This is a genomic window from Kangiella aquimarina DSM 16071 (assembly GCF_000374105.1).
Taxonomy (GTDB): domain Bacteria; phylum Pseudomonadota; class Gammaproteobacteria; order Enterobacterales; family Kangiellaceae; genus Kangiella; species Kangiella aquimarina.
In genome coordinates, this window is record NZ_KB893650.1 from 1,567,844 (window position 1) to 1,625,514 (window position 57,671).

48 protein-coding genes, 2 tRNA genes and 2 other RNA genes (2 of these 52 running past the window's edge) are annotated in these 57,671 nt (G+C 43.5%); 43 read left to right on the top strand and 9 right to left on the bottom strand.

Annotated elements, in window-relative coordinates:
• The 3 genes in view from B158_RS0107590 to cmoA are tightly spaced (at most 16 nt apart) and all read right to left on the bottom strand, a layout consistent with a single transcriptional unit that may run on beyond the window.
• Positions 1–245: the 5' portion of a pseudouridine synthase gene (locus B158_RS0107590; protein WP_018624769.1), read on the bottom strand. The gene continues 424 nt to the left of window position 1, outside the view; the window shows 245 of its 669 coding nt (coding positions 1–245); it begins with the start codon at positions 243–245; the stop codon falls past the left edge of the window.
• Positions 245–1,246, bottom strand: a complete 1,002-nt coding sequence (gene cmoB / locus B158_RS0107595; RefSeq protein ID WP_018624770.1) for a tRNA 5-methoxyuridine(34)/uridine 5-oxyacetic acid(34) synthase CmoB — start codon at positions 1,244–1,246, stop codon at positions 245–247. Before cmoB ends, B158_RS0107590 begins: the two co-directional genes overlap by 1 nt.
• A 16-nt stretch (positions 1,247–1,262) precedes the next feature.
• The gene (gene cmoA / locus B158_RS0107600) at positions 1,263–1,991 is read right to left on the bottom strand and encodes a carboxy-S-adenosyl-L-methionine synthase CmoA (RefSeq protein ID WP_018624771.1); all 729 of its coding nucleotides are present in this window, start codon (positions 1,989–1,991) and stop codon (positions 1,263–1,265) included.
• Positions 1,992–2,105: 114 nt separating this feature from the next.
• Between cmoA and B158_RS0107605 the strand changes: the two genes are divergently transcribed.
• Together B158_RS0107605 and B158_RS0107610 are read left to right on the top strand one after the other, a co-directional pair.
• On the top strand, positions 2,106–2,372 hold the full coding sequence (locus B158_RS0107605; protein WP_018624772.1) for a chorismate mutase: 267 nt from the start codon (positions 2,106–2,108) through the stop codon (positions 2,370–2,372).
• A gap of 297 nt (positions 2,373–2,669) precedes the next feature.
• Positions 2,670–4,715, top strand: a complete 2,046-nt coding sequence (locus B158_RS0107610) for a S9 family peptidase (protein WP_018624773.1) — start codon at positions 2,670–2,672, stop codon at positions 4,713–4,715.
• A 364-nt stretch (positions 4,716–5,079) separates the two neighbouring features.
• On the opposite strand, the gene B158_RS0107615 is transcribed toward B158_RS0107610, so the two are convergent.
• A complete protein-coding gene (locus B158_RS0107615; protein WP_018624774.1) occupies positions 5,080–5,724 on the bottom strand; it encodes an esterase/lipase family protein in 645 nt (214 codons plus the stop codon).
• Positions 5,725–5,921: 197 nt separating this feature from the next.
• Here B158_RS0107615 and B158_RS0107620 point away from each other — a divergent pair, with 197 nt between their 5' ends.
• Positions 5,922–6,413 carry an Lrp/AsnC family transcriptional regulator gene (locus tag B158_RS0107620; protein ID WP_228127077.1) on the top strand — a complete coding sequence of 164 codons (492 nt, stop codon included), beginning with the start codon at positions 5,922–5,924 and terminating at the stop codon, positions 6,411–6,413.
• Between the two features lie 29 nt (positions 6,414–6,442).
• Positions 6,443–7,645 carry a methionine gamma-lyase gene (megL, locus tag B158_RS0107625; protein ID WP_018624776.1) on the top strand — a complete coding sequence of 401 codons (1,203 nt, stop codon included), beginning with the start codon at positions 6,443–6,445 and terminating at the stop codon, positions 7,643–7,645.
• A gap of 48 nt (positions 7,646–7,693) precedes the next feature.
• Here megL and B158_RS0107630 read toward each other — a convergent pair whose 3' ends face one another.
• Entirely contained in the window at positions 7,694–8,968 is a 1,275-nt protein-coding gene (locus B158_RS0107630) for an NAD(P)/FAD-dependent oxidoreductase (RefSeq protein ID WP_018624777.1), read from the bottom strand.
• A 186-nt stretch (positions 8,969–9,154) separates the two neighbouring features.
• Complete coding sequence (locus tag B158_RS0107635; RefSeq protein WP_018624778.1) at positions 9,155–10,882, bottom strand: hypothetical protein; 1,728 nt, start codon at positions 10,880–10,882, stop codon at positions 9,155–9,157.
• Between the two features lie 121 nt (positions 10,883–11,003).
• Between B158_RS0107635 and B158_RS0107640 the strand changes: the two genes are divergently transcribed.
• The 3 genes from B158_RS0107640 (at position 11,004) to B158_RS0107650 (ending at position 14,568) form a co-directional block, all read left to right on the top strand.
• Positions 11,004–11,288 carry a DUF4404 family protein gene (locus tag B158_RS0107640; RefSeq protein WP_018624779.1) on the top strand — a complete coding sequence of 95 codons (285 nt, stop codon included), beginning with the start codon at positions 11,004–11,006 and terminating at the stop codon, positions 11,286–11,288.
• A 238-nt stretch (positions 11,289–11,526) separates the two neighbouring features.
• Entirely contained in the window at positions 11,527–12,291 is a 765-nt protein-coding gene (locus B158_RS0107645) for a DUF2884 family protein (protein WP_018624780.1), read from the top strand.
• A 153-nt stretch (positions 12,292–12,444) separates the two neighbouring features.
• Positions 12,445–14,568, top strand: coding sequence for an amidohydrolase family protein (locus B158_RS0107650; protein WP_018624781.1), 2,124 nt, complete (start codon positions 12,445–12,447; stop codon positions 14,566–14,568).
• Positions 14,569–15,109: 541 nt separating this feature from the next.
• On the opposite strand, the gene fdxA is transcribed toward B158_RS0107650, so the two are convergent.
• Both fdxA and mutS read right to left on the bottom strand, forming a co-directional pair.
• Positions 15,110–15,433 carry a ferredoxin FdxA gene (fdxA, locus tag B158_RS0107655; RefSeq protein WP_018624782.1) on the bottom strand — a complete coding sequence of 108 codons (324 nt, stop codon included), beginning with the start codon at positions 15,431–15,433 and terminating at the stop codon, positions 15,110–15,112.
• Between the two features lie 41 nt (positions 15,434–15,474).
• Positions 15,475–18,069, bottom strand: coding sequence for a DNA mismatch repair protein MutS (gene mutS, locus B158_RS0107660; protein WP_018624783.1), 2,595 nt, complete (start codon positions 18,067–18,069; stop codon positions 15,475–15,477).
• A 110-nt stretch (positions 18,070–18,179) separates the two neighbouring features.
• Here mutS and B158_RS0107665 point away from each other — a divergent pair, with 110 nt between their 5' ends.
• The 21 genes from B158_RS0107665 (at position 18,180) to astE (ending at position 39,351) form a co-directional block, all read left to right on the top strand.
• A complete protein-coding gene (locus tag B158_RS0107665) occupies positions 18,180–18,677 on the top strand; it encodes a CinA family protein (protein ID WP_018624784.1) in 498 nt (165 codons plus the stop codon).
• 139 nt (positions 18,678–18,816) lie between these two features.
• Positions 18,817–19,854: a recombinase RecA gene (recA, locus tag B158_RS0107670; protein ID WP_018624785.1), complete on the top strand. Its 1,038-nt coding sequence runs from the start codon at positions 18,817–18,819 to the stop codon at positions 19,852–19,854.
• Between the two features lie 15 nt (positions 19,855–19,869).
• On the top strand, positions 19,870–20,340 hold the full coding sequence (recX, locus tag B158_RS0107675) for a recombination regulator RecX (RefSeq protein WP_018624786.1): 471 nt from the start codon (positions 19,870–19,872) through the stop codon (positions 20,338–20,340).
• Between the two features lie 62 nt (positions 20,341–20,402).
• Entirely contained in the window at positions 20,403–23,036 is a 2,634-nt protein-coding gene (gene alaS / locus B158_RS0107680; protein WP_026309305.1) for an alanine--tRNA ligase, read from the top strand.
• Positions 23,037–23,272: 236 nt separating this feature from the next.
• Positions 23,273–23,488, top strand: a complete 216-nt coding sequence (csrA, locus tag B158_RS0107685) for a carbon storage regulator CsrA (protein ID WP_012801363.1) — start codon at positions 23,273–23,275, stop codon at positions 23,486–23,488.
• A gap of 61 nt (positions 23,489–23,549) precedes the next feature.
• Positions 23,550–23,640: transfer RNA gene (locus tag B158_RS0107690), tRNA-Ser, on the top strand.
• Positions 23,641–23,708: 68 nt separating this feature from the next.
• A non-coding RNA gene (locus B158_RS13320) (RtT sRNA) lies at positions 23,709–23,851 on the top strand.
• A gap of 184 nt (positions 23,852–24,035) precedes the next feature.
• Positions 24,036–24,473 (top strand): hypothetical protein, encoded by a 438-nt coding sequence (locus tag B158_RS0107695; RefSeq protein WP_156823056.1) that lies wholly within the window; start codon positions 24,036–24,038, stop codon positions 24,471–24,473.
• A 126-nt stretch (positions 24,474–24,599) separates the two neighbouring features.
• A complete protein-coding gene (locus tag B158_RS0107700; protein ID WP_018624789.1) occupies positions 24,600–24,812 on the top strand; it encodes an RNA-binding S4 domain-containing protein in 213 nt (70 codons plus the stop codon).
• Between the two features lie 320 nt (positions 24,813–25,132).
• Positions 25,133–27,733: an AAA family ATPase gene (locus B158_RS0107705; protein ID WP_018624790.1), complete on the top strand. Its 2,601-nt coding sequence runs from the start codon at positions 25,133–25,135 to the stop codon at positions 27,731–27,733.
• A 184-nt stretch (positions 27,734–27,917) separates the two neighbouring features.
• A complete protein-coding gene (locus B158_RS0107710; protein ID WP_018624791.1) occupies positions 27,918–28,169 on the top strand; it encodes a hypothetical protein in 252 nt (83 codons plus the stop codon).
• Positions 28,170–28,364: 195 nt separating this feature from the next.
• Positions 28,365–29,123, top strand: coding sequence for an ABC transporter ATP-binding protein (locus tag B158_RS0107715; protein WP_018624792.1), 759 nt, complete (start codon positions 28,365–28,367; stop codon positions 29,121–29,123).
• Position 29,124: 1 nt separating this feature from the next.
• On the top strand, positions 29,125–31,491 hold the full coding sequence (locus B158_RS0107720) for an ABC transporter permease (protein WP_018624793.1): 2,367 nt from the start codon (positions 29,125–29,127) through the stop codon (positions 31,489–31,491).
• Between the two features lie 6 nt (positions 31,492–31,497).
• A complete protein-coding gene (locus B158_RS0107725; protein WP_018624794.1) occupies positions 31,498–32,700 on the top strand; it encodes an efflux RND transporter periplasmic adaptor subunit in 1,203 nt (400 codons plus the stop codon).
• Between the two features lie 162 nt (positions 32,701–32,862).
• Positions 32,863–32,939: transfer RNA gene (locus B158_RS0107730), tRNA-Arg, on the top strand.
• 175 nt (positions 32,940–33,114) lie between these two features.
• A non-coding RNA gene (locus B158_RS13325) (RtT sRNA) lies at positions 33,115–33,256 on the top strand.
• Positions 33,257–33,773: 517 nt separating this feature from the next.
• A complete protein-coding gene (locus B158_RS0107740; RefSeq protein WP_018624796.1) occupies positions 33,774–34,247 on the top strand; it encodes a hypothetical protein in 474 nt (157 codons plus the stop codon).
• A gap of 71 nt (positions 34,248–34,318) precedes the next feature.
• On the top strand, positions 34,319–35,866 hold the full coding sequence (locus B158_RS0107745; protein ID WP_018624797.1) for a cryptochrome/photolyase family protein: 1,548 nt from the start codon (positions 34,319–34,321) through the stop codon (positions 35,864–35,866).
• A gap of 75 nt (positions 35,867–35,941) precedes the next feature.
• Positions 35,942–37,447, top strand: coding sequence for a DNA recombination protein RmuC (locus B158_RS0107750; RefSeq protein WP_018624798.1), 1,506 nt, complete (start codon positions 35,942–35,944; stop codon positions 37,445–37,447).
• A 9-nt stretch (positions 37,448–37,456) separates the two neighbouring features.
• Positions 37,457–38,311, top strand: coding sequence for a M23 family metallopeptidase (locus tag B158_RS12975; protein WP_018624799.1), 855 nt, complete (start codon positions 37,457–37,459; stop codon positions 38,309–38,311).
• 11 nt (positions 38,312–38,322) lie between these two features.
• Complete coding sequence (gene astE, locus B158_RS0107760; RefSeq protein WP_018624800.1) at positions 38,323–39,351, top strand: succinylglutamate desuccinylase; 1,029 nt, start codon at positions 38,323–38,325, stop codon at positions 39,349–39,351.
• Between the two features lie 339 nt (positions 39,352–39,690).
• On the opposite strand, the gene ppsR is transcribed toward astE, so the two are convergent.
• Positions 39,691–40,512, bottom strand: coding sequence for a posphoenolpyruvate synthetase regulatory kinase/phosphorylase PpsR (gene ppsR / locus B158_RS0107770; protein ID WP_018624802.1), 822 nt, complete (start codon positions 40,510–40,512; stop codon positions 39,691–39,693).
• Positions 40,513–40,691: 179 nt separating this feature from the next.
• Between ppsR and ppsA the strand changes: the two genes are divergently transcribed.
• The 15 genes from ppsA to B158_RS0107845 form a co-directional block, all read left to right on the top strand.
• Positions 40,692–43,025, top strand: a complete 2,334-nt coding sequence (ppsA, locus tag B158_RS0107775) for a phosphoenolpyruvate synthase (RefSeq protein WP_018624803.1) — start codon at positions 40,692–40,694, stop codon at positions 43,023–43,025.
• 131 nt (positions 43,026–43,156) lie between these two features.
• Positions 43,157–43,543 (top strand): hypothetical protein, encoded by a 387-nt coding sequence (locus tag B158_RS0107780; RefSeq protein ID WP_018624804.1) that lies wholly within the window; start codon positions 43,157–43,159, stop codon positions 43,541–43,543.
• Positions 43,544–43,701: 158 nt separating this feature from the next.
• Positions 43,702–44,142, top strand: coding sequence for a GNAT family N-acetyltransferase (locus B158_RS0107785; RefSeq protein ID WP_018624805.1), 441 nt, complete (start codon positions 43,702–43,704; stop codon positions 44,140–44,142).
• Between the two features lie 12 nt (positions 44,143–44,154).
• The gene (locus tag B158_RS0107790) at positions 44,155–45,795 is read left to right on the top strand and encodes an AMP-binding protein (RefSeq protein ID WP_018624806.1); all 1,641 of its coding nucleotides are present in this window, start codon (positions 44,155–44,157) and stop codon (positions 45,793–45,795) included.
• 41 nt (positions 45,796–45,836) lie between these two features.
• Positions 45,837–46,088, top strand: coding sequence for a GlsB/YeaQ/YmgE family stress response membrane protein (locus B158_RS0107795; RefSeq protein ID WP_018624807.1), 252 nt, complete (start codon positions 45,837–45,839; stop codon positions 46,086–46,088).
• A gap of 126 nt (positions 46,089–46,214) precedes the next feature.
• Positions 46,215–46,736 (top strand): glycine zipper 2TM domain-containing protein, encoded by a 522-nt coding sequence (locus B158_RS0107800; RefSeq protein WP_018624808.1) that lies wholly within the window; start codon positions 46,215–46,217, stop codon positions 46,734–46,736.
• Between the two features lie 26 nt (positions 46,737–46,762).
• The gene (locus tag B158_RS0107805) at positions 46,763–47,053 is read left to right on the top strand and encodes a PepSY domain-containing protein (protein WP_018624809.1); all 291 of its coding nucleotides are present in this window, start codon (positions 46,763–46,765) and stop codon (positions 47,051–47,053) included.
• A gap of 69 nt (positions 47,054–47,122) precedes the next feature.
• Positions 47,123–47,797 (top strand): response regulator transcription factor, encoded by a 675-nt coding sequence (locus B158_RS0107810; RefSeq protein ID WP_018624810.1) that lies wholly within the window; start codon positions 47,123–47,125, stop codon positions 47,795–47,797.
• The gene (locus B158_RS0107815) at positions 47,794–49,155 is read left to right on the top strand and encodes an ATP-binding protein (RefSeq protein WP_018624811.1); all 1,362 of its coding nucleotides are present in this window, start codon (positions 47,794–47,796) and stop codon (positions 49,153–49,155) included. Before B158_RS0107810 ends, B158_RS0107815 begins: the two co-directional genes overlap by 4 nt.
• Before the next feature lie 50 nt (positions 49,156–49,205).
• Complete coding sequence (locus tag B158_RS0107820) at positions 49,206–49,928, top strand: hypothetical protein (protein ID WP_018624812.1); 723 nt, start codon at positions 49,206–49,208, stop codon at positions 49,926–49,928.
• A gap of 105 nt (positions 49,929–50,033) precedes the next feature.
• Entirely contained in the window at positions 50,034–51,143 is a 1,110-nt protein-coding gene (dinB, locus tag B158_RS0107825) for a DNA polymerase IV (protein ID WP_018624813.1), read from the top strand.
• 77 nt (positions 51,144–51,220) lie between these two features.
• A complete protein-coding gene (locus B158_RS0107830) occupies positions 51,221–52,906 on the top strand; it encodes an alanine/glycine:cation symporter family protein (RefSeq protein WP_018624814.1) in 1,686 nt (561 codons plus the stop codon).
• Positions 52,907–53,049: 143 nt separating this feature from the next.
• Positions 53,050–54,747: an acyl-CoA dehydrogenase family protein gene (locus B158_RS0107835; RefSeq protein ID WP_018624815.1), complete on the top strand. Its 1,698-nt coding sequence runs from the start codon at positions 53,050–53,052 to the stop codon at positions 54,745–54,747.
• Between the two features lie 222 nt (positions 54,748–54,969).
• The gene (locus B158_RS0107840; protein ID WP_018624816.1) at positions 54,970–56,370 is read left to right on the top strand and encodes a sodium-dependent transporter; all 1,401 of its coding nucleotides are present in this window, start codon (positions 54,970–54,972) and stop codon (positions 56,368–56,370) included.
• A gap of 21 nt (positions 56,371–56,391) precedes the next feature.
• Positions 56,392–57,671, top strand: the 5' portion of a protein-coding gene (locus B158_RS0107845) for an amidohydrolase (protein ID WP_018624817.1). Its footprint extends 148 nt past the window's final position; the window shows 1,280 of its 1,428 coding nt (coding positions 1–1,280); the start codon lies at positions 56,392–56,394; its stop codon lies off the right edge, out of view.

Below are 57,671 nucleotides of genomic sequence, written 5' to 3' on the forward strand. Positions count from 1 at the left end.
TGAGCAAATTTGGTTTGCGCCAGGATCATAACGCCTGATGTTGCCATATCGAGGCGATGAACGATTGAAGCTGTTTTCGACTTAGGATGATGCTGAAGTCTGGTAACGACACAGTCTTTATTTTCTTCATGTCGCCCCGGGATACTCAATAATCCAGCAGGTTTATTCACAAATAGAAAATGCTTATCGGGGTGAAGGATACGCACTGGCTCAGGGCAGAAAGGGACTATATGGTAATCAGCCATTACTTGCCTGCCTTTTTACGAGAGCCAGGTTTGGTGGCAATTATGACGGCACGCTTGGGTGCTGGATAACCTTCAATGGTCAAGTCCTTATTCTGCGGATCCAGATAATCTTCAAGCGACTGGAAAGTCATCCATTCTGTTGCACGCTGTTCATCTAGGCCTGTCTTAGCAACATTTGCGATTTTAATATCCTGAAAGTCGAGCTTTGCCATCCAGTTCTTTAGCATACCTGTTGTCGGAATAAACCAGACGTTATTCATTTGGGCATAACGGTCTTTTGGTATAAGACACTGATCAGCTTCTCCATCAATCACCAATGTTTCAAGCACAAGTTCACCCCCAGGGCGAAGCAGATTTTTCATGTGCAATATATGATCGATAGGGGAGCGACGGTGATACAGAACACCCATCGAGAAGATTGTGTCGAAACCTTGATCCGATAAGTTCTCAGGCAGATATTCAAGGCCAACCGGCAGATAGTGAACCGGGTAGTCGGCCAAATAGGTTTGCATCACGGCAAACTGCATTAAAAATAACTGTGAAGGGTCAATACCGATAACCAGCTTAGGATTATGAGCTGCCATACGCCAGCAGTGGTAGCCATTACCGCAGCCAACATCCAACACGATACGGTCTTCAAGCGAGCTGATTTGGTCTTTTAGTCGATCCCATTTCCAGTCAGAACGCCATTCGGTATCGATGTGTTGGCCAAATAAATGAAATGGACCTTTGCGCCAAGGATGAAATTTCATCAGTAGCTGTTTCAGTTGCTTTTGCTCATCTTCTGATAATTGAGAAGTACTGCCAATTTCAACCTTACTCGCCAACTCAATATGATCAGGAGTAATATCCGGGAGCTCTTTAAGCAGTTTAATCCAGTCGCTTAAATTGCCATGTGTGTAGTCAGCCATTCGTTGATTGACGGCATGCTTGAATTGATCAAGCCATGGATGAAGTCGGGTATCAGCGATAGCGTTATAGGTGTTAGTAAAATTAATCATAATGGCTTTGGCTTTATCATTTTACGGCAATAAATGATGCGAAGTTGTAATGCTGAAACCAGCTATCGAATTGGTTGAAGCCTGCATTAGCAAAACGCTGATAGTGTTTTTCACGAGTATCGGGTAGCAACACATTTTCAAGCGCTGCGCGCTTCTGCGCAATTTCCATATCACTATAACCATTCTGCTTTTTGAAGTCGTGATGCAGATCGATAATATGTTCGTCGAGATCTTTATGTTGCAGGGTTATTTTTTCTGATAAAACCAGACAGCCGCCAGGTAGCAACGCATCGTAAATTCGATTAACCAGTTGCTGTCGGTGGCCTCTAGGTAAAAACTGTAGTGTAAAGTTCAGAATAACCATGCTGGCTGATGACATTTCAAGCTCATTGATATCAGCTTCCATCACTTCTATGGGCATGGCAAAGTTATAACTGGATTGAATCATCTGGCAACGCTCAATCATGGCCGGTGAATTATCTACAGCGATAATTCTGCAATCTGAACGATCAACCGTTTGGCGAATGGCTAAGGACGCTGCACCCAGCGAGCAGCCCAAATCGTAAATAGTGCTATTCGGCTGGACAAAACGCTGCGCAATTTCAGCAATGCCCTGAATGATGGTTGTGTAGCCGGGTACTGAGCGCTTTATCATATCAGGAAAGACTTCGACCACTTTTTGGTCAAACTCGAACTTCTTGATATCCTGAGGCTCCGCGAAAATGGTGTCTTTACGCTCTGTCATAATGGTTCAAACAAGCCGAAAAGGCTTTTAACAACTTTGGCCGCAATTCTACTATAATAGGCGCCACTTACCCATACTTAAGCCATGGTTTTTAATGAATAGGGTGCATACACGGTGAATTCAGAGATAATACAGAACTTACGCTCAGACATTGATGAGCTGGATAAGCAATTAATGGCACTGGTAGAAAAGCGAGCACAGCTCGTTCTCAGGCTCAGCGACGAAAAAAAACAGCTGGGTATGACTGAGTATGACCCTACAAGAGAGCAGGCCATCATTGAGCGTTTATATCAGGAATTTAAACCGACATTCAGTCAGTCCGAGATCGAGGCTATATTTAAACCAATCTTTAAGGCCAGCTTGAGAATACAGCAGGCATAAAAAAACCCGCCTAAAATAGGCGGGCAAAAGTTGCGTCTCAAAATGAGAAGGAGGTATTTTGAGATGCGGGATTTAGCACTAAGGGGTAGTTAATACTAATTCCACAGCCTCCACTTTAACAAAGCCGCCAGTTCTGGCAATTTTCTAAATGTAACAAAGCATTTCTGCATTAAATATCTTTACAAAGCTCATAAATATCTAGGCTGGCACTGGGGTTAGATTTTTTATATGCTGTCCGCTTTGTTATTTTTGAACACTGTATTTTTTGGGTTAATTGATACGTTCGTAAGGGGACCAATGAAAAAGTTATTGATTTCTTTGAGCTTGCTGCTGGCCTCATCTGGCTTGATGGCAAAGAATGATGGCATGACTTTGGAAGATATTTCAAAGTTACAGTCTGTTACTTCTTTAGATGTTTCACCAAACGGTGAGTACATCGCATTTACACAGTCCAAACCACGCACGCCATATGTTGACGAAGATGGCACAGCCTGGAACCAATTGTTTGTTATGAAAAAGGGTGGCGAAGCCCGCCCATTCATCACTGGCGAAGTCAGCATCGGTGGTGTCCAGTGGGCACATGATAGCTCGGCTATTTATTACACTTCTAAGCGTGGTGAAGATAAGCATAACTCGCTGTACAAAATCCCAGTTGATGGTGGTGAGTCACAGCAGGTTTTAAGTTTTGAAACCGATATTGGTGGTTACACTATTAGTCATGATGGTTCTAAGCTTGTATTTCTTGCCAAAGAGGAAGACCCAAAGCATTTAGAGAAGCTTGATAAAAAAGGTTTCAAAGCCAAGGTTTATGAAGAAGATATTAAAATGACTCATGCCTGGTTATATGAGTTAGCTTCAGAAGAAGATTCTCAAAAACCAGCAAAACTGGACATTAAAGACCACGTGTTATCAGTGGCTTTTTCGCCTGTGAATGATGAGTTAATGGTTCAAACTTCTCCAACATCCTTGATTGATGACATCTACATGAAGAAGTCGCTGAAGGTTGTTGATTTGGATGGCGATATCGTGGCCAGCTTCAAGACTGAAGGCAAGCAGGGTAAAGCAGTTTGGTCAACTGATGGCAAACAGATTGCTTTCCTGGGTGCGAATGACTACAACGATCCCACAGATGGTGCTTTATATATCGCTAACGTAGTGGATGAAACTATCTATAAGCGCGTTGCCAATTTGACTAGCCACGTTATGGATATCGCCTGGCAAGGTGATGATGTGATTTATATTGAGCACCAGGGCGTTGAAAGCCGAATTGTTAGAGCTGCTATCAAGCGTAAGATTGCTGATCGTCCAGTGGTTGATTATGGTAATGGTATTCACAGTCGTTTGAGCGTATCTAACACAGGTGATATTTATGCCATGACTGATACCGCTTCTCATCCTCGTGAAGTTTATGCTTTTAATGCAGACGGTTTCGAGCGTCTAACAAACAGCAACCCTTGGTTAGCTGATAAAGCGCTTGGCAAGCAGGTGGCTTATGAGTATGAAGCGCGTGATGGCCTGAAAATCCAAGGTGTTCTGGTATATCCATTGAACTACAAGAAAGGCAAGCGCTACCCAATGATTGCCTTCATTCATGGTGGTCCAGAAGCGCATGAATCCAATGGCTGGAAAACTAACTATGGTGATCCTGCACAATATGCGTCAGCTCAAGGCTACTTCTCTTTCTTCCCAAATTATCGAGGCAGTACGGGCCGCGGTGACGAGTTTGCACGCCTTGATCAACATGGCTATGCCGATCCTGAGTTCACTGACATTCTTGACGGTAAACTGGCGCTAGTAAAAGACGGCATGGTTGATACCGATAAAGTGGGTATTACCGGTGGTTCTTATGGTGGTTATGCGACTGCATGGTCATCTACTGCATTGTCTGAGCACTATGCAGCTGGCGTGATGTTCGTTGGTATTTCAAATCAGCTTTCTAAATTCGGTACTACAGATATTCCTAATGAAATGCAGGCCGTTCATGCTCGTGCATGGCCTTGGGATGATTATCAGTGGATGCTGGAAACCAGTCCGATTTATCATGCACCCAAAGGTAAAACGCCTTTGTTGATTATGCATGGTGAGGCTGATACTCGTGTTCATCCATCGCAGTCAATGGAAATGTATCGTTACCTCAAGACGCTTGGTAATGCGCCTGTACGTTTGGTTCTTTATCCTGGCGAAGGTCATGGTAATCGTAAAGCTGCAGCGCAACTTGATTACTCCATGCGCCTCATGCGCTGGATGGATCATTACCTGAAAGGTAAGGGTGGTAATCCTCCTCCTTATGATCTTAAGCATGAAGAGAAGCTGGAAAACGGTTCAGATAGCTCTGATAGTTAATATCGGAATTTGATAAATAAAAAGCCCGCTATTTGCGGGCTTTTTTGTGGAGCTCAGTCTTGTCATTCCCGCGAAGGCGGGAATCCATATTCTTTTCTGTCATTCCTATATTTTTTCTTTCGCTACTAAGCGAGTTACTTTTCTTGCGTGGTCAAGAAAAGTAACCAAAAGAAGACCACCCGATATTGAGGCCACGCTTCGCGTGACTTCCTGCGTCACTTCCAAAATACTTAACGCACCAGAATTTACATCACATCCCTGTGCTGAAAATTCTTATCAAAATCATCCACGATTTTGATTGCTATATTTTGTACGTGTCTTAGCTCAATATAAGGGGATTATTGGTGCTACTCATCTAACTTAGTTATTCATCAAAAAAGCCATGCTTTAGAAAGTGTTCTATCTGCTGCTGTACTTTTCGATTGTTCATGATGAAGGTGTGGCCGTGGTCGACGGTGATGAAGTCTTTCATCTCAGGCAGGCGGGCGCTTTCGACGGAGACTTTGCCGTCATGAGGGCCGGCAAAAGCATGATTAAACCATGGGTCGGAGGATTTGGTGCCTATCATGATTCCGACATCTGCTGAAATTGGCTTTAGCTGCTCAAGTAGTGGATTGTTGTTGATATACAGTTGTTGCCCGGGTTTCCCAGTCGCTAACTTGTACCACAGCTTGTCTTTATAGAGCTCTGCTACTTCGCTGCCCTGATTGGGGGGAGCGATCATGACGATGCGGCCAAGTTTGTTTATTGAGTGGTGGCTCAGGTAGTAGCGGAGCATGATTCCACCCAGTGAGTGAGTGACAAAGTGAATAGCTTCGTATTCATTGCTATAAATAGAGCGAAGTAACTGACCGATATGTTCAACAGCAATGGTTTCTATTGGCTTGCTTCGTGAGTCGTAGGACTCATTGATGACTTGGTAACCCTCATCTTTAAAGTACTTTTCCAGCGAACGCATTGAGAATCGGGTGCGGCCCATGCCGTGAATAAGGATAACTAACTGCTTCATTATTATCGGTTTTATGAATTTATGTGTGACAGTGTAGCGGGTTTCTTGTCTGACCAGAAGTTTTGAACCGAAGATTCTTCATATTCCATTGAGTTACACGAAACCGATATTAATAAAATATCGGTTTGCGGTTCTATAAATTATTAAAATTCGTTATTTGTGCTAGTATGCTGAATATCATTCAGAATGAGGTCCTTATGATGGTAGCATATTCACCAGAAATTGAACTGGACTCTGTGGATCAGAAGATCTTGCAGATTCTACAAAACGATGGTCGTTTGACCAATGCCGAGCTTGCCAAGCAGGTTCATCTTTCTCCTCCAGCGGTCCATGCGCGTGTGAAGCGATTGGAACAGAAGGGTGTTATTGCTCGTTACGTTGCTTTGGTTGATAGGCAGAAAGTGGGTTACGACAACTTATGTTTTGTAGAGTTTAGCCTGCAGCTTCATCGCTATGAGCAGATCCAGAATATTTTAGATAAGGTGACGTCCTGGCCAGAGGTCTTAGAGTGCCATAACGTGACCGGAGAATATGATTATGTGCTTAAAGTTGCGGTAAAAAATACCCAGTCACTTGAGCACTTTATTTCCAAGAAAATGATTCCACTGGAAGGAGTCGCCAAAGTTCATACCACTCTGGTATTGAAGGAGGTGAAAGCCACGACGGCTATCAATATTCTTGACGATTAATGATTGATTAAGTTAAGAGCGAGAGTCGTATGAGTTCAGGTAAGTTTTCCAATATTGAAACTAAAGCAATCCATTCTGGCCGTATTGGTGATCCCAGCTTTGGGTCTTTAGCCACGCCAATTCACCAAACCTCTACCTTTGTTTTTGATAATGTAGAGCAGGGCGCAAATCGCTTTGCTGGTGAGGAACAGGGGTATATTTACAGTCGTTTAGGCAACCCAACAGTGCGCGAACTTGAACAGAAAATGGCGGCTTTGGAAAACACAGAAGATGCAGCGGCTTTTGGTTCTGGCATGGGTGCTGTTTCTGCAACGTTACTGGCCAACCTTAAAGCCGGTGATCATCTGGTAGCTTCTGCAGCTTTATATGGCTGTACCTTTGCATTAATCAATCACAAACTGAAAGATTTAGGTATCGAAGCAACCTTTGTTGATATCACCAAGCCGATCGAAGTTGAAGCAGCTATAAAAGAAAACACCAAGCTGATTTATTTTGAAACGCCTATCAACCCGAACCTGGTGTGTGCTGATATGCAAGCGATTTCTGATATCGCAAAAAGACATGACCTGCTGACGATTCTGGATAACACCTTTATGTCACCAGTGTTACAGCAACCCAGCGATTACGGTATGGATTTGATCATTCATAGTGCTACCAAATATTTGAATGGCCATGGTGATGTTGTAGCCGGCATCACCTGCGGCAGTGCTGAGCAGATTGAAAACATTAAAATGACCACCCTTAAAGACATGGGTGCGGTCATGAGTCCTAACGACGCCTGGTTAATTCTACGAGGCTTAAAAACCCTTTCTGTTCGAGTTGAACGTCATTGCGACAACGCGGAGAGGGTTGCGGAGTTTTTAGAGGCCAATGATCAGATCGAACAGGTTTATTACCCAGGTCTTAAAAGCCATCCAGCTCACCACCTGATTGGTAAACAAATGAAACGTGCCGGTGGCGTGATTGCATTTGAAGTGAAAGGTGGATTTGATGACGCCGTACGCTTTATGAACAGCTTAAAGATGTGTCGTATTGCTGTTAGCTTGGGTGATGCAGAAACCTTGATTCAACACCCAGCATCAATGACCCATTCGCCTTACACACCAGAAGAGCGTGCCGCTGCTGGTATCAGCGAAACGTTAATTCGTATTTCTGTTGGGCTGGAGCACGTGGATGACATCATTGGTGATCTTGAGCAGGCTTTAAAAGCCAAACAGATTAAAGCAGCATAATTTGCAATGATTGATATAAGAAAGGGCGACTAAACAGTCGCCCTTTTGTTATTTCTTTTTCAGTTTCTTCACACCTATCATATCCATAACCATCTTTTCCCAGAATGGTTCGGAAGTTCCACGGCGAACTTTGTGCAAGAAGTATTTCTCAAACAAAACCTTGGCGTAATGAACCCATTTGCCGCTACCAGACCAGTTCAAGTTGCGTGGTGGTATTTGCGGTTTGGCAATGAAGGCCACGCCGCCATCACCAAAGTCTGCAAGGCATAATGCGTTTAAACTTGGCTTTGTGTCGGGCTCTTTACCATTTATCAATGCCTTAATATTGTGTACTGCTGCCGTAACCATGGATTCGATCATGTAACCAGTTTTGGGGACGCCAACGGGAACTGGAGTTTTGCCAATTGGTGGTATTGCTACGCATACACCCACGGCAAATATGTTTTTGAAAGTTGGGTTCCTTTGGAATTCATCGGTCAAAATAAATCCTTTGGGATTGGTTAGTCCTTCAATGCCAAATACAGCATCAATGCCACGGAATGAAGGAAGCAGCATTGAGTGTTTAAACTTTAGTGGATCATGCTTGATAGTCTGTCCGTCACGGAAGTGTTCGGTCACATGAATTTCATCGGCTGTGATTTCATCAACTGTGGCATTAGTTATCCAGTTGATATTGGCATCTCGTAGCTTGGACTCTAAAAGACTCTTTGTATCTCCCACACCGTCCAAACCTAAGTGGCCAATATAGGGTTCTGAAGTCACAAAGGTGATTGGTACCTGGTCGCGGATTTTTCGTTTACGTAGGTCAGTGTCTAGAATTAGCGCATACTCATAAGCAGGACCAAAGCATGATGCTCCCTGAACGGCTCCAACAACGATTGGGCCTGGACTCTCGACAAACTTTTCCCAATGTTCGCGTGTGCTGTCTGCGTGGTCTGTTTTACAGATTGAGTGTGTAAAGTGCTCCGGACCTAAACCTTTAATATCATCGAAAGCAAGTGCGGGGCCTGTGGCAATGACCAGGAAGTCATATTCTAGTGTATCGCCATTGTCCAGTTCCACCTGGTTACTTTCTGGTTTCACTTTTTTTGCTGCACTATGAATAAAGTTAATTTTCCGCTTCGCAAATATTTCAGCAAGTTCGACGCGGATTTGTTCTTTTTTTCGCCAATTAACGGCTACCCATGGGTTGGATGGAGTGAATTCAAAATAGGGGAGGTCGCTAACCACGGTAATCTCAGCTTGTTCTTTGAGCTCGTCCCTCAGCTCATAAGCCATTGGAATACCGCCAATTCCTGCGCCAAGTACTATAATTTTTTTCACACGCTACTCCTTTTGGGCACTTCATTATTTGTAGTGCTTAGATTTTATTTATATTAGAGTAGTCTTAATTACTAGGCATGCTCATGACATAGATCAATTATTGTACAGTTAACATATTGTGACTGTACCTAACAAGCACAAAAAAGCCCGGTTGAACCGGGCTTGATTGAATCTAAAAGCCTTAGATTATTTAGCTTTGAAGCTGGTCTCTGAAACGACACCTTCGTCAGTAATATCAAGTGTTCCTTTGATAGTACCGTCTACTTCTTTAAGCTTTTCAAACATAGCTTTCTGGTCTTGAGCCATTTCTGAGTTGGCATCCATATCGTTCATCACAGAAGTGATAAGCTCCATGTATTTGCCAAAGTTCATGCTCATGCTGAACAGGCCATTGCTTGTGATGTCTTTGTTCGACTTGATGCTTGGTAATTGAGATAGAGCATCGGTACCAACCAACATTACTAAGTCATGACCACGTAGAGCAATGCTTGCTGGCATGCCCATTTGGTCTTGCAATGATACAGCGTCACCGCCGTCTTTAATGTCCATTTGTGCAAACTGAGGAGCAAATGAACTCAAAGTCATTAACAAGTCCTTAGGTTTCTGTGCACTAACAGTAACAATCATTTGCATGCTGTCTGCTACGGCCATTGGGTTAGATGAAGCTTGCTCAAGGCCAGCCATATCCATCTCAACAACACCGAAGCCAATACCTTTAATGCCTGCAACCATACCAGTCATCATGCCAAGCATCATTGGGTTTTGTTGCTTAAGGCCAGCTTGCATTTCAGCCAAAGGAGGGCACTCATAAGGAGTTTCCGTCAAACGCTGCCATACATCAGTAATTACTGGAACCATCTGATCCATGTCGAAACCTAGACCAAAGCTCATTACATAGTCATCATTGTTCAAGTTTTCTGACAAGTGACCACGTAGACCTTGCAGGCTCTTCAATAAGTCAGCGTTAGCGCCTTCAAGCATAAACTTGAAGTTAGCTTCGTTAGCACTGAACTCAGTGTAACCGCCAGACATGGTAGGCCAGTTAGCTGTCAATGCTGTGAACTCTGAAGCACATGCAGGAGTTTGCATATCAGCCAAAGCACCTTGTGCACCATTAGCAACTAGCAATTCATCTAACATTACACCAAAGCTATTAGCTTGTGGGTTTGTTACACCCTTCATGATGGCTAGGTTATCAATGAAGAACAAAGAATGTCCCATGTAACCATGCTCAGACATCATGGTAGTCAAACGACCAGAATCAGCGATGCTATTGGCTGGCTTGTTTAATGCAACTTTAATGTCTTTATCGTCAGTTAGAGGAGTGTTTACAGTAACAACAGCTTGGTTGTCATGAGAACTGATTACTAAAGAATATGGAACAGATTTGTCACTTGAGAATGAGTACTCACGGAACTCAACGCCATCCATATTTTTAACGTCAGCAGTAACGTTTTGCTCAGTTTCGATTTGCTCGATAAGCTTAGCAAAAGTATCTGTGCCATCTAACTCTAAACGCATTACAGGTAAAGCGCCAACCATGTAGAATGCTGCATTTGGAGTTTCTGTAATACCAAGAGTTTTAACGGTAGTCTTGTCAGCAAAAGACTGCATGTATTTTGCATAAAGACCAAGTCCGATGCGTGCTGCATCAGGAGAATCTGGACCTAGTTCGAAAGCGTCATCTTGCATATCAATGAAAGTTGACGGATCAAGACCAAGCTTGTGGCTCATGGCCATAGCTTCTTCGAAGCTGATAGGTGTAACACTACCTGTGAACAAAACGGTGTCGGCTGGAACATAGGCAAGAACAGAATTATCCTTGGCCGCTACAGTAGCGCTGCCCCCTTTGTAAAAGTAGATTCCCGCTGCAACTGCAAGTGCAATTACGATAACAATTAATAATTTTTTCATGTGTATCCTTCTCTTTGTTGTAGTACCGTGGCAGATTATAAGGGATGCAACTATCAAGACCAACGGATTTTGTGTATCTTTGACTTACAATCAGTAAAAGAATGTTTCAAAAGGAGCGATTATGCCTGATTCCACCCAAAACCAGAGCGATATTCTCATATTGGCCGAAAAGCTCATTCAGGCTCTGGACACCGATAGTCAATTGTCTGATAAAGAAGAGGCTGCGCTGACCCGATTAGAGTTTGTGATTGAATCCAAGCTATTTCTGCAAGATAGCCGTGAATCTCCAGATGAGTTTCTACTCGAACGCTTCCAGGACCGCTTGGTCGAGTTTGAACAGGAACATCCTTCTTTGGCCGGTTTAGTGCGCCGCATTTCGAACAGTTTAAGCAATATGGGCGTATAAGCCTTTTAATGCTCTCTGATAAGGCTATGCCTTAGCCTTATCAGCCTTTCCGTATTTCCCTCTACGATTACTCTATAGTCCCTGACAGTTTTCAAATCGTTTCTATAAGCCCTTATTGCAATACTTTGTTACGCAATGTGCGGGTTCTAAACAAACAAAGACTAAACCTTTTGCCAGATAAGGCGCATCTTAAATGTGTAGTCAAAAATAATGGCTACTCATAAACGGAGGAAATTCTATGAACTATAAAATAAAAACGTTAGCCATTGCTGTTTTGATGGCAACAGGTGCGGGTGTAGCAAATGCAAATGGCCAGACATGTGATGTGGATATGGCTTATGATGTTAATTTAAACGGTAATGAAATTGTTTTTACCAAGAACAATCAAGAGTCCGTTGTTATTAAAGACAGTAATTCACTGTCTTTGGATGGCAAAGCTCAGAGCTTAACGGCTAAGCAGGTTCAGCTTTTGCATGAGTATGCACAGCAAGTTCGTGAACTATTGCCCGCGGCCAGTGAAATTGCGGAAGATGCTTCATTATTGGCGTTAGAGGCCGTTCGTGATGTAACAGGTGTTTTACTGGAACATAACCCAACTAAAGCCGAGGAAATTATTGCAAGAGTCGACACGATCGCCGCTGAATTGAAAACACACATCAGTGAATCACATTTACGTCCAGAAGCCATTGGCGATTATCTAGCCGGTGCCGAGTTCGAGAAAGAGTTTGAAGCGCTGATGGAAGAAAGTATTACCGAGTTTGTTCAGGTTAATATTCCAACCATGGTTGCGGCGGCTATGAGCGGCAACGAAGAAAAGGTTAAAGCCTTTGAAGAACGTATGGAGAAATTTGGTCAGGACATGGAGTCCAAGTATGAAGCCAAAGCTAAAATCATTGAACAAAAGGCTGATGCCTTGTGTGATTTGGTGAAACAAATTGAAGCCAAAGAGGATTCATTTGTTAAAGCCTTTGCTGATTATGAGAAGTACCAACTGATTCAGTAAAGCAATTATGGCTCTCCCCAGTCCCAGGTCGACAGCATGTGGCCTGGGACTTTTTTATGAACAACTTTTTACATTTTCTTATGGCCTTATAGTAGACACCGTATCAGGCCGCCTATAAGCTCTTATGACACAATAAATCCAATGGGGACTTTCATGAGTAGCAAAACTATTTTTAAAGTAGCGGCAGTAACTTTGCTGGTCAGCCAGCTTCTTGCCTGTGATGAACAAAAGGATGAGCAGCCTACGGAGCAGACTGCTCAGGTAAGTCAGGCAGAAAGCTCGTCCGTAGCAGATAATGCCTCAAATGCTCAACAAGAAGCGGTAACACAATTCACTAAGTACAACATCTACAATAAAGAAGACCAGGCAGGATCGCTGTCGGTTCAGCAGTCCGGCAATGTTTACAGCAGCGATATGGAGTTGGGCTGGAATAACCGTGTCGTTAAAATGCAAGAAGTCATCACAGTTGATGAACAGGGTTATATTACTAGTCAAACAGTTAAAGGGGTTTCTGCATTTGGCGCACCTATCGACGAGTCCTTTAATCAAAAAGGCAGCATCGCTCAATGGCAAAGTACCAATGAGCAGGGTGAGGAAAAAGTTGATGGTAAAAAGTTTTATGTGGCGATGGACGGAACAGGCGTTGCAAACAGTGCCTTACTAAAAGCGATCAGCAACTCAGAAACTGGAAAAGTAGACCTGTTGCCAAGTGGTCAGGCAGGCATGATTAAGCTTGATTCTGTAACGTTGGATAATGGCCAGGAAAAGAAAACGGTTCACTTGATCGGTATTACCGGCTTTGGATTCTCACCTAGCTTTGCCTGGTATGACGATGAGTATAATTTCTTTGCTACCGATGGCGGTGGCTGGTTCGGTGTCATCCCTGAGGGTTGGGGCCGCGAACATCTGGAGCAACTTCAGGAAATCCAGAAAAAAGCTGACAACCAATACCTGAAAGATTTAGCTGAAAAACTAATCCATACTTCCGAGAAGCCAATTCTTGTCACCAATGCTAATTATGTGGATGTTAATACCGGCAAGTTGATTGAGGGACAGTCGATACTGGTTATCGATGGTCGTATCTCGAAGATTGGTACAGACATTCCAGCTGGCGACTACACAAACGTTGACGCGAGCGGTAAGACATTAGTTCCTGGGCTATGGGATATGCATGGTCACTTAAGTAAAAGTGATGGTCTTTTGAATATGCCAGCAGGCGTGACCAATGTGCGCGACATGGGCAATACTCATGACAACATTGTTGATATTGAGCGCATGAGTGAGGCCAATGAAATTTTAGGCAGTGATGTTTACCGCTCAGGCTTTATGGACCGTGAAAGTCCTTATGCCATGAAGATGGGTAAGACTGTTGATTCATTGGAAAGCGCCAAAGCTGCTGTGGACTGGTATGCCGAAAATGGTTACCCACAAATTAAAACCTACAGCTCAATGGAGCCGGAATGGATTAAACCACTTGCTGAACATATACACAGCAAAGGCTTAAAACTCAGTGGTCATATTCCGGCCTTCATGACCGCCGAAGAAGCCATCAATGCTGGCTTTGATGAAATTCAGCACATCAACATGATTTTCCTGAACTTCCTCGGCAAAAATATTGATACGCGTCAGCGACTACGCTTTACCATTCCTGGTGAAAAAGCGCATGAGCTTGATTTGAACAGCAAAGAAGTGAACGACTTCATGGCGCTGCTTAAAGACAAGGGCACTGTAATCGATCCAACGGTATCAGTATTTAGAAGTTTGCTGTTGGGCGAGGCGGGTAAAGTTGACCCGGAAAATGCAGCGATTTACGAGCATCTTCCCGTTACCGTTGCCAGAGGGTTCAAAAAAGCCTGGATGGACATCAAGCCTGAAGAGCGTGATGCCTACAATAAGTCTGCTGACGCCATGGTCGCCATGGTCAAAAAGCTCCATGACTCAGGCGTAACCGTTGTTCCGGGTACCGATAGCATTGCTGGCTTTACACTGCACCGTGAATTGATTCTGTATTCGCAGGGTGGCATCTCCAATGCCGACGTTCTGAAGCTAGCAACTATTACTTCGGCCGAAGTAGTTGGTAATGAAGAAAATGTTGGTTCCATTGAAGAAGGTAAACAGGCAGATCTGGTCTTCATTGACGGTAATCCATTGGAAGATATGAATGATATTCGCAAGGTTGCCTTAGTTATCAAAGGTCAAAATCTTTATAAGCCTGATGAGATTTATGAGGAAATTGGTGTGAAACCATTCACCAAGTCAGTGGGCTTTGAGCTGTAGTTTAGAGGTACAAAAGTATAAGGTCGTCACTCCCGCGAAGGCGGGAGTCTATTTTTTTAAAGAACTTATATGGATTCCCGCACCCGAGGGCATTTCCTTCGGTCACCTTCGCGGGCGACCGCAGGAAGTGCCCGTGGTGAATGACAAGACTCTAAGTTAGGTAGCGTTCTGACATTTATACTTTCAATATGACTCTTTAATTATCAGGCTAGCACCAATAACCCCTTTTGATTGAGCTGAGTAGTAGCCAAGACATAGCAATTCAAAACAGGACGTTTTGAATAGTAAAATTCGGGCCACGGATGGAACGTATTTTACGGTGCGTTAAATGGCTTGGCGGAGACGAAGGGAGTTGAGCATAGCGAAACCTCAATCACGGGGTGTCCTTTCTTTTCGTCTCTTTTCTTTAGACAAGTAAAGAAAAGGGACTCGCCGAGGGGCGAAAAATGTTTTCCATAAAATAATACAAAGTCACTGGATACCGCGGTCTAGCCTCGGTATGACATTTAACACAAAAAAGCCCTCGTTTGAGGGCTTTTCTTTATCTTTCCAGATGTTCCAATTTATTCGGCTTGCCATCCCATTCTTCGGCATCCGGTAGCGGATCTTTCTTTTCGGTGATATTCGGCCATTCTTCGGAAAGCTCTGCATTTAATTCGATGAAGTGTTCCATGCCGGCTGGAATATCATCTTCTTCAAAAATGGCTTCGGCGGGGCACTCTGGCTCACACAATGCGCAATCAATACATTCGTCTGGATTAATAACCAGGAAGTTTGGCCCTTCATAGAAACAGTCTACCGGGCAGACTTCTACACAGTCAGTATATTTACATTGAATACAGTTATCGGTTACGACGAATGCCATTAAAGTCTCCTAGCTAAAGTTCACGGCAAGCTAACTGCCCGTTATTGTAGCGATTCTTTCAGCTTATACAATAGTTCAAGCGCCTCGCGTGGCGTCATCTCATCAAGATTGGCTGATTGTACTAACTCCGCCATTGCTTCCAGTTCAGGGTTTGATTGCGTTGACTCTATTAGTTCCAAGTCTATCTGTGGCAGTTCGGTTTCATGAGTGCCGTGCTGCTCAAAATGCTGGAGCAGAAGACGGGCCTGCTGGATAACCGTTTTGGGTAAACCCGCCAGTTGCGCCACCTGAATACCATAACTTTGATTGGCGGGGCCAGGCTGGATCTGATGTGAGAATATCAGTTTGTCCTGACCACCATCTTTGTGTTCGGTAGCAGAGAAGTGCAAATTGACCATGGCATCCCATTGTTCTGCCTGCTGCGTCAGCTCGAAGTAGTGAGTAGCAAAAAGGGTATAGGACTGTAATTTTTCGTGGATATACTGAATCGTTGCCGATGCCAATGCCAAGCCATCAAAGGTGCTGGTGCCGCGGCCAATTTCGTCGAGCAGGATTAAACTATTGCTGGTGGCGTTGTTGAGGATATTGGCGGTTTCAGACATTTCTACCATAAAGGTTGAGCGGCCACTGGCCAGATCATCAGAAGCACCGATGCGAGTAAAAATACGATCGATGGGACCAATTTCTGCAGCATCTGCTGGAACATAAGAGCCTATGTAAGCGAGCAGGGTGATAAGAGCCGTCTGCCGCATATAGGTTGATTTACCACCCATGTTGGGACCAGTGATGATCAGTGAGCGTTCCTGATTATTGATGGTTAGATCATTCGGTATGAACGGCTCTTTGCTGTGGAACTCAACCACTGGATGGCGGCCCTGTTTGATTGTCAGTCCTTCATTGTTACTTAAGGCTGGACGATTAAAACCCAGGTTGGTGGCTCGTTCAGCAAAGCAGGCCAACACATCGATTTCAGCAATCGCACTGGCGGTGGATTGAATTTCCGCTACGTGCTTTTGCAGCTCCTGAATCAACTCATCATAGAGCCGTTTTTCCAGCGCCAATGCACGGGTCTTGCTGGTTAAAACCTTCTCTTCGTATTCTTTGAGTTCGGGCGTTATAAATCGCTCGGCATTTTTCAATGTCTGACGACGAATATAGCGTACCGGTGCTTGATGACTCTGGGCGCGTGAGATTTCGATATAAAAACCATGCACCTTGTTATAGCCAACTTTTAAGGTGTTGATGCCAGACTCTTCTTTTTCACGTTGCTCTAACGCCAGCATGAACTCGTTGGCGTCATCGGCCAGCGAGCGCAGTTCATCCAGTTCAGTATTATAACCCTCGGCAATGACACCGCCATCACGAATGACCATTGGTGGTTGTTCAACCAGGGCGCGCTCAAGAAGTTGCTGAATATTCGGCAGTGGCTCGATATTCTGTGCTTGATCTAAAGAGATATTGAGTTGGTTTAATTCCTCAAGCAACAAACTTGATTGAGTTAGCCCTTGTTGCAAACGTTTTAAGTCGCGAGGGTTGGCGCTGGCTAAAGCAATGCGTGTGACAATCCGTTCAATATCGGCAACTTCGGCCAGAATCGGTTGAATGGATATAAAGGCGTGATCATGAATCAAGTTCTCAACGCTATCCAGACGCTTTTGGACGTTGGCATGATTGCGCAAAGGAGTATGCAGACAGCGTTTCAATAAACGCGCGCCCATAACCGTCTGCGTCGAATTCATCACCTCAAACAGTGTATTGCTGTGGCCGCCCTGAATATTTTCAGTGAGCTCCAGATTGCGACGGGTTGCCGGATCCAGAACTAGCTGATCGCTGTGTTCCAGTTTTTGTAACAGGCGAATATGAGGCAGGTTATTGAGCTGTGTGGCCTTGGCGTAATCGAGCACGGCACCCGCAGCACAAATCGCCAGTTCATAATCATCACAGCCAAATGAAGCCAGACTCTGAACCGCAAAGTGGTTTAACAGCTTGTCTCTATTTTGTTCAAAGTCAAAAGCCCAGTCCGGTTGCCATTTTACGGCGGTGTTCAAGCCCTGGGTAAGTTCCTGCTGATTGTCGGCCAATATTAATTCCGCCGGTTTTATACGGAACAGCTCTGCCTGAAAAGCATTTTTATTATCGAACTCGGACAACCAGAAACGACCACTGGCCATATCGAGGCAGGCGAGGCCGTAATGATTCCGTTTTTTGTAAGCCGCAGCTAATAGTTTATCGGAAAGGGCATCCAGCAGATTTTCATCATATAGCGTTCCCGGCGTGACAATGCGAACTACCTTGCGATCAACCGGGCCTTTACTGGTCGCCGGATCGCCAATCTGTTCGCAGATTGCCACTGACTCACCTAGCTTTACGATACGAGCCAGATAAGAATCCACCGCATGGAAGGGCACACCAGCCATTGGAATTGGCTCACCAGCTGAGCTGCCGCGTTTGGTCAGGGTAATATCAAGAAGTTCGGCTGCGCGTTTGGCATCATCATAAAACAGCTCATAGAAATCACCCATACGGTAAAACAGTAGGTAATCCATATGGTTCTGTTTGAGTTGCCAGTATTGGCGCATCATGGGCGTGTGTTGGTCGAGTGCTTGTGGGGAAATTTCTTGTTCTGTCATGCCCATAAAATATGTCTATTGTTATTTAAAACTTGTAGGATATAAACTTTCGCATAGCTTAACGGATCTCACGATAAAGAGGTAGGCCAAGCTTGCCTCAAAACGATAAAAAGCCTATGACAGAGCATTCAAGTGATTTAGTAAAAACTGTTGCTAAGCTACTGATAGATAAAAAACTTCTACTGGTAACGGCTGAGTCCTGTACCGGCGGTTTAATTGCTGCGACCTGCACAGAACTGGCGGGAAGCTCGCAATGGTTTGATCGGGGCTTTGTCACATACTCCAACCAGGCCAAGCAAGATATGCTGGGGGTTCCTGCTCATATCATTGAGAAATACGGTGCGGTCTCGCAGCAGGTAGTCGAGGCAATGGCGCGTGGCGCTTATATTGCATCAGGCGGTAATAACCATATTGCTGTTTCGGTCAGTGGTATAGCCGGGCCCGATGGTGGTACGCCAGATAAACCTGTGGGAACTGTATGGATTGGCTTGTTTGATGGCAAAGCCAGCCACTCTCGTCTATTGCAATTATCAGGTTCTCGTTCAGAAATTCGTACTGCGACATTAAATGACGTATTGGGCAGTATGCTAGTAAGCTGGTTAAGTAGGAAATAGCTCCAGCAGGCAAAAGCTGATTTCTCTATGAGTTGTCAGCGATCACAGGTTACTTTTCCAGTGTGATTGTGGAATAATCGGGGCTTTATTTTCGAAGCGTAATTTAACTTTACATAAGAGATTAGGTAGGTATCCGCAGATGGATGACAACAAAAAGAAAGCCCTTGGTGCGGCTTTAACACAGATTGAACGCCAATTCGGTAAAGGCTCAATCATGCGCTTAGGCGACGGCAGCGCGGCTAAAGGTATTGAAACAATTTCAACCGGTTCTTTAGGGCTTGATATTGCGTTGGGTATCGGTGGTTTACCAAAAGGTCGTATCGTTGAGATTTATGGCCCAGAGTCTTCAGGTAAAACGACCTTGGCGTTGCAGGCTATTGCAAACTGCCAGAAAAATGGCGGTACAGCCGCTTTCGTTGATGCTGAGCATGCATTGGATCCAATCTATGCTGAGAAGCTTGGCGTAAACCTGGACGAATTGATCGTGTCGCAGCCAGATACTGGTGAGCAGGCATTAGAAATTACCGACATGTTGGTGCGCTCAGGCGCGGTAGATATCGTAGTCGTTGACTCGGTTGCAGCCTTAACACCTAAAGCTGAGATTGAAGGCGAGATGGGTGATTCGCACATGGGCTTGCAGGCTCGTTTGATGTCGCAGGCTTTGCGTAAGTTAACTGCCAACATTAAGCGCTCTAATACGCTTTGTGTGTTTATTAACCAGATCCGTATGAAGATTGGTGTGATGTTCGGTTCACCTGAAACTACTACGGGTGGTAACGCATTGAAGTTCTACGCTTCGGTTCGTTTGGATATCCGTCGTATCGGCCAAATTAAGCAGGGCGATGAAATCGTTGGTAACGAAACGCGCGTCAAAGTCGTTAAGAACAAGGTTGCTCCTCCGTTCAAACAGGCTGAGTTCCAGATTCTTTACGGCGAGGGTTCTTCGCTTGAAGGTGAAATTCTTGACTGGGGTGTTAAGCATGATCTGGTTGAGAAAGCTGGCGCCTGGTATTCATACAATGGTGACAAGATCGGTCAGGGTAAACAGAACGTTATTCAGTTCTTGAAAGACAACCCGCAGATCAAAGAAGAAATTGAAGGTAAGCTTCGCAGCGAGTTGTTGGTAACAGCTTCAAGCTCATCTGATGAAGAAGACGTGCCTGAAGTTGAAGCCTAATCTTCATAGCACTGCATGAAAAAAGAAAAGCCAAAACGCGATTACAAGATTATCGCGATGGACTTACTAGCACGCCGGGAACATTCCCGGCGTGAGCTTTTGGATAAGCTGAAAGTTCGTGGTTTCGAAGGTGAGGAGGTCGAAGCCTATCTCGATCGTCTGGCTGAGCGGAACCTGCAAAGTGATGACCGCTTTGCGCAAAGCTTCCTCAGAGTTCGCGCAGAAACAGGCTATGGCCCGATGCGGATCCAGCAGGAACTGAAGCGAAAAGGCATTGATGAGCACCGGATCAGCTTGTTATTCGAAGAAATGGACATAGATTGGTATAAAACCGCTTTATCAATCTGGCAAAAGAAATATAATCAACTGCCCGGTAATGACCTGAAACTTAAAGCCAAGCAGGCGCGTTTCATGCAGTACCGCGGTTTTGATTTCGAAACAATCAATCGAATTTTATCTCGTTCCTCCATTGAGGACGATGAATAGCTTAGCTTTCAATAAGTTAAGAGAATAAATTAAAGTATCAAATAAGGTAATAGGTTATCACCGTGAGTATGACAACTAACCAAATTCGTAACGCTTTCCTGACATTCTTTGAAAATAAAGGGCATCACATCGTTGAAAGCAGCCCGCTCATTCCTGCCAATGACCCAACATTGTTATTTACCAACGCGGGCATGGTGCAGTTCAAAGACTGTTTCTTAGGCATTGATAAGCGTAGCTATACGCGCGCCACCTCATCGCAGCGTTGCGTTCGTGCCGGTGGTAAACATAACGATTTGGAAAATGTCGGCTATACCGCGCGCCACCATACCTTCTTTGAAATGCTGGGCAACTTCAGCTTTGGTGATTACTTCAAGAAAGAAGCCATTGCTTATTGCTGGGAGCTACTGACCGAAGAATTCAAACTGCCTAAAGAAAAGCTTTGGGTGACCGTTTACGAAGAAGACGATGAAGCCTTCGATATCTGGGTCAATGATATTGGCTTCCCAGCTGACCGCATCAGTCGCATCGGCGATAACAAAGGCGAGCGTTACGCTTCTGATAACTTCTGGGCGATGGGCGATACAGGCCCTTGCGGACCTTGTACCGAAGTATTCTATGATCACGGCGAAGACATTTGGGGCGGCCCTCCAGGAACGCCTGAAGAAGACGGTGATCGCTTTATCGAAATCTGGAACTTGGTATTCATGCAGTTCAACCGTCACAAAGACGGCACCATGGAACCATTACCGAAACCGTCTGTAGATACCGGCATGGGCCTTGAGCGTATTGCTGCTATTCTGCAAGGCGTTCACAGTAACTACGAAATTGACCTGTTCCAGCACCTTATCAAATCAACGGCAGAACTATTGAAGGTTAAAGACCTTGATAACAAGTCATTGCGTGTTATTGCTGACCACATTCGTTCCTGCGCGTTTTTAGTGCTTGATGGGGTTGTGCCGAGCAATGAAGGGCGTGGATATGTGTTACGTCGTATTGTTCGCCGTGCCGTTCGTCATGGCCACCAGCTTGGCGCCAAAGGCATTTTCTTTGCCAAGTTAATGCAACCGCTAATTGATGTCATGGGTGAAGCTTATCCAGGCTTGGTGGAGCATAAGGAATTGATTGAAAAAGTCCTGGCCAAAGAAGAAGAAGCATTTGCGCGTACTTTGGATAAAGGTATGCAGATTCTTGATCAGGATATTGCCGAACTGGTTGCGAACAACAGCAAAACCATTTCCGGCGAAACGGTATTCAAACTGTATGACACATATGGTTTCCCGCAAGACTTAACCGCTGATATCGCGCGTGAAAAAGGTCTTGAGGTCGACTGGGATGGTTTCGAGAAAGCCATGAATGAGCAGCGTGAACGTGCTCGTGCAGCCAGTAACTTCGGCACCGACTACAACGATAACTTCAGTATTGATGAGCGCTCCGAATTCACCGGTTACGATTACGTTAACCAGAATGTGATCGTGACTCGCTTGCTGAAAGGTGAGCAGGAAGTTGAGCGTCTTGAAGAAGGCGAGAAGGGCATCGTCATTCTGGCTAAAACCCCATTCTACGCCGAGTCGGGTGGTCAGGTGGGCGACACCGGTCAGCTGATGGGTTGTGGCGCCAGCTTCAAAGTTGAAGACACCCAAAAGCTGGGTGATGCCATCGCGCATATCGGTTACATGGAAAAAGGCTCAATCTCCAACGAATCAGAATTGCAGGCTTTCGTTGATGCCGAGCGTCGCCAGCACACCATGCGTAATCACTCTGCGACTCACTTATTACACGCAGCGCTACGCGACATTCTTGGAACACACGTAACCCAGAAAGGCTCATTGGTTGGCCCAGAGCGTTTACGCTTTGACTTCTCTAACCCTGAGCCAGTGACGCAGGAACAACTGCGTCAGATCGAAGCCCTGGTCAATCAAAAGATTTATGAAAACCATGCGGTAGAAGCGCAGGTTATGTCGATGGACGAAGCTAAAGAGCAGGGCGCAATGGCCTTGTTCGGCGAAAAGTATGGTGATGAAGTTCGAGTGTTGACCATGTCGCCATTCTCTGTCGAGTTATGTGGTGGTACGCACGTTAAACGCACCGGCGACATAGGCGCATTCAAGATTCTTTCTGAGTCAGGCATTGCCGCCGGTATTCGTCGTATCGAAGCGACCACAGGCGCAGGCGCGGTGAACTGGATGCAGTCCGCAGAATCCAGCCTGCAATCGATTGGTAAGCTGCTTAAATCAGAACCTTCGCAGATTGCCGATAAAGTGAATCAGTTGATGGATAAAAGCCGTCAGCTCGAGAAAACCATCGAAGCGCTGCAAAGCAAGTTAGCTTCCTCTCAAGGTAGCGATTTAGCCAGCCAGGCCGAAGAGATTAATGGCGTTAAATTGCTGGTTGCTAAATTAGAAGGCGTTGAAGCCAAAGCGCTTCGCGAAATTCAGGATCAGCTTAAGAACAAGCTGGGTTCCAGCATCGTTGTGCTGGGCATTGCTGAAGACGAGAAGGTCAGTGTCATTGTTGGCGTCAGCAAAGACTTAACCGGCAAAGTTAAAGCCGGTGAGCTGGTCAACATGGTCGCTTCGCAAGTAGGCGGCAAGGGCGGTGGTCGCCCAGACATGGCGCAGGCAGGTGGTAAAGACCCAGCAGCACTACCGGCAGCCCTTGATAGCGTTAAGCCTTGGGTAACTGAGCGTTTAAGCTAAATTGATCCAGATGAAGGCCTGCTCCCAGGCCTTCTGCTATACAAACACTGTGTATCGGATTATCCTAATTAGGTAACTTTGTGAGTCTACTCACAAAAAAGTAGAGTTGTGCGGGGAATATTGATAGAATCCGTCGCTTCAACTTTGTATGTAAACTGTACAGACGATTTGTAGATGGCGAGGAAATAAGCAATGATTGCCGAATTTCTGAGCTACAGGAAATGTAGGAGATTGGAATGTTAATCTTAACCCGTCGTGTCGGTGAGACACTTATGATTGGTGATGAAATCACCGTTACTGTTTTAGGCGTTAAAGGAAACCAGGTTCGCATCGGTATCAACGCACCTAAAGAAGTTGCTGTACACCGCGAAGAAATCTATTTGCGCATTCAACATGAAAAGCAAATGGAAGGTTATCAAGGCGGTTCATCAGACGATAACGAATATTATTAAAAAAGTGGAAAAGGAGTGTTGCAATTTATCTTAAATAAGGTAACATTCCGTCCGCACTAAAGGTGAGGTGGCCGAGCGGCTGAAGGCGCTCCCCTGCTAAGGGAGTATACCCTAATCCGGTATCGAGGGTTCGAATCCCTCCCTCACCGCCATTAGATTGTTTAAAACCTGCTTCGGCAGGTTTTTTTATATCCAGGTTTTATATGTTGCACGGATGCGATTGCAAAATCGCAAGGGAGGGCTGAGAACCCTCGGGTTCGAGCCGAGCAGTTTTTCGAAGAAAACTGCGAGACAACATCGCGACGAAGTTGCGATGATCCTAAGGACGAGCGCTAAGCGCGAGTAATCCCTCCCTCAAAAATAGTTTCTTTAAACCTGCTCCGGCAGGTTTTTTTATGCCTGTAGTTTATGTGTGCTATATGTTGTCTGAAAGGAGTTATTGACCGCAAAGATATGTGTGACGTATGGTATTCAGAGTGATCGAGCTATTTTCGATTTATGAATCCCATACAAGTCAGAGAGGCCCCAAAGCATGAAGTTCCTTTGTGTGCTCATAATACAATTACTAGTGACAAACTGCTTTGCTACCGAAAGCCAGGATTTAAAAGCGACTTTATTTAAAGATCAAAATTTCCTTTATTTCTCTATAACTAACGAAAGCAATACTCTGCAAGAAGTAAATAATCGAATGTCATGGGGTGGAGGTCCATTTAATGAAATAGACTTGATAATAGAGGATGAAAATGGGAATAAATACACGGATGAATATAAAGAAAATATACTAGCTGCAAATAAACAAACTGATGCAATTGAAATTAAACGAAATCACTCAATAGGTATTCAGATTAGTATTGAAGATGTGAAAAGAAGATATTTTTTAAAAGAAGGGCTAAAATATAATATTATTGCAACGTATAAGAATATGTTCAGATCTGTACCTAGGAGTGAATTAATTTCATCCAATAAAATTACCATAAGCTTATAATAACAGGTGTAGTTTCAATGATTGAGAAAAGCGTAATGTTTCTGGATGTCTAAAACTCTATTTCCAATGCTCTGTTCTCCGTTATTATTTTGTAATGCGATCAATTGATACAGAAGGGGATATGTAGTGAAAACAGTAGAAATCACAAAAGAGCCTGTTGAGCTTTATAAAATACTAAAGTTCGAAGGTATTGTAAGTAGTGGTGGCGAGGCAAAAGCCGTAATCGATGACGGTCTGGTTTTAGTCAACGGTGAGATAGAGAAGAGAAAACGGAAGAAAATCATGTCAGGTGACGTTATTGAATTTATGAACGATGAATACAAGGTTTTACTGAAATAATCCTAATTGACTCTACTATTAGACTACTTAAACCTGCTTCGGTAGGTTTTTTTATGTCTGTAACTCACTTTGCATACAAAGTTCGATTAATATTTAATCAATAAAATTATTGCAAAACGCAAAAACCAGACTATTATAACGTGTTAACCACGTCACAAAATAGCAGTGAAGCTGAGATCTTAGAAGAGATACCAGAACAGAAATGTTCGGTTTAATAGGGAATTAGCTGGAAAAACGGATATTGAAAATAATTAATTTTAAATAAAAAGGTTATCCGCGATGTACGGTAATCTAATGTTATACAGAGAAACTGGTGAGATATGGAAGCTAATATAATAGAAGAAGTAAAAACCCTTGAAACAGAAGTTAAAGAGTTTGCTAATTCTCAACCGTATTGGGCAAAATATCTGTGTTCTGAAATCTTAGCAGGCAATGAAATTACAGATGCCATAATAGATACTTCGTATTCTTATTTGCTTGAAAAATTAGGTCTTAAAGAAGTAACCGACAAGGCCGAAATTTCCATTTCCTACAACCCAAATGCTTCTGATGACTTTAAAGAAAATTTATACTTTGCTTCTCTGACAAATGTTGAAGGCGTTAATGCACTTGCCGAAAACCAAACCATTGAATTAACACCAAGTCTAACTATCATTTATGGAGCTAATGGTGCAGGTAAGTCTGGGTATGTTCGACTTTTGAAAAATGTTTTTTACTCAAAAGATAAGGGGGACATTCTTCAAAACATCAATATTGAATCAGGGCACAAACCAGTTTCTGCAACATTTAATTTATCTTCAGATGGAACTAGTATTTCATTGAAGTATCCTGGCGATGCTGGAAACGGGATATTTAATCAATTTGCTGTTTTTGATGGAGATATTGGTAAGAAGCATCTTAGTATAAGAAATGATTTTAGTTTCCGTCCTGCTGGCTTGCAGTTGTTTAATGAATTTAATGCAGCTTTAGAAAAATTAAACGCAAAGCTTTACAGTGATGTTCAGAAAAAAAGTATGGCAAACCCGTTTGCCGATGATGATATTTTTCAGGGAGAATCTGAAATTAAATCTTTTTTAACTCAGCTTTCTCATAACTCAAGGCTGGAAGAGTTAAAAGCACATTTGCCTTATACAGATGAGGAAAAAGAAAAGAAAACTCAACTGGACAAACAATATGACGACTTAAAAGTCGCTCTCGCTCAAAAAGATAAAGCACTCAAAGAATTACAAAGCATAAAAACGCAATTGGCAGATCGAAAAAAGAATTTAGAAACTCTAAATTTATGGTTCAATCAAACGCAGTTAGCTGCGGTAGTATCAGCCATAACTGATTGCAAAACAAAAGAAAACAGCGCCAAAAAAGAAGGCATTGAAAAATTTAAAACCGATAAAGTTCAAAATATCGGTTCTACAGAATGGAAACAGTTCATTCAAGCGGCTGAAAAATTTGCTTCAACTCAGGGTGCGCGCGAATATCCTGAAATTGGAGACAATTGCTTGTTATGTCATCAATCAATCAGCGATGACACACCTAAAAACCTGATACGGAGTTATTGGGAATACATAAAAAGTGTGGCTGAACAAGAAGCTAAAATAGCGAACGAAAAGCTTGTTAAATTTAAAGATGGCTACGAAAAATTAGACTTTAATCAGTTTCCAGAGACTGACACACTGACTGTTTGGTTAAAAGAAAAATTCGAAGCTGATTTAACAAAGCTCAAAGAAGAACTAAAAAATCAAGAAACAATTAGCCAAGCGCTTATTTCAAGCATCAATGCAAAAAAAGACTTACCACAAGTTGAAGTGCAACTCGATTTAAGTCTATTAGATGTCATCAGTGTTAAGGTTGATAAAGACATTAAAGCGTTTGAAGAAGATGAACAAACTAGAAAATTAGCAGAACTGCTAAAACAAAAAACATATTTAGCTCATAAAGAGAAACTAGAATCCCGATATGCTGATATTGAAAAACTAAATAAAAACTTAATTTGGGTAAACAAGGCCAACCAATTCAACAAACAAAGCTTTAAGTCACAGTCAACCAATACAGAAAAGCGTTTGTCAAAAGAATATTTCAACACCGATTATATCAACGCATTTAATGATGAATGCGAACAGCTGAACGGAAAGTTCGGAATTGAAATAGATGCAAAAAGCTCAGACGCGCAATCAAATCGCCAACTTTTCCTTAAAGGGAAAGACCCTTCTGCAATTTTGAGCGAAGGAGAACAAAAAGTAATTGCACTTGCCGATTTTATTGCAGAAACCAATATCACTACAATCAATAAAGGAATCATTTTTGACGACCCTGTCAACTCTCTTGACGAAGAAAGAAAAAGTGTTATTGCTGAACGGCTTGTTTCTATTTCCAAAAACAAGCAGGTTGTCATTTTTACGCATGACTTAGTCTTTGTTTCCAGTTTAATCAATTATTCTACAGATAAGAGCCTTCTGCATGAATGTCACTGGATTGAAAATAGAAATGGAAAGCCTGGGCAAGTTTGGTTAAGAAATTCCCCAACTTATGAAAAAGTTTACCGCAATGCTGAACCTGTAAAGAAACTTTATACTGGGGCAAACAATGATGAATGCCCTCCCGAACAAAGAGAGTTTTTGGTAAAAAGTGGATTCACCGCTTTACGTACTTGCTATGAGGTATTAGTTATTAATGATTTATTCAAAAATGTTGTTCAGAGATACAATGAACGAGTAAGTGTTGATAGTCTTTCCAGTGTCTATTTTGACGAGACGTTGATAAATGAACTCCTTGATAGTTTCGCTCAATGTTGTAGATATATGGAAGGGCACACCCATAGCGACAAGTATGCCTACAAAAAGCCAGAGCCTTATCATCTCAATGAAGAGATTCAGAGGTACGAAACAATAAGAACAAAAATCAGGAAATATAAAAAAAATGTATAACAAGTCACTGCAGCGGAACGCTAACGCGTCCGCAGAGTGAAGCGTTATGTGTAAGTAGATAGCATGGAATATCAATCAAATACATAATTAATGGGGTCGGAGTGAATTATTAGAGAGATCGAGGAACTTACCTCTGAAATTATAAAATGGTCTCTATTACCATTAACCACATGGCATAAATAAAATGGATAAGATTCAAGAATTTCTTAAATTATTAAAAGCCTTTCAAGCTAATACAGCTTCAATTGATGATGTTGTTCCAGTATTTGAAGAGCTGGATTATTTTCATCATTTTTGGCATTACATTGATGATGCTGACATTCGCTCCAAAAATAGTGATTATGCAAAGATGCAAAATGAACAACTTGATATGTTTATAGCAGCCCTCGAAGTAGGTGATTATAAGAAAGCAAATGAAGTTGCATTTTTGCAATAGACATCGGAGGCTACATATAATCATTAGTCTGATTTAGAGTGATTTCAGCTTCTGTAATATGACAGAGCTCTTTTTATTCCCCCCAACTGACCTAAATCAACCAACCCTCATTCCCCATTAAAATTCTGTTGCTATCTTTCGGCTCGATTCTTACTATGAATCAAAGGTGTTTGTTTTTTAATCAGGGATCTGGATTTGTCAGAAATCACATCTAATCAAGTAGAAAACCAGGATTCACTATCAACTGAGTCTAAGCCTGTGCTGCATGCGCGTAATCTGACCAAGGTTTATAAGACCGGGGAGGTCGAGGTTAAGGCGCTGGATGGCGTTGATTTTGAGGTGTTTGAGCATGAGATGGTGGTTTTGCTGGGGCAGTCGGGGAGTGGTAAGTCGACTTTGCTGAATATTCTCGGTGGCTTGGATGTTGCCACATCGGGAGAGGTGTATTTCAAAGACCGTCTGATTAGCTCGGAAAGTAAGGGGCTGTTGACCAGCTTTCGCCGTGAGCATGTAGGTTTTGTGTTTCAGTTCTATAACCTGATTCCGAGTCTGACCGCTTTGGAAAATGTTGCGCTGGTTACTGAAATTGCTAAGAATCCGATTAAACCTGAAGAAGCTTTGGAGTTGGTGGGTCTGTTACCGCGTAAGGACCATTTTCCAGCACAGCTGTCCGGGGGTGAGCAGCAACGGGTTGCAATTGCCCGAGCGATTGCCAAACAGCCTGAAATTCTGCTATGCGATGAGCCAACGGGTGCGCTCGATCATGAAACCGGCATATTGGTTCTTGAAGCTATTGAGCAGGTCAATCGTGAGCTGGGTACGGCAACGGTTGTGATTACCCATAATACGTCGGTTGGTGGTATTGCTGATCGCGTTGTGACGCTTCGGGATGGCAAGGTTTCGGATATTCATACCAATTCGAACCGTATGTCGCCACGTGAGTTGAAGTGGTGATATGAAAGCCCTCAATCTAAAGCTGTTACGCGACCTCTGGCATGTTAAGGGCCAGGTGATTGCGGTGGCTTTGGTAATTGCCTCGGGTATCGCTACATTAAGTATGGCTCTGACTACGCTGGAGTCATTGCAGAAAACCTCCGAACAATATTATTCCGACTATAATTTTGCCGATGCTTTTGTCAGCGCCGTTCGCGTTCCTAATACTTTCAAGCAACGTTTGGAAGCCATTGAGGGCATTAGTCTGGTCGAAACGCGCATCAAAAAATATGCCAGTCTCGATATGCCTGATTTCAATGAGCCTGTTATGGGGTTACTGACTTCCATTCCCGATCAGGGGCAACCGAGGCTTAATCAGCTAGCCCTGAGGCAAGGGCGCTGGATTGCTCCGGGAGCTTCGGATGAGGTGATTGTGAATGAGCCTTTTGCTGAAGCGCACAATTTGAAATTGAGCGACCGAATTTCGGCGGTGATGAATGGCAAAAAACGTTACTTCAGGATTGTCGGCATTGCGTTGAGCCCAGAGTACATCTATTCCATTTCTCCAGGTTCCTTAATGCCCGATGACGCACGCTACGGAATTTTGTGGGCGGGGCAAAGCTCACTTGAGGCTGCCTTTGATCTGAAAGGTGCATTTAATGATGTTGCTTTTAAATTCGACGCAGTGTCCGATCATCAGGCTTTATTAAAACAGATTGATATGGTTCTGGAGCCTTACGGCGGCAGGAATTCTTATTTACGCGATGACCAGATTTCTTATTGGTTCGTTAATAATGAAATACAGCAATTAAAAACCACCTCAATTATCTTTCCCGTGATTTTCCTGCTGGTATCGGCTTTTTTAACGAACATGGTACTAAGCCGGATGATCACCAATGAGCGTGAGCAAATTGGTTTATTAAAAGCCTTTGGTTACAGCAACCTTCAAGTCGGTGCCCATTACTTCAAGATGGTGTTGGTCATGTGCTTTGTGGGGGCTGTTATTGGATTAGCCGCGGGCGCTTATCTTGGTCAGGCGAATACTGAAATGTATGCGGAGTTCTTCCGTTTCCCACTTCTGGTTTACGATTTTTCATTTACCTCGTTTATAGCCAGCTCGGGGGTTAGTGTTTTAGCAGCACTTTCAGGGATTGTTGGCTCGATAGCTCGAGTGGTTCAATTACCGCCTGCAGTCGCGATGGTTCCGCCAAGCCCTGATATCTACCATAAAAGCTTTGTCGATACTCCTTATATTAAGCACTGGCTCGATCAGCCAACGCGGATTGCCGTTCGTCAAATTATTCGTAAGCCGCTCAGAGCCAGTTTTACGGTTATAGGAATTGCTTTTGCTGTGGGTCTGATGGTGTTAGCCATTCAGATGTCAGATGCGATTAAGTATTTAGGGATTTCATTTTTTAATGATGCGCAACGGCAAGATATGACCATGGCTTTTTATGAGAACCAGAAACAAGAGGCTTTGTATCAGGTTAAGCGGCTTCCTGGCGTCATTGAAGCAGAGCCATTTCGTTATGTTTCTGTAGAGTTTATTAATGGCACAAAAACTCACCGCGGCTCTATCACCGGATTAGAATCGGATGCGACCTTGCAGCCTATTTACGACACCTATTCAGAACAAGTCGTGGCATTGCCTGAAGAGGGTATGGTCATAGGAAGCATTCTGGCTGAGAAGTTAAATATTGGCGTTGGCGATCGGATTTATGTTGAGTTTCTGGATAAGTCGGGGTTGCGACGAGATTACCCCGTTGTTGGAATATTCGATACTTTTATTGGCTTGCCAGCTTATATGAACCTCAAAACTCTCAACCGTGAGCTTGGGGAAGTCGGCCAATATTTTATGCTTAACCTTGTGGTTGATTCGCAACATTACGACGAGCTTTATAAAGCAGTTAAGGAGTCTCCGGCTATTACGGCCTTGATGACGAAGCAATCGTTGCTTGATGCATTTAATGAAACGGTTGCTGAGAGTATGCTGGTGTTTATGTTTATATTTATAGTTCTATCCTCAATCCTGGTGTTTGGGGTTTCCTATAACATGATTCGAATTTCTCTTTCCGAGCGCGGACGAGAGCTGGCCACTTTACGTGTTTTGGGTTTTACTAAAGGTGAAACCTCTTATATTTTGTTATGTGAGGTAGGGTTACTGACATTGATCGGATTGGCTTTAGGGTGTTTTGTCGGATGGGGACTGACTCAGTTATTGGGCTATGCATTTGAAACTGAATTATTCAGGATCCCGATCATTATTTATCCCCATACCTATAGCTATGCCGTTATTGTGGCGATCATAGCTTCAGTGATGTCTGCGTTGTTTGTGGTAAAAAGAATTCATCACCTCGACCTTATCGAAGTATTAAAGACCAAGGAATAACTATTCATGGGTATCAATAAGCGATTTAAGTTATGGATTGTGTTAGTGGCGATTTTGGTTGCTTTGCTGGCTTATGGTTTTTGGCCAAGAGCGATTGAAGTCGAAGCGGTAACGGTTACTAAAGGCCAGTTTTATGAAGTGGTTTCTGAAGTCGGCGAGACTCGGGTTAAAAATATTTACCAGGTGTCAGCACCAATAACTGGTTATTTGCGCCGCGTTGAGCTGGAGGTGGGTGATCCCGTTGAGGCGAATACAACCGTTGTCGCTGAGATTGAGCCGTTACGTTCGCAACCTCTTGATCCGCGAAGCGAGAAACAGGCTGTAGCCGAGTTGCATGCAGCCCAGTCCGCACTGGAAATGACGCAGGCCAAATTGAGACAGGTGCAAAACGAATTAAGCTTTGCCAAAAGTGATCTTGAACGAGCAGAGAGTTTATATAAAGACCAGGCAATTTCTGAACGTGAGTATGATACTGCTAAGAAAATTTATCAAAGTTTGCAACAGGAGCTACAGGCTACTCAGGCAACTTTGCAATTAAGAAGAGCTGAGCTGGAGCGTGTTCAGGCGTTGCTGGACACCTCATTGTCTGAGTTTCTGCCTAAGTGTGAATGCAGCCAGGTGTTATCGCCAGCTGATGGCGTGGTATTAACTCGATACAGAGAGAGTGCGGGTGTCATTAATGCAGCTCAGCCTATCATGGATGTTGGCGATCCAACTGACCTGGAAGTCAAAGTTGAGCTTATTTCTACAGAAGCAGTTAGAGTCGCCAAGGATCAGAAAGTCCACATGAAAGGTTGGGGCGGCGATACGGTTCTTGAAGGCGTGGTCAGGCAGGTGGAGCCGATGGCCTATAAAAAAGTGACTGCCCTTGGGATAGAAGAACAGAGAGTTAATGTTTATATCGACTTCACCAGTCCTCAGGAGCAATGGCTGAAACTCGGACATGGCTACCAGCTGGATGTGGATATTATTCTGAGAGAACAACCTGATAGTTTAATTGTCCCGGTAATCGCCATGGTTCGAGAAGGTAAGCAATGGGTCACGTTTGCTATTGAGGAGGGCGTTGCAGTAAAACGTATATTGGAGGTTGGTGCAGTAAACGGGTTAGAAGCAGAAATTTTGGACGGTGTTAACGAAGGAGATGTGCTTATTTATAACCCCAGCGAGGATATTGAAGACGGGGTTTCGGTTACTGTTAGAAAAAGGTAATATTGTCGGGTCGTTTGATTAATGACCTTTTTGTATTGTTTTTCACCAAAAACTGTTTATAAAACAGCCTGTTAAGTGAAAAACTGAAATATTCAGGAAAAAATTACAAAAGGCCGTTGACATATTACAGTCTGGTGGCATAATACCGCCCGACAACGAGATGCGCATGTAGCTCAGCTGGATAGAGTACCTGGCTACGAACCAGGCGGTCGGAGGTTCGAATCCTTCCATGCGCGCCATTATTCAAGAAACCTCGCACTATGCGGGGTTTTTTATTGCCTGAAGGAAAGAGTAACCTGAGCGGATCAACGTTGTTATCCTTCGCCAGAATGTGCTCCTGCAATTCTGGCATTCCCGCCGTCCCTGGCGGTCACATTCGGCCATTATTCAAAAGGCTTCCCTTAAACCGGAAGCCTTTTTTCGTTGTGGCAAAGGAAATGATGAGAACCTCCGAAGAAGTTCGAGCCGAGCAACGAAGTTGCGAGACAACATCTCCAACGGCGATGGCCCGTAGGGCAAGGAGCGAAGCGACGCAGTAATCCTTCGCTTAGATTTTAAAGGAATTGGATTCCCGCTTTCGCGGGAGACCGTAGGGAATGCCCGTGGTGAATGACAATACTTGACTGTTAACCCAGCCAGCTAGTTCTGACATTCGGCCATTATTCAAGAATCCTCGCACTATGCGGGGTTTTTTATTGCCTGAAGGAAAGAGAAACCTGAGCGGATCAACGTTGTAATCCTTCGCCAGAATGTGCTCCTGCAATTCTGGCATTCCCGCCGTCCTGGCGGTCATATTCTCGAGCCGCTTGTCTTACAAAGATACTGGATCCCGCGGTCAAGCCGCGGGATGACAGTACTTGACCAATAAATCCAGTCTTCTAGCCTTTTAAGCTTCAGTTATTTTCAAGCAACTTAGTAGTAAGTATCGTGCCGATATAGTTAAGAATAACCTCGTCATCCCGCGGCTTGACCGCGGGATCCAGCAACTTTAAAAAATAACGATTAGCATTTTGACTTTAAGGGTAAAGGTTTCTACTATTCGGTGTGTCTCATCAGAATTCAGGGAATTAATAGTGTCCATAATAAAAAAACACTTCAAACTTATTTTACTTCTAGTCATAGCTGCGTGCGCTACTTTAATCTTCAATCTATTAAAGAGCGAAGGTCATATTAAAACTTATTCAACTTGTGTTTCTTCAATCAAAATTGATGCTTACAACGACTCTAAAGAATTGAAGGCAATTTATTACACATCACGTTGTGATGACTCAAAAAAGCTTAAAAATATTATTTATATCGAAGACATGCGCAACAACAAAACTGGGCAAAGGGTATTTGAGGGATATTCTGATCAACCAGCAAATATGTACCTGTTCTGGGATGAGTATGATGGCTTATATGTAGTTGGTACAGAATCAGAGGTTATTACCTCCGAGAGAAAGATTAACTCCAATTATCGCGTTGAGTATCTGCCTCTTAGGCAGCTAAGAGCTTCTCTTAGTAAGGCCTATTCCGAGTATAAAAACTCTCAACTTGGCAATTATTAGTATAGTACTCAGCTACTTTTTCACAACAGTTTCACTCTTCTTGATGCACATTAATATTGGGAGGAGTTGAGGTGGGCAAGCATTATAAAACGATTAGATTAATACTGGGCGACCAGCTCAATGCTGGCCATAGCTGGTTCAAAAGTATTGATGAAGATTGCCTATATGTTATTGCTGAAATGCTACAGGAAACTGAGTATGTAAAGCATCATGTTCAAAAGGTTTGTGCTTTTTTTCATGCTATGGAAGGTTTTGCTGAAGCTTTAAATCAGGCTGGTCATCACTGTCTTTATCTTACTCTTGACGATACCACTAAATATTCATCCTTTAATGACCTCCTGAAAGAGCTTATTAACAAGTATTCGGTCTCATACTTTGAATATCAGCTGCCCGATGAATTCCGCTTAAGAAATCAGATTGCCGACTTCCAAGTGTCGGGCGTTGACGTTTCCAGCTGTTCCACCGAGCACTTTTTACTGCCTGAAGAGGATTTTCCAAAGTATTTTACTGCAGATAAGCACAACCGGATGGAGTCTTTTTATCGCAAAATGCGTAAGCGTTTTGATGTGCTTATGGTTGAAGATAAACCGGAAGGCGGGCAGTGGAATTTTGATCAAAAGAATCGTAATAAGTTTAAAGCCTTGGATTTAAAGGATATCCCTGAACCCCTGATATTCAGCAATGATGTCAGTGACATTCTAAAGCGATTACAAAAGCACCGGGTTAAAACAATTGGCAAGGCAGAATCTAATCTTCTCTGGCCAACATCCAGAAAGCAGGCAAAAGAGTTACTGGATTATTTTTGCCAACATTGCTTACCACGCTTTGGTTATTTTCAGGATGCCATGACCTGTAATAGTGAGCATAAATGGTCGCTGTATCATTCACGACTATCTTTTGCGTTAAATGCTAAGCTCATTTCACCAAAGCTGGTGATCGATAATGCTGTCCAAGCCTACCGCTCTAACGACGACATTGATATCCCTCAGGTAGAAGGGTTTGTCAGGCAAATACTTGGCTGGCGCGAGTTTGTACGAGGTATTTACTGGACGCATCCTGAGTATCATCAGAAAAACTACTTCAAGGCTAACAGAAAGCTTCCTGCTTATTTCTGGACCGGTAACACCAAGATGCGCTGCTTATCCGAAGCGATTAATCAGTCACTTGATTACGCTTTTGCGCACCATATTCAGCGCCTGATGGTCACTGGTAATTTTTGTCTGCTTACTGAAATCGATCCTGATGACGTCGATGACTGGTATTTAGGTATCTATGTTGACGCCATCGAATGGGTTGAGCTACCTAACACTCGAGGTATGAGTCAGTTTGCTGATGGCGGCATTATCGCCACCAAACCTTATGCCGCCAGCGCTAATTATGTTCATAAAATGAGCGACTACTGTACTGGCTGTGACTACTCCCACTCAGATAAGACAGGCGAACAAGCCTGTCCTTTAAACAGCTTATATTGGCGGTTTATTGAGAAGAATGCTGAGAAGCTCAGTCAAAACCCCAGAATGGCAATGATTTATAACGTTTGGAACAAGAAAAGTTCTGATGAAAAGGATGCCATACTGAATAAAGCAGCGAGCGTTCTTAGGAGGATAGAGGAGCTTTAGAGCTGCGAGATGATCACTATTCTTTTGGCCTGATTTTGTTACACTAAACGGAATTTATTACAAACGATAATATTGATGGATTTCTATACATTTCTAAACGAAAACTTACCTTTGGCTATTATTCTCGGCGCAATTGTCTTAATCATGCTGGTGTTACTGGTTATGGTCATCCGCCAGGGTAATGCTTTAAAACTTCTCAAAAGCTCCGAAGATGGTGCCATCGATGCTATAAAGAGTCTCGATCAGAAGCAGACCATGGCATTTGACTATGCAAAGTCTGATTTGCACCGTATGTCCGAACAGAATCAAAGAGCTTCTGAGAACCTGGTAGAGAAGTTGGCGGGCAATCAGGTCAAGCTAGGTGAATCGTTCCAGGCTTTCCAGAATCAGCTGCAAAAAGGTTTTAATGAACTGAGCAATGCGTTGGGCGAAAAGGTCAATAACAACACCATTACCCAGCAAAAAGAACTGACCGGATTTAAGGATAGCTTGCAGAAAGATATTCTTAAGCTAAAAGAACAGATTGAAATCAATCAGAAAGAATCTCAGGCGCAATTGCATGAGCAGTTCCGCCGAGGCATCAAGGATGTCAGAGAAGAGTTAACCATCAATCTCAAGACGCAGGCTGAAAACTTTGAAAAGAACATGTCTGGCTTGACTAAAACCACCGATGAACGACTCAAAGAGATTAGTGGTCAAGTCGAGAAGCGCTTGGCTGATGGTTTTGAGAAAACCACTCAGACCTTCCAGGACGTTCTGAAACGTCTGGCGCTAATTGATGATGCTCAAAAGAAAATCACTGAGCTGTCCAGCAACGTTGTTAGCTTGCAGGAAATTCTTTCCGATAAACGATCGCGCGGTGCTTTTGGCGAGGTACAGCTGGAGTCTCTAGTATCCAATGTTATGCCCACCAGCCATTACAAATTCCAGCATTCTTTCAGCAATGGCAAAATCGTGGACTGTGCCTTATTCCTGCCAGAGCCAACCGGTGTTATTGGCGTTGATGCCAAATTCCCGCTGGAAAATTATCAGAAAATGGTTGATGTTGAGCGCTCCGCTCCAGAACGCGATCAGGCGCATAAGGCTTTCATTAGAGACATTAAGAAACACGTTAATGATATCGCCAGCAAATACATCATTGAAAATGAAACAGCTGTTGGTGCAGTGATGTTTATTCCTGCTGAAGCCGTATTTGCCGAGATTCATGCGCATCATCCTGAGCTGGTTGAGTTTGCTCAGCAACAAAAAGTCTGGATGGTTTCGCCAACCACAATGATGGCGCTGTTAACAACGGCCAGTGCTGTTCTTAAAGATGAGGCGACGCGTAAACAGGTGCATATCATTCAGGAACATCTGGGCATGCTGTCAAAAGACTTCGGACGCTTCAGAACACGTATGAATGATTTGGCTCGTCATATTAATAACGTCACCGAAGACGTTAAAAAGGTTACTATTTCTGCTGACAAAATCAGCAGTCGATTTGAAAAGATTGAGCAGGTTGAGTTGAACCATGAAGAGCATGAACACTCTATAGAAGTGGCTGCTACTGCTAAACTTGAGAATAAGAAAGAATCTAAATAGGTTAAATTAATGAAACGATTATTTGCTTTATTGGCATTGCTGGCTTCTGTTTGTGTAACACCAGCGCTTCACGCTGAGGAACCAATGGTTAAGTCTCTAAATGGAGACTTTACTCAAGGTGGTCTGGTGATTGGTCAAACGGTTCCCGGCGCTAAAGTCGAGTTTAATGGCCAGGAAATTAAAGTTTCAGAAGAGGGTTATTTCGTGTTTGGGTTTCATCGAGATATGCCCGAAAGTGCTACTTTGACCATTTCCAAAGGCGATATGAAAGTTACTCAACCGATTTCGATTAGTAAAAGACAATACAACATTGAACGGATTGACGGACTTCCTCCATCAAAGGTAACACCACGAAAGCCAGAAGTACTGGAACGTATCAAGCGTGAAACGGCACTGGTTGCAGAGGCTCGAGCAGAAATTACCGATTTCAAATATTTTATGCAGGATTTCATCTGGCCCGCCAAGGGTCGACTAAGTGGGTTTTATGGTAGCCAACGAGTTTTAAATGGCGATCCAAAACGTCCTCATTATGGTGTTGATGTAGCTGCGCCAACAGGTACAGAAGTCGTGGCACCAGCGGATGGTGTCGTGCGATTGGCGCATCCTGATCTGTTTTTCTCAGGTGGCACCATCATCATTGATCACGGCTTTGGTGTTAACTCTACATTCCTTCATTTAAGCAGCGTGGACGTCGAAGTCGGTGAGCCTGTAAAGCAGGGTGATTTTATTGGTCGCATTGGCGCAACCGGGCGCGCAACTGGTCCACATCTAGACTGGCGCATTAACTGGTTGAATCATCGACTCGATCCGCAATTGTTAGTTCCGCCTTTTGAAGAGTCAGACACTAAAGCAGAATCTAAGTAAGTTCTATCATTATGTTAACGACACGAGATTTTAATACTTTCAACTTTATCGATTTTGTACGTCAAAATCCTGAGAAGCATGATCGTTTTGAGCTTGAAATAGAGCAGGGCAAAGCCATCTTCCATGACGTGGGAATTGTTGAGTTTGTCCCTAATCAAGTCAGTGATCAGTTCGTCTGTTTATCCTGTGGGGTGCATGGCAATGAAACCGCGCCGATGGAAATTATTAGCGACATCGTGCGAGACATCCTGGTGGGCTCTCAGGCACTGAAGGTTAACCTTTTAATATTGCTGGGGAACCCGAAGGCAATGCTGCAACAGGAACGCTTCCTTGAGTTTAATTTGAACCGTATGTTCAATCATCATTGGAAGTCTTATCTTGAAGCTGATGCAAATTGCTATGAAGCTTTGCGTGCCAAGCGCCTGGAAGAGGCGGTGAAGGATTTCTTTGATAAGTCACCAGCAGACTCACGTCGTTACCACTATGATCTGCATACCGCGATTCGCGCCTCGAAACATCAAAGATTTGCTATTTATCCCTATCTTGATGGACGCGAACATAAAGTTGAACAGTTAGCCTTTATGCAGGACTGTGGTGTTAATACGGTTTTGCTTTATCACAAAGCAAGTTCAACGTTTTCCTATCATACCAGTCACCATTTTAAAGCAGATGCCTTTACCGTCGAGCTGGGTAAAGTGAAACCTTTTGGGCAAAATAACCGCGAAGATTTTAAACAGGCAGAAAGCTGCATGAGACAATTGGTTGCCAGTAACTATCACTTTAATAATGATCGTGACGTTGATGACCTAAATCTTTTTGCGGTAAAAAAAGAGCTGCTACGAGTATCTGATGATTCACATCTGAACGTAGATGATGACCTGGCTAATTTTACAGAGTTTGAACAGGGCTTTGAGTTGTTATCTGACCCTGAAGAGCCTTATACCGTTGAGTCTGATGGTGAAGCAATTGTTTTTCCAAACAACAAGGTTCCAATTGGTCAGAGAATGGCGTTATTGGTTGAGCCGGTGAGTTTAGGGTGATTAGGGAATTCCTTACACCTACATAAGCTGTATCTGAAATTGTCTTTTTGATATTGCACTTAAAAGCAGATCCTGAATCAAGTTCAGGATGACAAACCTTCAGTGAATTTTTTGAATTCTTGAAACCAAGCCTTAATGAGAGAGCCAAAAGCCATAAGGCCGTCATTGAAGCTGCCATAATGCCAGCTTTGATAGTATCTACTCATAGTTAAACTCTGTCATCCTGAACTTGATTCAGGATCTGCTTTTAGTTATTCACAGAATAGATACCTAAAAGTATGTATTAAATTTATCGGGGCGATGTCTGTGCTGTAAGTGTTAAATTAAATGCCCCTTATCCTAAAAAATCCTACGCTGAATTTCTTTATCCGCCATAATCTTGACGGCTAATTCCTCCACAGAGCGAGAAGTCGTATCAATGAAAGGTATCTTCTCGCGTCGATAGAGTGCTTCTACTTCTCGAATTTCTAGCATGCATTGGTTGAGCGCCGCATATTTACTGTTGGGGCGGCGTTTATTGCGAATCTCATGCAATTGCATGGGGTCAATGGTTAGGCCATAGAGCTTATGCTTATTTTGAGCCAATCCTGGTTTGAGCTTGATATTAGGCAGGTCTTCATCGGTAAAAGGGTAGTTGGCAGCAAAGATACCAAACTGCATCGCCATGTAGAGGGAGGTTGGTGTTTTACCGCAACGTGAAGGGCCAACCAGAATGATATCTGCCTGATCGTAATGTTTGGTCGTCGCTCCGTCATCGTTGTTTAAAGCAAAGTTTACCGCACTCATTCTTGTATCGTAGGCCTGACGGTCATCGGTTGAATGTGACTTACCGACACGGAATGAGCTGTGCACGCCTAATTCCTGCTCAAGAGGGCCAATATAGGTATGGAAGAAGTCCACCAGCAGCGCGTTGGCAGTCGTAATGATGTTACGAATGTCAGGCTTTACAATCGTTTCAAAGACAATGGGCTTAAAACCATCACGGATGGCAGTCTGGTTTATACGTGATACTGCGGCATTGGCTTTATCAATATCGTCAACGAAAGGAATGGTGTGATAGGTGAATTCCACCTCATCTTCGAACTGGGAAGTCAGTGATTGGCCCAGCATTTCTGAGGTAATACCGGTACGGTCGGAAATAAAAAAGACTGTGCGTTTCATATTTGCTCATTTATCAGTAAAATAGCGGCCACAAAGACCACTTTGTTCGTGAATTTAAGCATTTACGCTCACTATCGGCAAGATAATAAGCCAAAAATGGGCGGTTTGCGGTAATTCCAAATTTATAAACTGGAGATAGAACCTTGGATAAATACGTACTTTGGTATGACCAACTTGGGATGGGTGACGTTGAGCGCGTTGGCGGTAAGAACGCGTCACTTGGGGAAATGATTAGTAACTTAAGCAATATGGGTGTTAGCGTTCCAAATGGCTTCGCAACAACTGCTGATGCTTTCCGTGCTTTCCTTGAGCAAAGTGGCTTAAATCAACGCATCAATGAAGAGTTAGCCAACCTTGACGTCGATGACGTGACCAAGCTTGCCGAAGTTGGTGCCAAAATACGTGGCTGGGTAATGGATACTCCTTTCATCCCAGAGATGGAGCAGGCGATTACCGAGGCTTATGCCAAATTGAAAGCTGATGCCAATGATGACTTCGCTGTTGCGGTCCGTTCATCAGCCACTGCAGAAGATTTACCAGACGCCTCATTCGCAGGCCAGCAAGAGACTTTTCTTAATGTTCGTGGTTTAGACAATGTTATGAAAGCACTGAAAGAAGTGTTTGCTTCATTGTTCAATGATCGTGCCATTGCTTACCGCGTTCACCAGGGCTTTGAGCATTCATTGGTTGCCTTGTCAGCGGGCGTTCAAAAGATGGTGCGTAGTGATATCGCGGCTAGCGGCGTGATGTTTACTATGGACACTGAGTCAGGCTTCAACGATGTGGTTTTCATTACCGGAGCTTATGGCCTGGGCGAAACCGTTGTTCAGGGCGCAGTGAATCCTGATGAGTTTTATGTCTATAAACCAGCGTTGGCTGAAGGTCGCCAGTCTATCGTTCGTAAAACGCTTGGTGGCAAAGCTATCAAGATGGTTTATACCAATGATACTGACCATGGCAAGACCGTTGAAACGGTTGACGTGGATGTTAATGAGCGTATGCAGTTCTGTATTAACAACGCAGAAGTTCAGGAACTTGCCAAGCAGGCGATGATTATCGAGCAGCATTATAAGCGTCCAATGGATATCGAATGGGCAAAAGATGGCGCTGATGGCAAAATTTATATTGTTCAGGCTCGTCCAGAAACGGTTAAGAGTCGTTCAGACAAAAATATCATTGAGCGCTATCGCTTAAAGAATACTTCTGATGTTGTGGCTACTGGTCGCGCGATTGGTCAAAAAATCGGCAAAGGTAAAGCCCGTGTCATCAGCTCTATTGATGAAATGGCAAGCGTACAGCCTGGTGACGTATTGGTTACTGACATGACTGACCCAGATTGGGAGCCAGTGATGAAGCGTGCTGCTGCTATTGTTACTAATCGTGGCGGCCGTACTTGTCACGCTGCGATTATCGCGCGTGAGCTTGGTATTCCAGCGGTTGTAGGTTGCGGCGATGCAACAGACCGTATTAAAAATGGTGTTGAAGTGACTGTATCTTGCGCAGAGGGCGACACCGGCAAAATCTATTCCGGTTTATTGGACTTTGAAATCAGCAAAGATTCAGTTGAAAACATGCCTGAGCTACCTTTCAAAATCATGATGAATGTGGGTAATCCTGATCGTGCTTTCGATTTTGGTCAATTACCGAATGCTGGTGTTGGTCTTGCTCGTCTGGAGTTCATCATCAACCGCATGATTGGTGTTCATCCAAAAGCTTTGTTGGATTATGACAAGCTGGAAGACGAAAGCCTCAAGAAAACCATTGCCATGCAAATGGCAGGGTATCCAAATCCTAAAGAATTCTATATCAGCAAGCTGGTTGAAGGTATTTCGACTATCGCCTGTGCCTTTGCGCCAGAGAAAGTAATTGTTCGTATGTCTGACTTTAAGTCGAACGAATACGCGAATCTGATTGGCGGTCACTTATACGAGCCACACGAAGAAAACCCTATGCTTGGTTTCCGTGGAGCTTCTCGCTATATCTCTGAAGAGTTCCGTGAGTGCTTTGAGCTTGAGTGTGAAGCGATTAAGCGCGTTCGCAACAAGATGGGCTTTAACAATGTTGAAGTCATGATTCCATTCGTGCGTACTCTTGGTGAAGCTGAGAAAGTTATCGAGTTATTGGCTGAGAACGGCCTGCGTCGTGGTGACAACGGTTTACGCGTGATTATGATGTGTGAGCTACCTTCAAACGCTATTCTTGCTCAGGAATTCCTGAAGTTCTTTGATGGCTTCTCTGTGGGCTCAAATGATTTGACTCAGCTTTCATTGGGTCTGGATCGTGATTCAGGTATTATTTCCCACTTGTTTGATGAGCGTGACCCTACCGTTAAAGTTCTGCTTGCCAATGCTATCAAGGCCTGTAAAAAGGCTAACAAATACATTGGTATTTGTGGTCAGGGCCCATCAGATCACCCAGATTTAGCTAAGTGGTTGATGGAGCAGGGTATTGATAGTGTTTCGTTAAATCCTGACACAGTTCTCGAAACGTGGCTTTTCTTGGCGAAAAAGTAATCTAACTTGTTGTATTATTTACTGCTTGAGCAATGATAGTGAAGGCTTCATTGCTCAAGTTCTATAAAAAGGTTATGAAAATTTTTTTGTGACTTTACTTATAAGTAAATAATCCGAGGAGGAGATAGGAAATGAAACGTTTAGCTATTGCACTTTTAGCATCAACACTGGCTGTTGCTTGTAGCGATGATAAGAAAGAATCTGTGAAAGAGGAAACTCAGGAAGCAGTTGAGGAAGTGAAAGAAGCGACTGCAGAAGCTGTTGAAGCAACAGAAAAAGCTGTTGAAGACACTGCTGAGACCACTGAAGAAACTGTGAGTTCATTACAGGAAGCTGCTGAAGAAAACTATCAGGAAACCAAAGAAGAAGCTGCAGAGCTTGTTGAAGAAGCTGAAGCTGACGCTGAACAGATGGTTGAAGATGCTGAAGCGGAAGCTGCAGAAATGATGCACTCAGCTGAAGAAGAGCTTGAAGAAGCTGAAGAAGCAGTTGAAGAAAAAACTGGTGATGATCAGTAATTCAAATTCTTGTTTACAGCAAGCTAATCAAAAAGCCACTCGATTGAGTGGCTTTTTTGTATCTAGTGTATTTTGTTGGATAAGCTAGCATTAATAGTATATAAATTAGGGAATTAGCTAGATTTCTTCAAATGCCAAGATCCTAAGAGTAGATATAAATGTATACCATAAAACCAGTGCCGTTAGAGGCTATTATCCCTCTCCGTCATAAAGTGCTAAGGTCCGGCAGACCGATATCTGAATGCACTTATCAGGAAGATGCTGTTGAGGGATGCTTTCACGTTGCAAGTTTTGATGGGGATAAAGTCGTAGGGATTGCTTCTTTCTATCCAGAATCGCACTCTTATGAGCCTTCAGGCAAAGCCTGGCGGTTACGAGGAATGGCAACAGATCCTGATTATCGTAAGCAAGGAGTAGGTGCACGGTTGTTAGAGGAAGGCCTCCGAATTTGTTCTCAAAGAGGAGGCGAAGTGATTTGGTGCAATGCTCGCACACAAGCCATACCATTTTACAGTAAGCTCAATTTTGTTATAAAGGGAGATGAGTTCCAACTTCCTGGAATTGGCCCTCACTATTTCATGTCAAAAACTTTAGTATAAAGAGAATAATTTATGAGTCAGTTAAGCTTAGAACCAACCCTTAAAGCATTTTATCACTGGGAAACTGTTGCGTCTGAACAGGTTTTCTTGCGACAACCCTTTGGTAATGATTGGAAAGAGTATACCTGGCATGAAGTAGGGCAGCAGGTTCGAAAGATGGCGCATTATTTGATAACCAACCTGCCACCAAATAGCAAAGTAGCGATTTTGTCGCTTAACTGTTCTCATTGGATAATGGCCGATCTGGCAATTATGATGGCTGGCCATATTTCAGTTCCAATTTATCCTACCGCCGGTAAAGAAACTATTGCCACCATTCTAGAGCACAGTGAATCCAAGCTTCTCTTTGTTGGAAAGCTTCCAGACTGGCCTGCTAAAAAAGAAGCTGTTGCCAATGACCTTCCTAAAATTAGCTTCTATCAACCTCATTCCGGTATTAAAGAGTGGGATGAAGTTATAGCTGAAACTGAGCCTATGTCAGAGTCGCCAGTACCTGATTTGGACGAACTGGCAACTATTGTTTACACCTCCGGCACAACCGGTATTCCCAAAGGTGTCATGATCGATTATCGAGCTTTATCTAATGGTGCTGCTGCGGCGGCTCAATTTGTTGATATTGGACAGGAGCGCGCATTTTCATACTTACCGCTGGCTCATTGTGCCGAGCGTGAGCTTACTGAAATCATTAGTATTCATACGGGGAGTGTCATTTCCTTTACCGAATCGCTTGAGCGTTTTCAGGAGAATATTGTTTCTGTCCGTCCGAGTATCTTTTTTGGTGTTCCGCGAATATGGCTCAAGTTCCAACAGGGAATTGAAGATAAGGTTGGCAAAAGAAAGCTGTGGCTACTACTGAAACTACCGATCATTAAAAACATTATTCGCAAGAAGGTTTTAGAAGGTCTTGGCCTTGATAAGGCGAAAATCGTGCTATCCGGTGCGGCCGCACTTCCTAAAGCGACCATGGACTTCTTTGATAGTCTTGGGTTACAAATTTGTGAGGCTTACGGCTTGACCGAAACCATGGCATTTTCTCACGCGAGTAAACCCGGTTGTAGAAAGAAGGGTTCAGTAGGTGTGACCATGCCGACCGCAGAAGCTGTACTAGCTGAAAGCGGCGAGATCCTCTTGAGAAGTCCATGCTTGATGAAAGGTTACTATAAAGAACCTATTAAAACCTCAGAAGTTATAGATGAAGAAGGATATTTTCATACGGGTGATATTGGCACCATTGATAGCGACGGCTTTTTATTCATTACAGGCCGCGTTAAGGATATTTTCAAAACCTCCAAAGGCAAATACGTTTCACCAGCACCCATTGAAGCCAAGTTAGAACCTGAGCTAGGGGTCGAGCATCTTTGTGTTATTGGTGATGGCTTGCCTTCACCAGTGGCAGTGGCCTCGATCCATAACAAGACGATAAAAGATCGTGCGGCCTTTACTCAGGAAAGTGAACAGACTTTGCAGAAATTGAATAACCAGCTTGAAAAGCATGAGCGCTTATCTAAGCTGATTTTTGTTGATGAAGCATGGACAACTGATAATGGTTTGATTACACCAACACTTAAAGTGCGTCGTCAGCAGGTCGAAAAGCATTATCAATCAACTGTTGAAAAGCATTATAAAAAGCAGGAAGTCATTATTTGGGATTAATTCTTTATTGTGACTCATTTTTTTAACTGAAGGAGATTATTATGGGTTTTTTAACGTGGATTTTTGTTGGTCTAATTGCCGGCATTTTGGCTAAAGCCATAATACCTAGCGCTCGAAATGAAGGTATCATCATGACTATTGTTATTGGTATTGTTGGTGCAATACTGGGCGGTTACGTTGGTAGTTTCTTCGGCTTTGGCGAAGTTTCAGGCTTTAATATCAAGACGTTACTAACAGCTACCCTTGGGGCCGTGATTTTATTGGCCTTACAGCGCATGTTTGCTAAAAAATAAGCTTTTTTCTGTTTTCATTATTCAAGCAATACTAATTCAGACAGTATTCAGCTAGATCTCTCTACACTTACCCTAAAGTTGAGGAACCTGTATTGCAGGTTCCGCCCACAATCAGAGGTATTGTGTATGAAAAAGTTAATTCTAATCACATCAATCGTTGCTAGTCTTGGCTTGGTCAGCGCAGCCAATGCTCGTGGTGACTACAGACACTATGACAATGTTCGCTATGAACGTGCAAAAGTTGTCCATGTCGAGCCAATTTCAGGCTATAGCGAAAGTCGCTATCCAAGAGAGCGTTGTTATCCGGTGAGTTCTGACCGAGATCGCCGTAAAGGTTCGATTGTCGGAGCGGTAGTTGGTAGTGTTGTCGGCTATAAACTTGGCGGTGATCGTGGTGAAAAACGATTGGGTTCTGTAGCTGGTGCCGTAGTAGGTTCAGCCATTGGACAGTCTGTTGCTGACAAAGGTCGTGATACCCATTATCGTTGTGATAGGGTGGAAGAGCGATATGGTCATGCGGCTATTATTGGCTATAATGTCACCTACAAATATAAAGGCCAGCGTTACACCACTTTTATGGATTATGATCCTGGTCGCTGGATTGATGTTGAAGTCAGTGTTAGACCCGGTCGTGGTTACAGACATTAATTTCATAGCATTCAATAAAGGTTATTATGAAATATTTAGTGATAGTTTTCTTGGCATTGTCGGCGTTGATGTTTAACACGGCAGAAGCCGCAGGTGTTCGCATTGATACCAAAGTGGAGCGCAAGGATCAGCCCTGCGTTCCAATTGGTAAAAGTGCGGCCATGAGTGCCGTCGCACAACAGACCGATGGTCGCGTTCTTTCAGCGTCTTTGAATATGAATCGTAGACCTCCGGTCTATCGCGTTAAAGTATTAAGTAAAAGTGGTCGCGTCAGCCATGTACTGGTTAACGCCTGTAACGGTCGAGTGATTAGCTAGCGAAAAACCATGTAGCATTTATGAATTAAATGCCAAAAGTCTTTGTTAAGGAATGGGGTGTAATAGGGTATGAAATTATTACTGGTTGAAGATGATGATGCGTTGCGTCAGCAGCTGGTCAGTGCCTTGAAGGCGCAGAATTATGTGGTAGAAGAAGCGCCTAATGGTGAAGAAGCCTTATACCTGGCGCGCGAATATCAGTTCGACCTGGGGATATTTGACTTAGGCTTGCCCGATATCTCAGGCATGGAAGTTATCGCCACATTGCGAGATGAAGATGTACAGTTTCCGGTACTGATTTTAACGGCACGCGGTCACTGGCAAGATAAAGTGGATGGACTGGCAGCGGGTGCTGACGACTATCTAGTTAAACCCTTCCAAACCGAAGAGTTACTGGCACGCATTAATGCTTTATTACGTCGTGCTTCCGGATATGCTAAGCCTGAAATTATCAAAGGGCCAATTAGCCTTAACAGTTTAAAGCAAGAAGTTAAAGTCAATGGGCAGGTTATGGATTTGACTGCCTATGAGTACAAAGTGCTTGAGTACCTGATGCTTAATCCTGATAAAGTTGTGTCCAAAACAGAACTAACTGAACACCTTTACGCCCAGGACCATGATCGGGACTCTAATGTGCTGGAAGTTTTCGTCGGGCGTCTGCGTAAGAAAATTGATCCAGATGGTACCATTAAGCCGATTGATACGTTGCGTGGTAGAGGCTATCGACTAAGAGCGGACCTGTGAGCTTAAATCACTCTTACTCATTACAGAAACGCATATTATTAAATACCAGTGTTGTGCTGGTATTTTTTATTGCTGCCATGAGTTTCATTTTATTGAATACTTATAAGGCAGGAATACGGCAGGCCACTTTTGAGCGCCTTTTTGCTCAGTTTTATAGCTTATTATCAGTAGCAGACCAGCTAGAACCTGGTGAACTATACCTTCCTGAGGAGATTCCTTCTGACAAGCGTTTTAATCAATATGGTAGTGGTATATCTGCTTTAGTCTATGATGAAACCGAGAGCCTTATCTGGCAGTCGCTGTCATCAACTTATGCTATAGAACAGGGCAAAATCCCCTTGCCATTAACCCTCCCGGGAGAGCCAACATTGGATTCTATTTCCTTGGCAGGAGAAGATTATTTCCAATTTCATTATATTGCTGAATGGGAATCCGAAAGTGGAGAGGTTTCGCTATACCATTTTGTTATTCTCGAAAACAAACGTCCCTTTAATCAGGTCATTGAAACTTATAGGAACACGCTCTGGATGTGGCTTGCAGGGTTGGCTGCTTCATTAATTTTAATTCTGTTTGTAGTATTACGCTGGACGCTTAAACCGATTCGCCAGGCAGTTAAGGAACTCAGGAGAGTTGAGCAAGGCCTGTTGGATAAGCTATCCGATAGATACCCTCAGGAAATTCGATTACTCACTCATAATATCAATCGCTTTATTAGTAACGAACGCCACCAAAGTAAGCGTTACAAGGAAACGCTGGGAAATTTGGCTCATAGCTTGAAAACACCATTGGCGGTTATGCAGGCTGCACTGCAAAATGAAGCTGAGAAGCAGGAACTGGAGCGTATTTGCAGCGAACAGCTTCAACGCATGAATCAAATTGTGGGCTACCAGTTGCAACGCGCGACCAGTGGACCACAGGTTATGATGAAATCGATTTCGCTAAAGCCAGCAATTTCCAAGCTGGTTAAAGGTCTTGAAAAGGTTTATTCGCATAAGGGCATTTATATCAAGATGGATATTTCTGATTCCGTCAAAGTGCTGCTCAATGAGGGTGACCTCTATGAAATTTGCGGTAATCTGCTTGATAACGCCTGCAAATGGGCAAAGCAGAAAGTGAAAATAAGTGCACAGCAGCAGGGCTTAAAGACCATTATCAAAATTGAAGATGATGGACCCGGCATAGCTGAGGACGTACGTCTGTCAGTCCTTTCAAGAGGCAAGCGCTTAGATGAATCCGTTGAAGGGCAGGGAATTGGTATGTCTGTGGTCAAGGAAATTGTTGATGCTTATCGTGGTGAAATTGACATTGATGTTAGTAACTTGGGTGGAGCTTTAATTAAAGTGAGTTTTAATGGTTAGTCGCACTCTTTTCAGCTCAGCGCTATTGAATAAATGATGAGGACAAGATTATGAGTTATAAAGTATCTATTTTTGCTGCGTTGATTATGGGGGTATTCATTTCCACCAGCTCTTTTGCTAACTCCGACGATGTTTTAGAAATTTCTACTGAAGAAAAGTATATTCAAGGCCATCAAGTAGGCTTAGAGTACAAGATTGAATTTAAACGCGAAAATGATATTGCTTTCTGTGCTCTAGCTTACAACGATGGTGAAAGTTCTTTAACGTTCTTTATGGAGGGCAAATCAAGTTTTAAGGTAGATATCCCTTATAGCTCAAGCGGGAACCTTGAATTCCGAACGTTTTGCCATCTCTATGATATTGAAACATTTAATTTTACCGAGCAAAAGGTAAGGGATATGAAAGAGGATCGATTAGCGGCTCAATCTGAGCTTGGCAATAGTACGAATACTTTAATTATTGAAGAGTTGGTATGGATACCACATCCTGATTGGTTATTTGAGAACCCCGGAATGGGATATAATAATTATGTGCAAAAAAGTAACGATAAGCTTGAACGTAGCGGTTTAACCTTTTTAATCAATAACACCTCAGAGAATCAGATTAGACTTTGTGTGGCTTTTAGCCAGAGTATGAACAAGGCTGTCCCATTCCTTGTATTGCCAGAGTCGGTTACAACGATTGATCTTTTCGATGACGATGATCCTTCACTATATGATGCAACATTGGGTGAATGTCGTAACTTGGAAGTTGTTGCAGATTCCCAGGAATAGACAAATGCTTACTTGGTGTTCCTTTGATTTGGCTTTTTGCAAGATATCACCATTAATAGCTTGTGATTAAAAGACAATAAGATATTTGTCAGAATATAATAGGACATGCCTGATCCCGTATCCGATACACAGCCAATCCGTAAAATTATCCATGTTGATATGGATTGTTATTACGCGGCTATTGAGATGCGCGACGAACCCTCTCTAAAGAATCAACCCGTTGCAGTTGGCGGCTCACCAGATAAACGGGGTGTTATTGCCACCTGTAATTATGAAGCCCGTTCCTACGGCGTTCGATCTGCGATGCCTTCGGCTTATGCGCGACGCTTGTGCCCGGGGCTGGTCATAGTCCATCCAAACTTTGATAAATACCGACACGATTCAAAGGTAATTCGCGAGATTTTTGCTCAGTATACTGATTTGATTGAGCCTTTATCATTGGATGAAGCCTACCTGGACGTGACTGAGTGTACTGAATATAAAGGTAGTGCAACCTTTATCGCGCAGGCCATACGCTATCAAATCTTCGAAAAACTCAAGCTCACTGCCTCAGCAGGCGTTGCTCCCAATAAATTTCTGGCCAAGATTGCTTCCGACTGGAATAAGCCAAATGGGCAGTTTGTCATTACACCCGAAGAAGTTGATGACTTTGTTAAGCAGCTGCCGGTTGCCAAGATTCACGGGGTTGGCAAGAAAACCACTGAAAAACTGCATCGCATGGGAATCGAAAACTGTAAGGAGTTGCGGGAGATTGACCTGTTAACTCTCAGTAAGACGTTTGGCAGCTTTGGGCAAAGGCTTTATGAACTTTCACGTGGAATCGATCAAAGACCCGTTATTACTCATTATCCGCGAAAGTCATTAAGTGTCGAGAATACCTATGATCAGGATCTAATAACTCTTGAAGACTGCCTGGATGAGTTGCCGCATCTATTGCAAACTCTTAAACGGCGGGTGGCTCGTTCTGGAGTTGGTGCACCAATCAATAAGTTGTTTGCAAAGCTAAAATTCAGTGATTTCACTGCGACAACTGTTGAACGAACCAGTTTTGGAATTAATGATGATTTATTCTATGAATTGATGGAAGAGGGCTTTCATCGACGTCAAAAAACGGTTCGATTACTCGGTATTGGGGTCCGATTTCAGGCCTCTGAATCGACTAACTTTGTACAGCTACCCTTAGAATATAGTGACTTAGAGGATGATTTTGGGTAGTCTAGCCAAGCTTTTTATACTTGTGGTAAGGTTATGCCACTCAAAGATTCTAACAAATTAACAATGGGGCTCCGATTTTGGATATCGTCGAAACAATTAATAATGCACTCTTATATATTGATGGGTTTCTAGGCTCAGCAGGATATTTCCCTTATTTATTAATAGGTGTGGGCGTTTTCTTCACACTTTATTTAGGTTTTCCTCAAATTCGCTATTTTGGCCAGGCAACGCGTATTGTTCGTGGCCAATATGCCAAAAAAGACTCCCCTGGAGATACATCCCACTTTCAGGCACTAACCACTGCCTTATCAGGTACGGTTGGTACCGGTAATATCGGTGGCGTTGCTCTGGCGATTTTTATTGGTGGTCCCGCTGCTTTGTTCTGGATGTGGGTAACAGCATTCTTCGGTATGACAACTAAATTTGTTGAAGTGACCTTGTCACATAAATACCGTGAAAAAACTGAAGATGGCACCATGGCCGGCGGCCCCATGTATTACATGGAAAAGAAATTGAACATGAAGTGGTTGGCGGTCATCTTTGCACTGGCAACTATTATCAGCTCCATCGGCAGCGGTAACATGCCTCAAATTAACAACATTGCCCAGGTTATGAACACCACTTTTAATATTGAAGAGTGGGTAACTGGCGGAGTGTTAGCAGTGTTGTTGGCGCTCGTGATTATCGGTGGTATTAAGCGTATTGCGAAAGTTGCCGAAAAAATCGTTCCATTCATGGCGGTGGTTTATGTTATCGGCGCTTTATTGGTCATTGGTTATAACTACGAAAATATTCTTCCTTCATTCCAGGCGATTTTCAGCAGTATCTTCTCGGGTTCTGCTGCAGTAGGTGGTTTCCTTGGTGCCAGTTTCGCTTATGCCATGGATCGTGGTGTTAACCGCGGTTTGTTCTCGAACGAAGCGGGTCAGGGTTCTGCGGCAATTGCTCACTCAGCAGCAAAAGGCAAAGAGCCAGCTTCCGAAGGTATGGTTTCGTTACTTGAGCCTTTCATTGATACGATCATTATCTGTACTTTGACCGGTTTGGTTATCTTGTCTTCGGGTGTCTGGAGCGAAAAGCATCAGAACACTTTTGATCGGACTGATATGGAGTTTGTTGTCGGCGACTATACTGATAACAATCCTGAAGATGTTAATAAATTAATGATTCATCTGGATGAAAAACGCTCTGTTCCATCTGAAGTCAAAGAGTACACAGGAACCATTTCTTTACAAAATGGTAAGGCAATTTCTGATGGCTTCACGCTACTCAATGCTCGCTCAATTGCTGAAGATGTTGTCTATAAGGATAAAGATGGCAACCCGATTACCGGTGAAATTCCAGTGTCTAACGGTACATTGGAAGACTCAACTATTGTCGTTGAGGGTAAATCACTTATTCACTCAGCAGAGTTAACAGCAGTTGCTTTCACCAAGGGCTACATGGGTGAGAGTGGTAAATACGTTGTGTCATTAGGTCTGTTACTGTTTGCGTTCACAACAGCTATCGCCTGGTCTTATTATGGTGATAGAGCCGCGATCTATTTGTTTGGACCGAAGTCCGTTCTGCCATACAGGATTGCTTTCGTTGCCTTGTTCTTCCTAGGCGCTATTGTGGATTCAACGGTGGTCTGGACGCTGGCTTATGTGACGGTGGCTCTTATGACCATTCCGAATCTTATTGGAATCCTGCTACTGCATAAGGACATGAAGAACACAGTCAAAGACTACTGGAATAATTTTAAATCGAGTGGTGCTGATTAAATAACCTCGTCTAGTGGTATAACCACTAGACAAACTCTTTAATTTTTTCCTATACTGGCTCTGGTCTGACCACGGCAAATTGCTGCGGTCACCAGAGTTTTTTTATGCCAGCGATATATAGGCCAGTAAATTGAGGAGTAATAATGCAATACCAAGCACCTGTTGATGACATGATGTTTCTTATCAAAGACGTTTTTAACCTTGAACAGAGATTCAAGGGTATTGCTGATTTTGCTGATTTTGATTCTGAACTTTATGCTGCCATCCTTGAGGAAGCAGGTAAGTTTTCTACTAATGTGCTGCAGCCCATCAATCGTTCAGGTGATGAAGAAGGCTGTCAGTATAATGACGGTGTGGTGACAACGCCAAAGGGCTTCAAGGAAGCTTATCAGGCTTATGTTGAAGGCGGCTGGCAGTCTCTTACAGCAAATCCTCAGTATGGTGGACAGGGCTTGCCCAAAGCGTTACATGTTTTAGTCGAAGAAATGTTTTATGCGACTAACACTTCATTCTGCCTATACGGAAGTCTGACTGCCGGCGCTTATCATTTACTACAGGCGCACGCTGATGACGCAACTAAAGATAAGTATTTGCCTAAGCTGATCAGTGGTGAATGGTCAGGTTCTATGTGTTTGACTGAAGCTCATGCTGGTTCCGATCTGGGTATTCTTAAAACTAAGGCAGAGCCTCAAGATGACGGCAGCTATAAATTGAGCGGCTCTAAGATATTTATCACAGGCGGTGAGCATGATATGGCGGATAATATCATCCACCTGGTTCTTGCCCGTCTTCCTGATGCGCCTGCAGGCCCAAAGGGTATCAGCCTGTTTCTTGTTCCTAAATTTATGGTTAATGATGATGGCTCTATTGGTGAGCGCAATGGTATTCGTTGTGGCTCGATTGAGCATAAAATGGGCATCAAGGCTTCCTCAACCTGTGTTATGAACATGGATAATGCGACTGGCTTTATCATTGGCGGTCCTCATCAGGGCTTACGTTGCATGTTTACTATGATGAATCTCGAGCGTTTATCTATTGGTCTGCAGGGGATTGGTTTAGGTGAAATGTCCTATCAGCAGGCATTCGATTATGCCAATGAGCGGTTACAGGGCCGTGCTAAGGGTGTTGAGGGTACAGCACCGATTATTCGTCATGGTGATGTTCAGCGTATGCTTAAAACCATGCAGTGCTATACTCAGGCTGGTAGAGCATTAGCCGTCTGGCTTGGCGCCTGGCTGGATGAAGCTTTCCACTCAACAGACAAAGAAGTGGTTACTAAAGCCCAGAATATGGCTGCTCTGTTAACGCCTGTAGCTAAAGCTTTCTTCACTGATATAGGCTATGAAGTCTGCACTATCGGCCAGCAAGTGTTTGGTGGCCATGGATACGTCAGAGAGTGGGGCATGGAGCAGCACGTTCGTGATGCCCGCATTGCTCAGATTTACGAAGGTACTAATGGAATTCAGGCGCTCGACTTAATAGGTCGTAAAATTGTTGCCAATAATGGTGCTTTCCTAGCTGAACTTTTGGCTGATATGCGCAGTGATATAGAAGGTTTTAGCGACTCTTCTCAAAAGTCATTGTTAATTGAACAGCTGAATGATTTGGAAAGCTTGTCAAATAAGGTTGTTGAGAAATTCTCAACCGACCACGACAAACAGCAGTATATAGCTTGTGATTACCTCCACTACATGGCATTAAGTCTGTACGCATATTTATGGTTAAAAATGGCTGAGGCGGACCAGGCTGGTAAGCAAGAGCCTATGGAGTTCTACTTTAAGCGCTTATTACCGAGGGCTTACGGTCTTAAGAAAAGTATCGAAAATGAATTGGGGCTTTAAGCCCCCTTTCTTTTGCTCATTAGATTAATGCGTCAATAAATTTAACAATTGAAACTAAGGCTGCTTACTATTTAATCAGCTAATGAGAACCATTAAAAAAATTGTAACTATATTATTCGATCTGCTTGAGTGATAAGTATATTTATGCTGTTATTAGCGGCTGGGGCAAATTAGGGGTCACAAGATCCTAATAAATAACAGACATATAAATCGGTAAATCACATGGCAACAGATCGCGGTCAGTTTAATACTCGCATAGGTTTTATTCTCGCAGCTGCTGGTTCAGCAGTAGGTCTTGGTAATATTTGGAAGTTCCCATTTGAAGTGGGAGAAGGGGGCGGTGCTGCATTCGTAGTCATTTATCTAGCTTTCTGTTTCCTGCTCTGCTTCCCGGTGATGGTTTCTGAAATCGCCATTGGCCGTAAAACTAACCTCAACCCTGTCGGTGCTTTCAAGAAATTAGGCCATAAAAATTGGGCCATTATTGGCTTTATGGGTGTTCTGGCCGGTGTTTTAATCCTGTCTTTTTATAATGTTGTTGCTGGTTGGGCATTCGGCTATTTCCTGGAAATGGTTCAAGGCAACTTTGGTATTGGTGAAGAGTTCGGTAGTTTCATTACCGATTGGCACAAGATTGGTCTTTACGGTTTAGTATTTATGGCGGTTACCGCATTCATCGTGTCTCGCGGTATCCATGATGGTATCGAACGTGCAGCCACTATTCTAATGCCAACCCTGTTTTTAATGATCGTTGGCTTAATTATCTATGCCATGACATTAGATGGTGCTGGAGTAGGAATTAACTACTATTTAGTTCCTGACTTTTCAGAAATTACTGGTGAAGTAGTTTACTCAGCTCTGGGCCAGGCATTCTTCTCACTTTCTTTGGGTATGGGCGCTTTAATTACTTATGGTAGTTATGTATCCAAAAAGCAGGATATCGTTAAATCAGCTGCCTTAATCACCCTGACCGATGTATCCATAGCATTCCTTGCTGGTCTGATGATCTTCCCGTTCGTTGCCTACTTAACTCAGGGCACGATGGAGGGCGTTGATGGCGGTGCTGGTTTGATATTTGCGACCTTACCTGGCGTGTTTGAGAGCTTTGGTCCAACACTTGGTATCGTTGTAGGTTCTTTATTCTTCTTGTTACTGTGTTTTGCGGCTTTAACCTCAACCGTTTCCTTGCTTGAGGTTCCAGTTTCTTATCTGGTTGATGAAAAGAAAATAAAACGCCCTGTAGCCGTATGGGGTATGGCGGCGCTAATTTTCTTAATTGGTATTCCGTCATTGTTAGGTAACGGTTCGGTCGACAGTTTGACTCAATTTGTTCAAATGAACAAAAATGCTGAGTGGCAATACGTGACCTTTATGGACTTTGTTGAAGCCATTGCCAGTGACACATTCTTGCCTCTGGGCGGCGCGCTGATTTCATTCTTCGTGGCTTATGTCTGGAAAAAGCATAATTTAAATGCTGAGATCGCGATTGGTCGTGAAGGTGGCTCGCAGTGGGTAGCAAAATATATCGACTTTGCAATTACTTTCTTCTGCCCAGTTGTACTTGGCATCATCACAGTTGTAACAATTTTAGATCGCTTCTTTGGCGTTATTATTATTGGTTAATTAAAGTTTCGGGAGAGCAATATGATTAAGTTCCATGCGAAAACCCGGCTCACTCTAGCAGCGCTAATTAGCGCTGCTTTTTTGTCCGCTTGCGAACAGCCGCAAAAGGAAGAAAGCAAAAAAGAAGAGCCTAACACAGCTTTTGAGTCTACCTATCAAGCGCATAGTTACCATCCGGTATTAATCCAGAATGCCACAATTTTAACTGCGGCTGGAGACAGAATTGATCAGGGTTCTATTCTTTTCAAAGATGGCAAAATTGTTGCTATTGGACAATCTGTAGAGGCTCCAGCAGATAAAAATTTAGAAGTAATTGATGCTGAGGGCAAGTGGGTAACACCAGGTCTTATCGATGTGCATTCACACTTAGGTGTATATCCTGCTCCAGGTGTTGACTCATCAGCAGACGGCAATGAAATGACTGCTCCTGTTACAGCAGAAGTATGGGCTGAGCATTCAGTCTGGCCACATGACCCACAATTTGAATTAGCACTAGCTGGCGGTGTCACGTCAATGCAGATTCTGCCTGGGTCAGCGAACTTAATCGGTGGTCGTACAGTGACATTAAAAAATGTTCCTGCGCGCTCCGTGATGGAAATGAAATTCCCTGATGCTCCACACGGTTTGAAAATGGCCTGTGGTGAAAACCCAAAGCGTGTTTACGGAAATAAAGGTCGATCTCCAATGACACGTATGGCCAATATCGCAGGTTTCCGTGAAGCCTGGATTAAAGCTGCTGACTATAAAAAGCAGTGGGAAGATTATGAGAACGGCGAAGGTAATGGCAAAGCACCTAAACGTGACTTGCAGCTTGAAACTTTGGCCGGTGTTCTTGATGGTGAGATCTTGATTCACAATCATTGCTATCGTGCCGATGAAATGGCGCTGATGATGGAAATTGCGGAAGAATTCGACTTCCAGATTTCTACCTTCCATCACGCTGTTGAGTCTTACAAAATTGCCGACAAGCTCGCCGAGAATAACGTGTGTTCTGCATTATGGTCTGACTGGTGGGGCTTTAAGCAAGAAGCTTTCGATATGGTTCCTGAAAACGTTGCCTTGGTTGAAAAAGCAGGGGCTTGTGCCATTGTTCACTCTGATTCCCCAACTGGCATTCAACATCTGAATAAAGATGCTGCCAAATCCATGGCTTCAGGTAATGCAATGGGTATGAATATCACACCAGAAAAAGCGATTGAATGGATTACTATTAATCCAGCCAAATCGATGGGAATAGCTGAGCAAACCGGTAGCCTTGAAGCCGGTAAAATGGCGGATATCGTACTTTGGGACGGTAATCC

Coding starts and splice junctions, on each gene's coding strand:
- cmoB (WP_018624770.1), bottom strand. CDS start 1,246: ATGATTAATTTTACTAACACCTATAACGCTATCGCTGATACCCGACTT.
- cmoA (WP_018624771.1), bottom strand. CDS start 1,991: ATGACAGAGCGTAAAGACACCATTTTCGCGGAGCCTCAGGATATCAAG.
- B158_RS0107610 (WP_018624773.1), top strand. CDS start 2,670: ATGAAAAAGTTATTGATTTCTTTGAGCTTGCTGCTGGCCTCATCTGGC.
- B158_RS0107615 (WP_018624774.1), bottom strand. CDS start 5,724: ATGAAGCAGTTAGTTATCCTTATTCACGGCATGGGCCGCACCCGATTC.
- B158_RS0107620 (WP_228127077.1), top strand. CDS start 5,922: ATGATGGTAGCATATTCACCAGAAATTGAACTGGACTCTGTGGATCAG.
- megL (WP_018624776.1), top strand. CDS start 6,443: ATGAGTTCAGGTAAGTTTTCCAATATTGAAACTAAAGCAATCCATTCT.
- B158_RS0107635 (WP_018624778.1), bottom strand. CDS start 10,882: ATGAAAAAATTATTAATTGTTATCGTAATTGCACTTGCAGTTGCAGCG.
- B158_RS0107640 (WP_018624779.1), top strand. CDS start 11,004: ATGCCTGATTCCACCCAAAACCAGAGCGATATTCTCATATTGGCCGAA.
- B158_RS0107645 (WP_018624780.1), top strand. CDS start 11,527: ATGAACTATAAAATAAAAACGTTAGCCATTGCTGTTTTGATGGCAACA.
- B158_RS0107650 (WP_018624781.1), top strand. CDS start 12,445: ATGAGTAGCAAAACTATTTTTAAAGTAGCGGCAGTAACTTTGCTGGTC.
- fdxA (WP_018624782.1), bottom strand. CDS start 15,433: ATGGCATTCGTCGTAACCGATAACTGTATTCAATGTAAATATACTGAC.
- mutS (WP_018624783.1), bottom strand. CDS start 18,069: ATGGGCATGACAGAACAAGAAATTTCCCCACAAGCACTCGACCAACAC.
- B158_RS0107665 (WP_018624784.1), top strand. CDS start 18,180: ATGACAGAGCATTCAAGTGATTTAGTAAAAACTGTTGCTAAGCTACTG.
- recA (WP_018624785.1), top strand. CDS start 18,817: ATGGATGACAACAAAAAGAAAGCCCTTGGTGCGGCTTTAACACAGATT.
- recX (WP_018624786.1), top strand. CDS start 19,870: ATGAAAAAAGAAAAGCCAAAACGCGATTACAAGATTATCGCGATGGAC.
- csrA (WP_012801363.1), top strand. CDS start 23,273: ATGTTAATCTTAACCCGTCGTGTCGGTGAGACACTTATGATTGGTGAT.
- B158_RS0107705 (WP_018624790.1), top strand. CDS start 25,133: ATGGAAGCTAATATAATAGAAGAAGTAAAAACCCTTGAAACAGAAGTT.
- B158_RS0107710 (WP_018624791.1), top strand. CDS start 27,918: ATGGATAAGATTCAAGAATTTCTTAAATTATTAAAAGCCTTTCAAGCT.
- B158_RS0107720 (WP_018624793.1), top strand. CDS start 29,125: ATGAAAGCCCTCAATCTAAAGCTGTTACGCGACCTCTGGCATGTTAAG.
- B158_RS0107725 (WP_018624794.1), top strand. CDS start 31,498: ATGGGTATCAATAAGCGATTTAAGTTATGGATTGTGTTAGTGGCGATT.
- B158_RS0107750 (WP_018624798.1), top strand. CDS start 35,942: ATGGATTTCTATACATTTCTAAACGAAAACTTACCTTTGGCTATTATT.
- B158_RS12975 (WP_018624799.1), top strand. CDS start 37,457: ATGAAACGATTATTTGCTTTATTGGCATTGCTGGCTTCTGTTTGTGTA.
- astE (WP_018624800.1), top strand. CDS start 38,323: ATGTTAACGACACGAGATTTTAATACTTTCAACTTTATCGATTTTGTA.
- ppsR (WP_018624802.1), bottom strand. CDS start 40,512: ATGAAACGCACAGTCTTTTTTATTTCCGACCGTACCGGTATTACCTCA.
- ppsA (WP_018624803.1), top strand. CDS start 40,692: ATGGGTGACGTTGAGCGCGTTGGCGGTAAGAACGCGTCACTTGGGGAA.
- B158_RS0107780 (WP_018624804.1), top strand. CDS start 43,157: ATGAAACGTTTAGCTATTGCACTTTTAGCATCAACACTGGCTGTTGCT.
- B158_RS0107785 (WP_018624805.1), top strand. CDS start 43,702: ATGTATACCATAAAACCAGTGCCGTTAGAGGCTATTATCCCTCTCCGT.
- B158_RS0107790 (WP_018624806.1), top strand. CDS start 44,155: ATGAGTCAGTTAAGCTTAGAACCAACCCTTAAAGCATTTTATCACTGG.
- B158_RS0107795 (WP_018624807.1), top strand. CDS start 45,837: ATGGGTTTTTTAACGTGGATTTTTGTTGGTCTAATTGCCGGCATTTTG.
- B158_RS0107800 (WP_018624808.1), top strand. CDS start 46,215: ATGAAAAAGTTAATTCTAATCACATCAATCGTTGCTAGTCTTGGCTTG.
- B158_RS0107805 (WP_018624809.1), top strand. CDS start 46,763: ATGAAATATTTAGTGATAGTTTTCTTGGCATTGTCGGCGTTGATGTTT.
- B158_RS0107810 (WP_018624810.1), top strand. CDS start 47,123: ATGAAATTATTACTGGTTGAAGATGATGATGCGTTGCGTCAGCAGCTG.
- B158_RS0107820 (WP_018624812.1), top strand. CDS start 49,206: ATGAGTTATAAAGTATCTATTTTTGCTGCGTTGATTATGGGGGTATTC.
- dinB (WP_018624813.1), top strand. CDS start 50,034: ATGCCTGATCCCGTATCCGATACACAGCCAATCCGTAAAATTATCCAT.
- B158_RS0107835 (WP_018624815.1), top strand. CDS start 53,050: ATGCAATACCAAGCACCTGTTGATGACATGATGTTTCTTATCAAAGAC.
- B158_RS0107840 (WP_018624816.1), top strand. CDS start 54,970: ATGGCAACAGATCGCGGTCAGTTTAATACTCGCATAGGTTTTATTCTC.